General features: G+C 53.2%; 42 protein-coding genes and 1 tRNA gene. 20 read left to right on the top strand and 23 right to left on the bottom strand.

What is annotated here, in order from left to right; genetic code table 11:
* The first annotated feature begins 1,030 nt into the window (after positions 1–1,030).
* The 4 genes from BMX00_RS13165 to BMX00_RS13180 all read left to right on the top strand — a co-directional run bounded on the left by BMX00_RS13165 (position 1,031) and on the right by BMX00_RS13180 (position 5,209).
* On the top strand, positions 1,031–2,191 hold the full coding sequence (locus BMX00_RS13165) for a tyrosine-type recombinase/integrase (RefSeq protein ID WP_090829483.1): 1,161 nt from the start codon (positions 1,031–1,033) through the stop codon (positions 2,189–2,191).
* A 3-nt stretch (positions 2,192–2,194) separates the two neighbouring features.
* The gene (locus BMX00_RS13170; RefSeq protein ID WP_090829484.1) at positions 2,195–3,109 is read left to right on the top strand and encodes a hypothetical protein; all 915 of its coding nucleotides are present in this window, start codon (positions 2,195–2,197) and stop codon (positions 3,107–3,109) included.
* A 103-nt stretch (positions 3,110–3,212) separates the two neighbouring features.
* A complete protein-coding gene (locus BMX00_RS15165; protein ID WP_090829485.1) occupies positions 3,213–3,416 on the top strand; it encodes a helix-turn-helix domain-containing protein in 204 nt (67 codons plus the stop codon).
* 8 nt (positions 3,417–3,424) lie between these two features.
* Complete coding sequence (locus BMX00_RS13180) at positions 3,425–5,209, top strand: DUF927 domain-containing protein (RefSeq protein ID WP_177171868.1); 1,785 nt, start codon at positions 3,425–3,427, stop codon at positions 5,207–5,209.
* Positions 5,210–5,267: 58 nt separating this feature from the next.
* Here the strand turns inward: BMX00_RS13180 and BMX00_RS13185 are convergent, their stop codons facing one another.
* The 3 genes from BMX00_RS13185 to BMX00_RS13195 form a co-directional block, all read right to left on the bottom strand.
* Positions 5,268–7,082, bottom strand: coding sequence for a GmrSD restriction endonuclease domain-containing protein (locus BMX00_RS13185; RefSeq protein ID WP_090829487.1), 1,815 nt, complete (start codon positions 7,080–7,082; stop codon positions 5,268–5,270).
* Positions 7,083–7,628: 546 nt separating this feature from the next.
* Positions 7,629–8,237, bottom strand: coding sequence for a helix-turn-helix domain-containing protein (locus BMX00_RS13190; protein ID WP_090829488.1), 609 nt, complete (start codon positions 8,235–8,237; stop codon positions 7,629–7,631).
* A gap of 125 nt (positions 8,238–8,362) precedes the next feature.
* Positions 8,363–8,438, bottom strand: a tRNA-Arg gene (locus BMX00_RS13195).
* 30 nt (positions 8,439–8,468) lie between these two features.
* Here BMX00_RS13195 and BMX00_RS13200 point away from each other — a divergent pair.
* The 3 genes from BMX00_RS13200 to BMX00_RS13210 all read left to right on the top strand — a co-directional run bounded on the left by BMX00_RS13200 (position 8,469) and on the right by BMX00_RS13210 (position 10,987).
* Positions 8,469–9,728 carry an MFS transporter gene (locus tag BMX00_RS13200; protein ID WP_090829489.1) on the top strand — a complete coding sequence of 420 codons (1,260 nt, stop codon included), beginning with the start codon at positions 8,469–8,471 and terminating at the stop codon, positions 9,726–9,728.
* 90 nt (positions 9,729–9,818) lie between these two features.
* Positions 9,819–10,358, top strand: a complete 540-nt coding sequence (locus tag BMX00_RS13205; protein WP_090829490.1) for a peroxiredoxin — start codon at positions 9,819–9,821, stop codon at positions 10,356–10,358.
* 233 nt (positions 10,359–10,591) lie between these two features.
* Positions 10,592–10,987, top strand: coding sequence for a TraR/DksA family transcriptional regulator (locus tag BMX00_RS13210; protein ID WP_090829491.1), 396 nt, complete (start codon positions 10,592–10,594; stop codon positions 10,985–10,987).
* A gap of 91 nt (positions 10,988–11,078) precedes the next feature.
* On the opposite strand, the gene BMX00_RS13215 is transcribed toward BMX00_RS13210, so the two are convergent.
* From BMX00_RS13215 to BMX00_RS13245, 7 genes are all read right to left on the bottom strand, one after another.
* On the bottom strand, positions 11,079–11,717 hold the full coding sequence (locus BMX00_RS13215) for a Smr/MutS family protein (RefSeq protein WP_090829492.1): 639 nt from the start codon (positions 11,715–11,717) through the stop codon (positions 11,079–11,081).
* Between the two features lie 108 nt (positions 11,718–11,825).
* The gene (trxB, locus tag BMX00_RS13220; protein WP_090829493.1) at positions 11,826–12,776 is read right to left on the bottom strand and encodes a thioredoxin-disulfide reductase; all 951 of its coding nucleotides are present in this window, start codon (positions 12,774–12,776) and stop codon (positions 11,826–11,828) included.
* A 51-nt stretch (positions 12,777–12,827) separates the two neighbouring features.
* A complete protein-coding gene (gene alaS, locus BMX00_RS13225) occupies positions 12,828–15,416 on the bottom strand; it encodes an alanine--tRNA ligase (protein WP_090829494.1) in 2,589 nt (862 codons plus the stop codon).
* Between the two features lie 152 nt (positions 15,417–15,568).
* Complete coding sequence (locus BMX00_RS13230) at positions 15,569–15,925, bottom strand: hypothetical protein (protein WP_090829495.1); 357 nt, start codon at positions 15,923–15,925, stop codon at positions 15,569–15,571.
* On the bottom strand, positions 15,925–16,362 hold the full coding sequence (recX, locus tag BMX00_RS13235; RefSeq protein ID WP_245728079.1) for a recombination regulator RecX: 438 nt from the start codon (positions 16,360–16,362) through the stop codon (positions 15,925–15,927). Before recX ends, BMX00_RS13230 begins: the two co-directional genes overlap by 1 nt.
* Positions 16,363–16,425: 63 nt before the next feature.
* Entirely contained in the window at positions 16,426–17,442 is a 1,017-nt protein-coding gene (gene recA / locus BMX00_RS13240) for a recombinase RecA (RefSeq protein ID WP_090829497.1), read from the bottom strand.
* 183 nt (positions 17,443–17,625) lie between these two features.
* Entirely contained in the window at positions 17,626–18,996 is a 1,371-nt protein-coding gene (locus tag BMX00_RS13245; RefSeq protein ID WP_143053113.1) for a tetratricopeptide repeat-containing S1 family peptidase, read from the bottom strand.
* A gap of 154 nt (positions 18,997–19,150) precedes the next feature.
* Here BMX00_RS13245 and BMX00_RS13250 point away from each other — a divergent pair, with 154 nt between their 5' ends.
* The gene (locus BMX00_RS13250) at positions 19,151–19,765 is read left to right on the top strand and encodes a YqhA family protein (RefSeq protein ID WP_177171869.1); all 615 of its coding nucleotides are present in this window, start codon (positions 19,151–19,153) and stop codon (positions 19,763–19,765) included.
* Between the two features lie 149 nt (positions 19,766–19,914).
* Here the strand turns inward: BMX00_RS13250 and BMX00_RS13255 are convergent, their stop codons facing one another.
* The 7 genes from BMX00_RS13255 to BMX00_RS13285 form a co-directional block, all read right to left on the bottom strand.
* Entirely contained in the window at positions 19,915–20,424 is a 510-nt protein-coding gene (locus BMX00_RS13255; RefSeq protein WP_090829499.1) for a CinA family protein, read from the bottom strand.
* An 89-nt stretch (positions 20,425–20,513) separates the two neighbouring features.
* Positions 20,514–21,263, bottom strand: a complete 750-nt coding sequence (locus BMX00_RS13260; RefSeq protein WP_342707165.1) for a phosphatidylglycerophosphatase A family protein — start codon at positions 21,261–21,263, stop codon at positions 20,514–20,516.
* Positions 21,241–22,215, bottom strand: a complete 975-nt coding sequence (thiL, locus tag BMX00_RS13265) for a thiamine-phosphate kinase (protein WP_090829500.1) — start codon at positions 22,213–22,215, stop codon at positions 21,241–21,243. Before thiL ends, BMX00_RS13260 begins: the two co-directional genes overlap by 23 nt.
* Positions 22,216–22,249: 34 nt before the next feature.
* The gene (gene nusB, locus BMX00_RS13270; RefSeq protein WP_090829501.1) at positions 22,250–22,759 is read right to left on the bottom strand and encodes a transcription antitermination factor NusB; all 510 of its coding nucleotides are present in this window, start codon (positions 22,757–22,759) and stop codon (positions 22,250–22,252) included.
* Positions 22,756–23,238 carry a 6,7-dimethyl-8-ribityllumazine synthase gene (gene ribH, locus BMX00_RS13275; protein WP_090829502.1) on the bottom strand — a complete coding sequence of 161 codons (483 nt, stop codon included), beginning with the start codon at positions 23,236–23,238 and terminating at the stop codon, positions 22,756–22,758. The genes nusB and ribH overlap by 4 nt, the downstream gene beginning before the upstream one ends.
* A 124-nt stretch (positions 23,239–23,362) precedes the next feature.
* Positions 23,363–24,490, bottom strand: a complete 1,128-nt coding sequence (gene ribBA / locus BMX00_RS13280; RefSeq protein WP_090829503.1) for a bifunctional 3,4-dihydroxy-2-butanone-4-phosphate synthase/GTP cyclohydrolase II — start codon at positions 24,488–24,490, stop codon at positions 23,363–23,365.
* A 34-nt stretch (positions 24,491–24,524) separates the two neighbouring features.
* The gene (locus BMX00_RS13285) at positions 24,525–25,118 is read right to left on the bottom strand and encodes a riboflavin synthase (protein WP_090829504.1); all 594 of its coding nucleotides are present in this window, start codon (positions 25,116–25,118) and stop codon (positions 24,525–24,527) included.
* Positions 25,119–25,376: 258 nt separating this feature from the next.
* On the opposite strand from BMX00_RS13285, the gene BMX00_RS13290 reads away from it, so the two are divergent.
* Together BMX00_RS13290 and BMX00_RS13295 are read left to right on the top strand one after the other, a co-directional pair.
* Positions 25,377–26,642, top strand: a complete 1,266-nt coding sequence (locus BMX00_RS13290; protein ID WP_090829519.1) for an ATP-binding protein — start codon at positions 25,377–25,379, stop codon at positions 26,640–26,642.
* Positions 26,639–27,199: a response regulator transcription factor gene (locus tag BMX00_RS13295; RefSeq protein ID WP_090829505.1), complete on the top strand. Its 561-nt coding sequence runs from the start codon at positions 26,639–26,641 to the stop codon at positions 27,197–27,199. The genes BMX00_RS13290 and BMX00_RS13295 overlap by 4 nt, the downstream gene beginning before the upstream one ends.
* A 32-nt stretch (positions 27,200–27,231) precedes the next feature.
* On the opposite strand, the gene ribD is transcribed toward BMX00_RS13295, so the two are convergent.
* The 6 genes from ribD to dnaA form a co-directional block, all read right to left on the bottom strand.
* Positions 27,232–28,392, bottom strand: coding sequence for a bifunctional diaminohydroxyphosphoribosylaminopyrimidine deaminase/5-amino-6-(5-phosphoribosylamino)uracil reductase RibD (gene ribD / locus BMX00_RS13300; RefSeq protein ID WP_245728081.1), 1,161 nt, complete (start codon positions 28,390–28,392; stop codon positions 27,232–27,234).
* A 20-nt stretch (positions 28,393–28,412) separates the two neighbouring features.
* Complete coding sequence (nrdR, locus tag BMX00_RS13305; protein WP_090829506.1) at positions 28,413–28,904, bottom strand: transcriptional regulator NrdR; 492 nt, start codon at positions 28,902–28,904, stop codon at positions 28,413–28,415.
* A gap of 80 nt (positions 28,905–28,984) precedes the next feature.
* Positions 28,985–30,241 carry a serine hydroxymethyltransferase gene (gene glyA / locus BMX00_RS13310; RefSeq protein WP_090829507.1) on the bottom strand — a complete coding sequence of 419 codons (1,257 nt, stop codon included), beginning with the start codon at positions 30,239–30,241 and terminating at the stop codon, positions 28,985–28,987.
* Between the two features lie 123 nt (positions 30,242–30,364).
* A complete protein-coding gene (gene gyrB, locus BMX00_RS13315; protein ID WP_090829521.1) occupies positions 30,365–32,791 on the bottom strand; it encodes a DNA topoisomerase (ATP-hydrolyzing) subunit B in 2,427 nt (808 codons plus the stop codon).
* A 296-nt stretch (positions 32,792–33,087) separates the two neighbouring features.
* Positions 33,088–34,197, bottom strand: a complete 1,110-nt coding sequence (gene dnaN, locus BMX00_RS13320) for a DNA polymerase III subunit beta (protein WP_090829508.1) — start codon at positions 34,195–34,197, stop codon at positions 33,088–33,090.
* 201 nt (positions 34,198–34,398) lie between these two features.
* Positions 34,399–35,796: a chromosomal replication initiator protein DnaA gene (gene dnaA, locus BMX00_RS13325; RefSeq protein ID WP_090829522.1), complete on the bottom strand. Its 1,398-nt coding sequence runs from the start codon at positions 35,794–35,796 to the stop codon at positions 34,399–34,401.
* A 173-nt stretch (positions 35,797–35,969) separates the two neighbouring features.
* Between dnaA and rpmH the strand changes: the two genes are divergently transcribed.
* The 10 genes from rpmH (at position 35,970) to BMX00_RS13375 (ending at position 44,910) form a co-directional block, all read left to right on the top strand.
* Positions 35,970–36,104 carry a 50S ribosomal protein L34 gene (rpmH, locus tag BMX00_RS13330; RefSeq protein ID WP_090829509.1) on the top strand — a complete coding sequence of 45 codons (135 nt, stop codon included), beginning with the start codon at positions 35,970–35,972 and terminating at the stop codon, positions 36,102–36,104.
* Positions 36,046–36,483, top strand: coding sequence for a ribonuclease P protein component (gene rnpA, locus BMX00_RS13335; protein ID WP_245728083.1), 438 nt, complete (start codon positions 36,046–36,048; stop codon positions 36,481–36,483). Before rpmH ends, rnpA begins: the two co-directional genes overlap by 59 nt.
* On the top strand, positions 36,471–36,680 hold the full coding sequence (gene yidD / locus BMX00_RS13340) for a membrane protein insertion efficiency factor YidD (RefSeq protein WP_090829510.1): 210 nt from the start codon (positions 36,471–36,473) through the stop codon (positions 36,678–36,680). The genes rnpA and yidD overlap by 13 nt, the downstream gene beginning before the upstream one ends.
* Positions 36,681–36,723: 43 nt before the next feature.
* On the top strand, positions 36,724–38,415 hold the full coding sequence (gene yidC, locus BMX00_RS13345; protein ID WP_090829511.1) for a membrane protein insertase YidC: 1,692 nt from the start codon (positions 36,724–36,726) through the stop codon (positions 38,413–38,415).
* Between the two features lie 243 nt (positions 38,416–38,658).
* Positions 38,659–40,020 carry a tRNA uridine-5-carboxymethylaminomethyl(34) synthesis GTPase MnmE gene (gene mnmE / locus BMX00_RS13350; RefSeq protein ID WP_090829512.1) on the top strand — a complete coding sequence of 454 codons (1,362 nt, stop codon included), beginning with the start codon at positions 38,659–38,661 and terminating at the stop codon, positions 40,018–40,020.
* Positions 40,021–40,247: 227 nt separating this feature from the next.
* Complete coding sequence (mnmG, locus tag BMX00_RS13355; protein ID WP_090829513.1) at positions 40,248–42,149, top strand: tRNA uridine-5-carboxymethylaminomethyl(34) synthesis enzyme MnmG; 1,902 nt, start codon at positions 40,248–40,250, stop codon at positions 42,147–42,149.
* Positions 42,146–42,793: a 16S rRNA (guanine(527)-N(7))-methyltransferase RsmG gene (gene rsmG, locus BMX00_RS13360; protein WP_090829514.1), complete on the top strand. Its 648-nt coding sequence runs from the start codon at positions 42,146–42,148 to the stop codon at positions 42,791–42,793. The genes mnmG and rsmG overlap by 4 nt, the downstream gene beginning before the upstream one ends.
* A gap of 101 nt (positions 42,794–42,894) precedes the next feature.
* On the top strand, positions 42,895–43,725 hold the full coding sequence (locus BMX00_RS13365; RefSeq protein WP_245728085.1) for a ParA family protein: 831 nt from the start codon (positions 42,895–42,897) through the stop codon (positions 43,723–43,725).
* Positions 43,726–43,732: 7 nt separating this feature from the next.
* Positions 43,733–44,569, top strand: a complete 837-nt coding sequence (locus BMX00_RS13370; RefSeq protein ID WP_090829515.1) for a ParB/RepB/Spo0J family partition protein — start codon at positions 43,733–43,735, stop codon at positions 44,567–44,569.
* 62 nt (positions 44,570–44,631) lie between these two features.
* Entirely contained in the window at positions 44,632–44,910 is a 279-nt protein-coding gene (locus BMX00_RS13375; RefSeq protein WP_143053114.1) for a hypothetical protein, read from the top strand.
* Positions 44,911–44,945: the final 35 nt, after the last annotated feature.

A 44,945-nucleotide genomic window follows, 5' to 3' on the forward strand; every position in this document is an offset into this window, starting at 1 on the left:
CGGGATCTCTTCATCGCTTCAAACTCCTTCAATAGGGGAGCCAGATGCGACTTTACTCTAATTTAGAATTGCCCAGGTTTTTGGGGATGACGTCACGTTGGGACTCTCCCAATGTATAGTCACTGATCGCTTTCGCGGAGATGGTGCAGAAAGAGTTGACGAAAAAAGACGAGCGGCCGCCAAAAAACTCGTTTTCTACTGGACAAAGCTATCCGCGCGATAAAGAGCCCACGCAAACCTTAGGGGCGAACTCATGCAGTCCCCCTTACTGATTGCTTAACTAACGCGCGACGCCTGCATTTTTGCTTAGCTGTGCGCTTCACAGGGATTACTGAGAGGTGTTTGCTGTAGGTTATGAATGATAAAGGACGTTAGCATTCTCGGCGCGTAGACTCAGGGCGAATTCACAAACTCCTGAGAAGCAAATAAGGGATAGAGGCATGGTGATGATTTTCGCGTCCCATCTTCAGAAAATCTTTTCTGACCTGGTTCCCTCGGCAATATCCTGCCAGCCGAATTTACGGCTAAACTGAACTTGTAAACCGGGTTACCGCCTTCGGCGCTAATTCTCGGGAACAGTCTTCCAATCTCTGCTATATATATATTTCTATCCGAGACGATTACCCGGGTTATGAGGTAAGAATCCCCACCGTTATCTTATATAGCGTTATTCTTTCGCTGCGACCGTAGCAATATAGTAGCAATAAACAATTTTATCTGTGTCCATATTTCAGGAACTACCTGATTTATTTGGCGCCCTGAACACGAATCGAACGTGTGACCTACCCCTTAGGAGTTAGTTTTCGCACACTTTCCGCAAGTTTCCCCTCTTTACACCTTCCTTTCTCAAGCTATACAAAACAGCAAGTTACTGATACTCTTCGGTTCACGCCGCTTCATCTAGATCGCTCAGGTTGCATTAAAAAGGTTGCACTATGGTTGCACAGGAGAACAACTCCTCATCTTCCGGCGTTTTAACCAGATAGCTTAGAGCTGTGCAACCGTATATAAGACAGGCAAATAAAAGCATATGAACCGTATTCGATTTACCAAAGCTGCTTTAGATGCGCTCTCCGTTGATTCGTCTGCTTCGCGGGTAGTCTACTACGACGACAAGGCGCGTGGACTTTGCATCATGGTTGCGCCACGTACCAAGACGTTCTACGTTCTCAGAAAGCATCAAGGCAAAACTGAGCGCATCCTAATTGGGCGTTATCCTGATACCACAATCGAGCAAGCGCGAAATCGAGCGGGGCAGATCAACAGCGAGCTAGATGCGGGAAGGAATCGGAATGACGTAAAGCGCCAGCGTCGGGCAGAGTTGACCTTGGGAGAATTGCATACGATCTACATGGAGAGGCATGCAAAAACGCGCAACAGAAAGCCCGAGAATGCTGAAAATAACTATAGAAGATACCTTTCGGAATGGGCCAACCGGAAATTGTCGGAGATAAAGCGCAGCGAGGTGCAGGTTCTCATTGCCAAGCTCGCAAAAGACATAAGTCCTGCTACAGCAAATATCACGCTTGCCTTGTTGCGAGCAATGTTCAACCGCGCCATTGATTGGGAGTTATACAAAGGTGCGAACCCTACAGCCAACATTCCCACGTATCCAGAACTATCAAGAGATCGATTTCTATACGGTGACGAACTGGAGCGCTTCCTTGCAGCGCTGCCCAAGGTGGAAAGTGCAACAATGCGGGATTTCTTTACGATGCTACTCGCTACGGGTGCCAGAAAAAGCAATGTTGCGGCAATGCGCTGGGCTGATATTAATTTGAGTGCCGCGGTCTGGCGCGTTCCTGACACAAAAAATGGAGAGCCATATCAGGTGGCACTTACTGGCCCTGCTCTACAGATACTTAAACGCCGCCGTGAGGTAGAAAGGGGGGAATGGGTATTCTCAGCGACGAGTAAAAGCGGACACATTCAAGAACCTAAAAAGGCGTGGAGTTCCTTGTTAAAGGATGCCCAAATCGAAAATCTGCGAATGCATGATTTGCGCCGCACGTTTGGCAGCTTTATGGCAGCGCAAGGCGCAAGCCTGCAAATGATTGGCAAGGCCCTAGGACATAAGAGTCAGGACGCCACACTGATATATGCACGGCTAAACCTCGACCCGGTGCGTCAAGCAGTGGACGCGGCAGCGGCTGCGATGTTTCCGAATGCAACGGAGTTTGTTACAGAGTAGACAATGAGCGATAAATTGAATAAACCCGATCGCCTCAAGACGCATGCTGAGATTCTTAAAGAAACGTCGGAGATATTGAAGCAGCATGAGTTTCCAGCAAACTCCGAACATCCTGTACTGGAAAGATTCACAAAGTTTGGTGAGGTCTACACTCGGTTAAATCAGGAGAATGAGGCGCGAAAAAGCGCGGAGCAACGAGCAAAGGAGCAAGCAGAGAACACGCTGCGATGGGCACGGGAACGTGAAAATAAGGCGCAAGCCAAGACAGAAAAGGAGCGGTTACGACTAAAGGCGCTTTTTTCCCAGTGGTGCAAGCGGGATACCTGGCTGCTTCATGATGAGGCGATACCGCTAGTAAAGGGCTATGAGCCGACCACAGCATCTTTGTTAGTCGGATTCGACAATAAAAGCCTGGGGGAACTCGCTCAAAGCTGTGCCGGGCACTCACTTAAGGTCGTTAATCTCAACGAAAGGCAAAACTTGTGGCGGGTGGAACCGCGCGAATGGGCGCGCTGGCTTACGGAAAAAGGACAAGCTGTACCACAGGAGTTGATCGATATCTTGCTACCCAAACCGAACAACGCTGAACCTGAGAAGAAAACGACTCGTGCAACTCAGACTAGGGAGAGAAAAAAGCGCGACAAAATTGTAGCGCTTAAAAAGTTTCTGGCGGATGCGGGAGAGCGAGCAAGAAATGCGGGGTTAGACTGGGATGAGCAAGCTATACCAGTCACGAAAGATGAGTTCCTAGAAGTGTTTTGTCGTCAATATCCAAAAACTGAGCAGATTGGCGCTGACTCTTTTGATAGATACATTAAAGAGATTGGAATAAAGTTTAAACACGGCGTTAAACATAAGTTAAACAACATGTTATTTCAACTGTTCAAAACTGCTAAAACTCCGAAAAGCTTCTCGTAATTACCCAGTTTAACAACGTATTTGGGTAATTTTTTCCCATTTCAAATTGTTCCATTATGCCGACAGTGCACTTGCACTGTTAAATTTACATGGAGCGATTTAAATGGAAAAGCAAGTTAAGCTGCTTACGGCAGATCAAGTTGCCGACATTCTCGGCGTTACCTCACACACTCTTGCCGTTTGGCGTTCAACAGGTCGTTACTCGCTATCCTACGTAAAGACTGGGCGCTTAGTACGATATCTTGAAGCAGATGTTTTGAGCTTCATAGAACGTCGCACGCAAACACACAATGCTTGTGGAGCATGAGGCCCAATATGACCACGCTGGAAAATATCGCTGGGGCTACTCACCCTGTTCCTGACGCGAAAGAGGAGGTAGGTTCGGACGCACTGAAAATGCCTTGGAATGATGTAGCGTCCTTTATCCCGCAGGGCTTTAGCTTGGCAGTAGATGGTCTGTATCGCGAGACGAAAAACAACGATGAACGGCTATCGGGCGCCGTATGGGTATCTGCGAAAACCCGCGACCCTCAGAGCGAGGAGTGGGGTATCGTCGTTGAGTGGATTGACCCAGATGGTAAACAGCATAAACAAGCTTTTCCCCGTAACCTGTTACACGACAAGAGGGGAATTGCGTTAGTACAAGCGCTAAGTGCTGGCGGGCTGGAAGTCATACCTGGATGTGAAAATGCCGTGGTCAAATATCTCGGTAGTTTTGATATCCCAAATAGACTGCGTTCAGTAGCCCAACTGGGGTGGTTACGGGGTGAAGAACTTGTGTTTGTGTTGCCGCAAAAAGTAATCGGTAAAGACGCGAGTTCAAACATCGTTTATCAACCTGAGCGGTACAGTCCAACGTCTTCAACAATGGGAAGCCGTGGCACTCTAGCGCAATGGCAGATGAACGTGGCTATGCCATGCAAAAACAACGATTATCTTATTTTTGCCTTATGCCACTCCTTTGCAGGTGCGCTCCTCGAATTTTCAAATATGGAAAGCGGGGGATTTCACTTGTACGGCGCGAGCAGTAAGGGAAAGACAACAGCGCTGCAATGTGCAGCTAGTGTATGGGGTAATGGAGCCGATCCAGCGGCCTCCCATGATTCCTACATTCGCAAATGGAATACAACCGGAAATGCACTCGAAGCGACGGCGGCGGCTCATAACGACGGAATACTGATTCTGGACGAGCTAGGGACGTGCTCGGTTCAGGACGTCGGAAAAATCGTCTACGACCTTTTTGGTGGGCAAGGCAAGGCTCGGATGGGTAAAGATGCATCGCTTCTTTCCCGACGCTCATGGCGCTCTGTAGGGCTATCAAGCGGGGAGGTATCAGTTCAACAGCGGATAGAGCGCGAAGGACGGCAGGTGGCACATGCTGGGCAATTAATACGGTTTATAGACATTCCGATAGATGGCGGCATAGTTCGGGACACCCACGGCCAAAGCTCATCGGCATTCGTTAAGCAACTTAAGGAGAATTCTGCGAAGTATTACGGTACTGCCGGGTCTGCTTTTCTGAATAAATTTATCAGGTACTTCGAGCATCATGAAAAGGCAATGCGCGAGGTTTGTGAAAGCATCCAATATTGGGTAACAGCAGTTGCGAATGCGCATGCAGGGTTAACAACGTTACAAGAACGCGCTTTACAACGTTTTTCACTTGTGAAAAGTGCAGGTATTCTTGCGGTCGAGCTCGAAATACTGCCCTTCAATATAAGGGAGATTGACGAGTCGATTTTAGGTGTTTGGCGGGCATGGCTTAACGATGCTAGCAATCTGAGCGACGCAGATCGAGGAGTAAGAAATGTGCGTGAATTTCTTCAAAGACACGGCTCATCTCGTTTTGACTCAGGGAAAAGCTACCAGCCAATTAGGGACTGTGCTGGCTTTTTACATAGAAACTTATTTCTTTTTACTGATGCCGGGTTTAAGGAAGCGTGTGGGGAATTTGATACTCGACAGGTTGCAGCAGAGCTTCTTAATCGCCGATTACTGGTTATAGATGATGCTAATCGTTTTAAAAGTAGATTCTCCGTACCCGGGCAGCCTGGGCGGCAACGCTTGTATGCCGTTAGAGAGAGCATTTTGGAGGGTTGATTGAGGCTTAATCGCAAGATCAAGCCTGTTACTAACAAGTTGGCCTAGGCGACCTATTCTAGGCAAATCGTTTAAATAGATCAGCAAAATTTTCCGGGGGCACCTCAACAACGCTAGTCCCATGGCGAACATAATACTTCCCACCGTATATTGACGGCTGAGAATCAGATTCAAGTTTTAAAATGATCACGGTCTTATCGAAATACTTAACCGATGTGATATTCCGCGAAATATAGTCTTTATCCCTGGGGCTGATTGGCTCACTTTTGATTATTTGGGTTAACTTTCCAAAGTAAATATCAATATCGGAGTGATGCTTTATCGCCTCATCATTGATTCCAGTTATATAAAAATTCGAGAACTTTTTCGGTTTTGACTTATAAAATTTTTCGAATTTTAATGACGCCTCAGGATTGTCTGCAACACCAAGTATGCAGTAGCCTGTTGAATTAGGCAGAGTATTAGCCATTGCGGCTAAGGTTTTGATTATTTTAGAGAATAAAGTTTTATTAAATGTGCGATTTTCTTGGTCAAATGAATGTAAGCCAATCTTGAAGTCATACAACGCCTGCTCGGTAGATGACTGCATTAATATGTTTTCAAACCTAGTAATCCAATGATTGCGGGCGGGATCATTTTGTTTGGTTTTTTGGAAACATCTACCTATAACACCGCATAGCGAATCGATGGCTGTCTGTTTTTCTTTTGCAGACCAATTTCCACCTCCTTGGCTCAGTTTGATTGTTTTATCTCCCGCCTTGTCGAGCGTTTTAACCAGTTTGTCAATGTCAACAATCTCTCTGTCCTGTTCTATAAGCAACTCATACAGAGACAAATAGACAATCTGAAAATATCTTGGAATTCTCGCTTGCCGTTCTTCGAACAAAAGCCCGTTAAAGGTTTTTCCCGAGGCGGTTAGAATTTCGATGAGTTTGTCGAACACATATTGAATATTAGCTATCAATTGTTCTTCGTTTATCTTTTGAATTTGGAGCTCGACTTGGTTAGCTAGTGATAAGTCAGTGCTCGCCTCTTCCTGCTGAGCTAAACCATATAGCTGATCCAAAATATCAGAACTTGATCTTGTGTTTTTTTCCAGAGCTGCCCACGCCACAATATTCGCTACAATCTCCTCGTCTTTGGATTCCCTGAGATTCTCTTTTGTTATTATGTTGTTTTTTACCCAGAAAATGTCAGAGACATTAATTCCGTAATCTAAGTTGCGGTTGGTTATGCTGATGTTTTTCATCGCGCTTAAATTCAGTACATCCGAAGCACTCGAATCGCCTCGAATGTTGCTGGAAAGTTTTCGCACGATAGAGGCAAACTTGCTAACTGCACCTGCTTGACGTAGTTCTTGTTTTGACAGGTGTCTGCCATTCGAATTTAAACGTCTAAATACTTCATCCACATGGTTTTTACCAGTTTCAGGATAAACCGATAACGGAACTTGATAACGAACCAGGTTGGCGCACACGGTACGGTTCATTACATTTTGCTTTTGGATAAGCTTTCCCGTGTCTTTAAGTAACTTTGTATCTGCCATGGTATCTAAATCGAAGTATTCACCATTAACGTCAAACTCTTGTTCGATAAACGATACAATTGCGTTTAGCCTTTGCATACCATCGATAATCTCTAGCAGCCTTTTGGGTGTGCTACTGGATATCTCTGCTAACAATACTAATGGCACGGGATAACCTTTGATAATGGAATCTATAAACGATCTTTTTTCCTCAATTGTCCAAACGAGCTTGCGCTGGTACCTTCGGTTTACTAGGAAGGTATTTGCTAAATAATAGCCATATAAACTCTGAATACTTTCCCCTTTTATAGACATCTCCACTGCTTCTTTTTTTATATTCGAATTCATTTAGCCAGTAGCCGCGTTGTGTAAAAAATAAATTGATCAGTAAGGAAAAATGCTTATCCCTCTTCTCACCAGTGCTGAGCTCGGCGCTCACTCGTAATTCGTGCTAGCTTAATTTCCTACTATTGTTTTCTGTTGTCCACGTCCTCCTCAAATATAAAAAGCGATCGGCTATAAGCCAACATAATAACGGCAAATCCAACATAGTTCTGTATCCAGAAACTCAACTGTATTTCCGATTGCTTAGCGGTTTATTGGACTCCTCAATAAGGCTAGCGTAATGACAGTTATAAAAAATGAACGAGTAGATAAGTAGAACAGTTTTCGTGCTGGATTGCTGCTCTGAGACAGTTGGGACAATTGGGATATATCGACCCACAACAATAAGTTAATGTTCTAACGCTCTAGACGGAGAAGGGGACATACTGGGACAATGTCCCGTAATGTCCCTCTAGATAGAGTTATCGGGCCAACTGTTGCTCGACCGTAACATATTGACCTGTTGAACTTTGTCCCAAGCGTCTCAAGTGTCCCTTCTCGATCGTAAAGTTAATTCCTCCAAGTTTGGGAAGCTTGGGTTACGTACGATATCAGGCGAAATTCCACAAAATCACTTACTCGTTTTTTCTCACCTTCTCGGGGTCGTCCGGCGTTAACCAAGATGCCTCCATGCCCCTGTAGCTCTTCAATAATTGTGTAATTTCTTGCCATGAGACCCAGGACGTCATCCGTTAATTTCCTGGCCTTATCTTCATCCACTCCAAATCCCAAGAATCCCGAATTGCTGAGATCGATATTACACAGCTCGCGTATTTGGCGACGGTTTTCAGCGTATTCATTCAGTAAAGCCTCAACATGATCTTCATCTGCTTCGGGCGGAAGTAAGAACCCGTCACGCAGACGCAGCGTATTACTCTCGTCACTATCATCTTTGAGCGGTGCGGCGGGTACTTGTGCTAGAGATTCAACCCCTGCTTCCCGCTTCATATAGTAATCGCGCAGACGATTAACGGTTGCATCGTCGAACAGTAATTTGCCTGACTCGAATTGGGAAAGATAGGAACGGTTGATGCCAAGATCACTTGCTACTCGGCCTTGCGACAATTGTGCGTTGACCCGCGCCGTTTTTGCTTGCTGTGCTGTGAATTGAATGACCATTTTCTTTACAACTCCTCACCAGTTAAAAAGAGTTGCAAGGTTGCACTATGGTTGCACAGCCGTCAATTCACCAAGTTTCACGCGTTAAAATATTTTTTTAACTTATTATTTATTAATGTTAATTCTGGCGCCCTGAACACGAATCGAACGTGTGACCTACCCCTTAGGAGGGGGTTGCTCTATCCACTGAGCTACCAGGGCGTGGATTGCATTTTACGCTAATATGCGGGTATGGATAAACCCGCCCAAGCAACCGTCGCCAATCCCAAGAAAAGCCCTGCCGCTTCAAAAAAACTGCCGCGTACCGTCATCGTCCTCGGGCTGGTCAGTTTTTTCAATGATTTTGCCTCCGATATTGTCATCCCCCTTATTCCAATACTGCTGGCGACGGTGCTGGCCGCCGGGCCGGTAGCACTTGGATTTATCGAGGGTGTCGCCGATGCCATAGCAAGCCTGCTCAAGCTATGGTCGGGCAGGCATTCGGACGTCATGAGCGGGCGGCGAAAGGGATTGGCGGTGGTGGGCTATACACTCTCCAACATCGCGCGCCCGTTGCTGGGACTGGCCGGCTCGTGGCCCATGATCCTGGTGCTGCGCAGCATCGACCGCATGGGTAAGGGGCTGCGCAGCGCGCCGCGTGATGCGCTGGTCGCGGATGCGACGCCGCCGCATATGCACGGCTATGCCTTTGGCTATCATCGGGCGATGGACAATGGCGGAGCTGTGGCGGGCAGTCTCGCGGCGGCGGCTGTGCTGGCATGGTCCGGCTTGAGTCTTACCGAGGTGATTCTGTGGTCGGCGGTTCCCGGCTTTGTCGCGGTGCTGCTGCTGGGCGTGGGTGTAAAGGAAGACAAGCCCATCATTGTTCACGCTGCCGTTCAAGCTCCTGCTCGTACGGCGCTACCACCCTTGCGCTGGTCAGTATTATCCATGCCCATGCGGCGTTATCTTCTGGTGCTGATGCTGTTCACATTCGCCCGCGCCTCGGAAACCTTTATTCTGCTGCTTGGGCACCAGTTGGGCATTGGTGTGGTCGAATTGTTGCTGCTGTGGTCGGCGCTGAATTTCTGCAAATCCGCTACCTCCACCTGGGGCGGGCAACTGGCGGATAGCCTGGGCCGCGGAGCATTGATGCTGATTGGATGGACTACGTTTTCGCTCTCATTCCTCCTTCTGGGCACGGTAGACGACGGGGTACAACTGTGGACGGTGAGCATTTTTTACGGCCTCTGCGCGGGCATGAGCGAAGGCGCGGAGCGGGCCATCATCAGCGATTATGCCAATCCTCGCGAGCGCGGCACGGCTTTCGGCTGGTATTATCTGATGGTGGGCATTGCGGCAATTCCGGCGGGACTGCTGTTCGGATCCATCTGGCAATTTCAGAGCGCGCAGATGGCATTCCTTTTTGCGGGTGGATTGGCGGCTATTGCGGCACTATTGTTGCGAATGTGGGCGTGGCCGGAACGCAGGCATAGCCGATTGGAAAGTTGAACGCGGTTGATTGATCGGGATTTACTGAAGTGCGCACACGCAATTGATGGGTGGCGCTGCGCTCCACCCATCCTACAACTGGAGGTGAGTATGAGCAGATTGCTAACAGTACTGACGACGTTTGCAGCAATATCGCTGTTTCCCTTTAGCCATACGGCAAATGCCGAGGCGCCCGAACCGATCAAGGTGGGCCAGCCCGCGCCTGATTTCAAGCTTCCCGACCAGAACGGCAATACGCGTACGCTCGCGGATTTCCGAGGCAAATGGCTGGCGCTGTATTTCTATGTCAAGGACGATACGCCGGGCTGTACCGAGCAGGCGTGCAAATTCCGCGATGATATCCACGAGCTTTCTGACCTGGGCGTGCAAGTCGTCGGCGTGAGCGTGGACGATACCGCGAGCCATGCCAATTTCGCCAAGAAATATAGTCTTCCGTTTCCGCTTCTGGCGGATAGCAAGGGCGAAACAGCGGCGCGTTACGGCTCGCTTCGGGAGGGCGGGACGCTCGCCAAGCGCAATACGTTCCTGATCGACCCGAAAGGCAAAATTGCCAAAATCTACTTGTCGGCCAACACCTCGCGAAACTCTGCCGAGGTCATCGCAGATTTGAAGAAGCTAAAGGGCTCATAGGGAGGGGCTCATAGGGAGGAATGCCTGATAGCAGCTTTATCGGATCATGGGGAGAGCCAAGGGATTTTACCTAAAGAAAGGGGCGCTACTTTGTTGCCGCCGGCGCTATTTCATGCTACAACTTTTTATATAGATCCACCATTTCATCCGTTAATGATCAGATGCCTGCCCGCTTATAACCGACACTGACATAGCCGGCAGAATGACGCTTCAATATTGCGGAATATCCCATCATGGCACAGCTGACCGACGAGCAATTGGCACAAATAAAAGCGAAGCTTCAGCGACGTTACCTGGAATTGCTTGAAGAGGTCCGGGGCGAGCTGGAGCGCTCGGGCGACCAGCATTATGCTGATCTGGTGGGAGGCGTGGCGGACCCCGGCGATGATTCGGTGGCTGACATGCTCGTGGATGTGAACGCCACGCTGGTGGACCGACAGATTAGTGAAATGCGCGAGATTGAAGCAGCGTTAAAGCGTCTCGCGGATCTCGATTTTGGTGATTGCATCGAGTGTGGCGGTGAAATCGGCTTTGAGCGGTTGATGGCCTACCCCACCGCGCGGAGATGCATACGCTGCCAGGCTTTGCACGAGAAGACTTACATGCATGAGAATAACCCCACGCTTTAATCCTGGGTTGGCTCACGCAGTCTCCAAATAACCCAATCACCTTAAAATTTTTAAGACGTCCAATTCTCTGTCAGCGGGGAAATACCGCGCATCAGCCTGATGGCATACCATGCCCACGCGCAGGGGACCTGAGCAGGACCAGCACGGCACCGCTGCCGCCATCTTCGGGCCTGGCCTGACAAAAGGCCAGCACATCGTTTCGCTCCGCGAGCCAGCTGCCGATCCTGGCTTTCAGCACCGGTTCGTGGTTTCTGGAGCTGAGCCCCTTGCCGTGTATCACTCGCACGCAGCGAAATCCTCTTCTATGGCTGTCATCGAGAAATGCAATCAGCTCCAGCCGCGCCTGGTCGCGGTTGAACCCATGCAAGTCCAGTTGCGCCTGAATCCCCCAATGGCCGCGCCGCAGCCGGCGTAAAGTCGGATGCGATAATCCGGGCCGCAAAAAAGACCACTCGTCGCCGGGTTCCACCTCGAGGGAGAAAGGGGCAGAACTTGAAACATCCGGGGGAGATGGTTCGGCCTGGGGTATCTTGCGCGGTACGGGTTGGGGTTGGCGTGCAGATGGATAACTGATCTTGTCCGATGCAGGCAGCGGGGCGACGTCCCGAACCGCATTGCGGAAGAGCGCGGCTTCGTCCTCTTCGATGGTGGCCGCCGAAGGCCCAACTGCCCTATTCCTTCCAGGCGAGGTTGAAGACTCAGTTGCCGACTTCTTTTCCCACCGTTTCATATATGAAATGAGGATATAAGCGCTGCGGTTACCCAGTCGTTACCGGCCGCTGAACAAGCCGCCCCGATAAGCATTCTCCAGACCTCATTCAGAGGATCTCAGAGAATTTCATGTGAGGACATCGAGGTATTTCTCGGCATCCAATGCTGCCATGCAACCGGTTCCCGCACTGGTTACCGCTTGCCGGTAAATATGGTCCTGTACATCCCCGGCCGCAAATACGCCCGGAATACTGGTCGCTGTGGCGTTGCCATGATTTCCGCTGCGCGTAATGATATAGCCATTTTCCATTCTCAGTTGCCCCTTGAAAATGTCGGTGTTGGGTTTGTGGCCGATAGCAATGAAAACGCCTTGCACGGTAATGATCTTATGGGACTGGTCATGAAGGTTTCTGACGCGCATGCCGGTAACGCCGGAGTTGTCTCCCAGCACTTCGTCAAGCACGTGGTTCAGTTCCAGGGTAATGTTGCCATTGGCCACTTTCTCCATCAGCTTGTCGATCATGATTTTTTCGGAGCGGAATTTGTCGCGCCGGTGTACAACGGTGACCTTCCGCGCAATATTGGAAAGGTAAAGCGCCTCTTCCACCGCCGTATTGCCGCCCCCCACCACCGCCACATCCTGACCCTTGTAAAAAAAACCATCGCAGGTGGCGCAGCCGGATACGCCCCGGCCCATATATATCTCCTCCGTGGGCAATCCCAGGTACCGGGCCGAAGCCCCGGTCGCAATAATCAGGGCGTCGCAAGTGTATGTGCCTTGGTCGCCGATCAGCGTAAATGGTTTTTCGGTAAGCCTGGCAGTGTGAATGTGGTCGAAAATGACTTCGGTATTGAAGCGCTCCGCATGTTTCTGGAAACGCTCCATCAACTCCGGCCCTTGTACGCCCATGGCATCCGCGGGCCAGTTATCCACGTCGGTGGTGGTCATGAGCTGGCCACCCTGAGCCAGGCCGGTGATGATGACGGGCTTGAGGTTGGCGCGAGCGGCGTAAACCGCGGCGGTATATCCGGCCGGGCCGGAACCGAGGATGAGTAGACGGGAGTGTTTACTTGTCATTGCTTTATATAGGAGGTTTAGCTTTTTAAAAAGTTCTTCGGTGTGGAAAACCTATAGCCGTTGCTCAACCCAGCCCGCCACGCTATCCAACGCTGAAGGGAGATTGTCGGGCTGGGTTCCGCCTGCCTGGGCCATATCGGGCCGTCCACCGCCCTTTCCACCGACCTGCCGGGCCACGAAATTGACCAGATCACCCGCTTTAACTTTCGACGTGAGATCGGCGGTAACGCCGGCAATCAGCTTGACTGTTCCATCCTCAACGGCGCCCAGCACCACGATGCCGGATTTGAATTTATTCTTGAAATTGTCCAGTGTTTCACGCAGGGTCCTCGAATCGGCATCTTCAATGCTTACCGCAAGGACTTTCGCACCCTTGACCTCGCGAACCTGGCTGGCAAGATCATCACCCCGAGAGCTGGCCAGCTTCGATTTCATCCGGGCCAGCTCTTTCTCCAGTAACTTTACATTGTCGAGAATTTGCATGACGCGCGCGGCGGTATCCTGCGGTTGCGCCTTGATCGCATCGGCCACTTGCTGCAATTGCAATTCCTTTTCCTGGACGTAGGCCAGCGCGCGCTCGCCCGTCACTGCCTCCACGCGCCGGATACCCGCAGCCACCCCAGACTCGGCCACGATCTTGAAGAGCCCGATATCGCCTGTGCGCTTTACGTGCGTACCCCCGCACAACTCCCGCGAAGAGCCAATATCCAGAACGCGCACCTCGCTGCCATATTTCTCTCCGAATAGCATCATGGCGCCTGTCTTTTTCGCGTCATCTATGGTCATCATGCGCGCCGTGGTCGCCTCATTGATGAGAATTTCGGCATTGACCAATGTTTCGACCTCCCGGATTTCCGCATCCGTGACAGGCTGGTTATGCGCGAAGTCGAAACGCGTCTTGTCGGGATCGACCAGCGAGCCTTTTTGCTGTACATGGCCGCCCAATACCTGGCGCAGCGCCTTGTGCATCAGGTGCGTGACGGAATGGTTGCGTTCGGTTCGCGCCCTCGCTACCCGGTCGACCTCCGCCAGCACCGTATCGCCGGGAACCAGTCGTCCGCTACGAAGCAATCCCTTGTGGCCAAATACGTTCGCCTGAATTTTCAGGGTGTCGGATACGCTGAAGGTGCCGTTGGCGGCGAGCAGTTCGCCGCGATCCCCCACCTGCCCGCCCGATTCGGCGTAAAACGGGGTCTGGTCGAGCACGACCACCGCCTCGTCGCCCGCCTCGATGAAATCGACGCGGCTGCCTTCCTTGTAGATGGCGAGAACCTGCCCTTCATGCCGCAGGCTTTCATAGCCGTGGAATTCCGTCGACGGACCGCTGTATGCAATGCCGTCCTCCATCGTGAATTTGCTTGTCGCCCTGGCCCGCTCACGCTGGCGCTCCATGGCCCGCTCGAAACCGGCATGATCTATCGTAACGCCGCGCTCGCGCGCAATATCGGCGGTAAGATCCAGCGGAAAACCGAAGGTATCGTACAGGCGGAACAGGGTTTCGCCATCCAGCGTACGCCCTTCCTGGCGCAGCGCTGCTTCCAGCACCTCCATGCCATTTTCCAGCGTCTCGGCGAACCGTTCTTCCTCCTGCTTCAAAACCGCCGCCACGCGCGCCTGGGCTTCAACCAGCTCCGGGTAGGCTTGCCCCATCACCTTCGCCAGCTCCTCCACGAGCAGATAAAAGAATGGCTCGTTCTGCCCCAGCTTGTAACCGTGGCGAATGGCGCGGCGGATGATACGGCGCAGGACGTAGCCGCGCCCTTCATTGCCGGGTATCACGCCGTCTGCGATGAGAAAAGAACAGGCGCGTATGTGATCGGCAATTACTCTGAGCGAGCTGCTGGACAGATCGGTTGTGTTCGTGACTTGCGCCGCCGCCTTGATCAGGGCCTGGAACAGGTCGATTTCATAATTACTGTGGACCTGTTGCATGACTGCGGAAATGCGCTCCAGCCCCATGCCGGTATCCACCGACGGCCGAGGCAGCGGATGCAGCGTTCCGGCACTGTCACGGTTGTACTGCATGAACACCAGGTTCCAGATTTCGACGTAGCGGTCGCCATCCGCTTCAGGCGTGCCCGGTGGCCCTCCCGGAATTTCCGGCCCATGATCATAAAAAATTTCCGAACAGGGACCGCAAGGTCCGGTGTCGCCCATCTGCCAGAAGTTGTCCAGGGTGGCGATCCGGGTAAAGCGGGAGGAGTCTATGCCCACTTCGCTGAGCCAGATGTCGGCAGCCTCGTCATCCTCTGCGTATACGGTAATCCATAACTTTTCCGGCGGTATGTTCAGCGTGACGGTAAGGAATTCCCATGCGAATTTGATGGCGTGGCGCTTGAAATAATCGCCAAAGCTGAAATTGCCCAGCATCTCGAAAAAAGTGTGATGCCGCGCCGTATAGCCGACGTTTTCCAGATCGTTGTGCTTGCCACCCGCGCGCACGCAACGTTGCGAACTTGCCGCCCGCGCATAGGGACGCTTGTCGTGGCCGAGAAACACATCCTTGAATTGCACCATGCCTGCATTGGTAAACAGCAGAGTTGGGTCGTTCCCGGGAACGAGCGAACTCGATGGCACGACGGTATGGCCATGCGACTCGAAGAATTCGAGAAATTTCTGTCTGATTTCGCTGCTTTTCATATCGGGTTTTCAACCGCGGAGATTGGCGGACGCACTGCACGGAACTGCATGGGACCGGATGGCACTGCATGGGATTCGCCCATTCATCCAGGTTTTCTTCAGTTCCACATGATCTCTATTGATCTCGATTGTTTCGATTTTCCTCTGTCCTGCTAACGGCGCGATATCTCTGTTACTGTCGTTCCCAGCGATTCACCATTGATGATCGCGAGATTGGCAACCTTCACCTTGACGGTCAGTTTTTCGTTGGCCTTCGGTAGATCGCCTTCAGTCAATACCATGATTTCGCCGGTATCATCTTTCAATACATAAGACTTCATGTTGACCAGCGGAATTCGCGTCGCATCTTTTGCAATACCATGGAGCGTGACTTCCTTTCCGTCGAAATTCGCAGGGGATGTGGTAACGTCACGGATAGGCGTCGCGTTGATGCCGCCGCAGCCGCCCAGCGCAATCCCGGCTGCGAGCACGATCCAGGCGAATAGCTTTTGTATTGTTCTTTCTTGCATTATTCTTCCTCGTCAGTATGGCGCAACACCCTGCTTATCGTTTCGGGAGCAAACCCGCGGCCCCTCATGAACCGCATCTGCCTGCCAAATTCTCTTGCATTCGCCGGCATGGCGCCGAACTTTTTCCGCCATACCTCATAAGCACTGGACTGTTCAGCTTCCTTCATGTTGGGCAACTGCTCGGCGATTAAATTCTCTGCGATGCCCTTTTCGCGCAACTCACGCACAATCCGTTGACTGCCGAACCTGCTCCTGCGCATGTGTAGCACCTGCTCAACCACTCGAGCGGGTGACAAAGCCCCACACTGTTCAAGAACATCGAGGACGTTCTCAAGCTCTTCGGAAGTTTGAGCATGCGGCGCGAGCTTTCTTTCCAGTTCCAGCCGGGAGTGCTCTCGACGCGCGAGATGAGCCAAAGCGCGGGTTTTCAGGCTCATACCCTGCGGCATGGCAGTTCGTGCGATGTGATGGCCAACTGCTTCCGCAGTTAACCGCGGCTACTATGCATCCACGGCTTCCGCCGGGTTGGAGACGCCCACGGCTGTGCGAATTTTGGCCTCTATTTCCATCGCAACGTCGTGGTGTTCTTTCAGAAACTCGCGTGCGTTGTCCTTGCCCTGGCCGATTTTTTCTCCTTTATAGGCATACCAGGCGCCGGATTTTTCAATCAGCTTGTGTTGCACGCCCAACTCGACGATTTCCCCTTCGCGGGAAATACCCTCGCCGTAGAGAATATCGAATTCGGCCTGCTTGAACGGAGGCGCCACCTTGTTCTTGACCACTTTGACACGGGTTTCACTGCCGATCACCTCTTCACCCTTCTTGATGGAGCCGGTGCGGCGTATATCGAGACGCACCGATGCATAGAATTTCAATGCGTTGCCGCCGGTCGTGGTTTCGGGGCTGCCAAACATGACACCGATTTTCATGCGTATCTGATTGATGAAAATCACCATGGTGTTGCTGCGTTTGATGTTGGCGGTGAGTTTGCGCAAAGCCTGAGACATCAATCTTGCTTGAAGGCCCATTTGAGGCTCGCCCATTTCACCCTCGATTTCGGCACGGGGCGTCAAGGCCGCGACGGAGTCCACCACCACCACGTCAACCGAACCGGACCGTACCAGCATGTCGGCAATCTCCAGCGCCTGCTCGCCATTATCGGGCTGGGATATCAGTAATTCCTGGACATTGACGCCGATCTTTTGCGCGTATTGCGGGTCGAGCGCGTGTTCCGCATCAATAAATGCCGCCGTGCCGCCCATCCCTTGCATTTGTGCGATGACCTGGAGGGTCAACGTTGTTTTTCCCGAGGATTCCGGCCCGTAGATTTCCACAACCCGGCCACGAGGCAGACCACCCACCCCCAGCGCGATATCCAGCCCCAATGAGCCGGTTGAAATCACCTCGACGTCTTTGGCAACATCGCTGGCGCCCAGGCGCATGATCGAACCTTTGCCAAACTGCTTCTCGATCTGGGAAAGTGCTGCCGCCAACGCTTTGCTTCGGTTTTCGTCCATGTATGTTCCTTTCAAGAATGATGAAATTATCGCACATGTGACCCCGGGGCGGAAAGGCGAAGCAGGGTACAACTACTGGCAGCGACTTGTTTTTTTCTCCCCTCATGTCAAACGGGCAAGCTGGAGGAATAAATGGGAATGGGCACAATGTCCGAATTTACGGCGACGGCAACCGCAACCATATCAAGGCAAGATATAGATGTTGAAATACTGTTCCGCTTTTGCCCGGTCCAGTTCGCGCAGGACCCGATAAACTTCCCTCACCTTGTCGCGGTCGCCCTCGATCGCGTAGTCCACGCCCAGGTGATACCAGGCATCGGTATTTTCCGGCTGTATGCGCAGAGCTTCCCGGTAAGCCTCGACTGCATCGCCATATAGCTTCATATCGTCGTAGGTAATGCCCAGTTTATACCAGGCGTCAGGATTCTCCGGCTGTATGCGCAACACCTCCCGATAGGCATGAATGGCGTGAGCGTATTGTTTAACGTCATAGTAAGTGTTGGCCAGTTCATACCAGGCCTCGGCATTTTCCGGCTCCAGGCGCAGCGCATCCCGATAAGCATGAATCGCGTGATCATATTCCTTGAGATAGGCGTAAGCTCCTCCCAGCTTATGCCAGGCTTCGCCATAGTCGCCCTGGTTGCGTATCGCTTCTCGATAGGCGTGAACCGCCCGGTTGTATTGCTTGAAGTGAGCCAGAGCAATACCCGAGCTAAACCAGGCAGCCGCGTTTGCAGGATCACGTTTGATTTCCTGCTGAGAAGCTTTAAACAGCCCCGGCCAGTCGCCTTTCTTCTCCAGCGCCAAGGTATGGTTGAGCCAGTTTAACCCGTTTTTTTTCGTTACGCCCTGAGATCTCTGAGTAGCCGGTGTCCTGTTTGCCAATTCGACTACCCAATCCGCAGGCAGTGCAAAAGTGAAATTCTCCCCTTCGATAAACTGGACCGAAAGAATTCCGATCAATCGCCCCTGCTCATCGAATAGTCCACCTCCACTGGAGCTCGGCGCAATAGCAGGCGAAATCTGTATATATTGCGAGCCTCCATACGGCCTAAGGTTGGAAACCACTGCTTCACTCAGAAGCGACTCCCAGCCCTCCCGTCCTTTACCACTTTTTCGCGTGCCAATAGCATAGACCCGCTGCCCGATTCTGATTTTTTTTGCTGTACCCAGGACGATAGGCGGCGATTGCAAATGTTGCAGCGCCTTCATCTGACAAAGATCACGGGCGGGTTCAGCATGTTGCAGCACAGCTTTGAAAATTCCACTCGGTCTATGGACATGACCGCTTTTTGCATCTTTCACTACCTGGCATGTGGTGATTACCCGCGCGGTGTCAATCAGGACGCCGCTGCCGTGGCCAATGAGTCCGCCATCGGTATCAACCAGGCTCAACCCGACTACAGAGGGGCGCACGCGTAAAAAAAACTGGTCACGAGTCTCAGGTGTATCAGCCGCTGCAATGGGTGAAAGCAACGCGGATACAAAACCTCCGATCATCACGGAGTATAAATGTGAGAGATCGTAATTCTTTTTTGCGGAATTCAGACTCACAACCGTGTGTATTCATCAATTGTAAAAAAACATAAACATATCGTAACGCGTCGAAGGCATGGTGCGGGTCAATTGCTAACGTACGCGCAACAAAAAGATCAGCCGTGTAAAATGTCGGCTCTTTATTCACCGCAAGGCATAAAATTCCCTATTTATGGAAACCAACGACAACCGTCCTGGCTCTGAACCCGAGGTCTACCCCAGGAAGATCCAGCCGCTGGCCTATTTCATCTTTACCACGCGGTGGCTGCAATTGCCGTTATATCTTGGGCTGATTCTCGCCCAATGCGTGTATGTGTATCATTTCTGGGTTGAATTGCTCGATCTGATCGGTGCCGTGATGGGCAATCAGGCAGCGCTACAGCATATACTGGAAGCCGTCGCTATTGAAGGCGCGGCCAGGCCCACCAAGATCAATGAGACAACGATCATGCTGGTCGTGCTGGGTTTGATTGATGTGGTGATGATCTCCAACCTGCTCATCATGGTGATCATCGGTGGTTATGAAACCTTCGTTTCACGCATGAATCTTGAGGGACATCCCGATCAACCGGAGTGGCTATCGCATGTCAATGCGTCTGTGCTGAAGGTCAAGCTCGCCACCGCCATAATCGGCATTTCATCCATTCACTTGCTCAAAACCTTCATCAATGCTCACGCGTACGATGAAAAGACCATAATGGCCCAAACCGGGATTCATTTTGTCTTTCTGATTTCCGCAATTGCAATCGGCCTCAGCGATCGCATTATGGCCAAGGATTCGCATTAATCAGCATGAAGAAATAGGCGCGGAACAAGTGCTTTCATGAGTAGTTCCGGCTGAGCATCACTGCGTGGTGAAGGGGTCTCCTGCCTGCTGCGCCCGCCTCCTGGTATTTTTGGTATTTTGGTATTTTTTTGTATTTCAGGTTTTTTCTGTCAGGCCACTTCAGGCGGGATACTGTTTAACAGGTCGATCACTCCCTGCAGCGCGCCGGCGACCGATTGGCGCCGTATCTCCTCGCGACCCCCGGAAAAATAGCGGGTTTCAGTACGCGCAAGACCATCCTTCATCATCCAGGCAAAACTAACCATTCCGACGGGCTTTTTCGCGGTGCCGCCATCAGGGCCGGCGATGCCCGTAATGGAAACCGCAACCTGCGCATGGCTCCGCCCGATCGCACCGGCCGTCATTTCGGACGCGACCTCCTCGGATACGGCACCGTACTCTTCAAGTGTCGCCTCGCTCACGCCCAGCATTTCGTGCTTGGAAATAACCGAATAGGTGATAAAGCCGCGGTCGTACCAGGCGGAGCTCCCGGCTATCGCTGTGATGGTTTGGCCCAGCCAGCCGCCGGTGCAGGATTCGGCGGTTGCAAGCATCAACCCCTGCTCGGAAAGCAACAATCCGGCCTGCCTGGCGAGATCCTCAAGCATTAGATCATCCATGCGCTTCTCCTCCATTGCCTGTGGTTTACGTTTCCTATGGTTTACAATTCTTGAGCGATCGAGAATCCTTCCCTCGGAGATAGATACCGCTATGTGCCAAATGCTTTCCATGCGGCCAGGCAAAGCAATGCATAGAACGCAGCAAGTATATCGTCGAACATCACGCCGAAGCCGCCACGCAGTTTGGTGTCGTAATAGCGGATGGGCGGGGGTTTGATTATATCGAACACTCGGAATAGCAGAAACGCGAAGGCCTGCCATATCAAAACGTTGGGCGTGAAAACCAGCACCAGAAAAAAGGCGGTGATCTCATCCCAGACCATGCCTCCGTGGTCGTGACTGCCGAGCGCCTTGCCCGTGACAGCGCAAGCCCAAATACCAATGATAAACATGGCGCCAATCAGCATTAGAAAACCGGGGGCGTCAAGAAAGTAATTGAATATCCAGAATAAAGGAAGTGCGGCGAGCGTTCCGGCAGTACCTGGCGCAATTTTACTCAATCCCACACCGCCACCAAAGGCAATAAAATGCGCAAGGTGGCGCCGCACGAAGGCCTTGTCAGGCCGTGGCTGAGCAGATGCGCCGGGCGGCAACGAAGGCGATAACGGGGATGGCATGGGCTCAGGATCGGCTTTTGATCCGTGGCTCGGTTCTGACCCGACCGTATGGGTCGACCGGTTGTTGGCTTCGGTACCTGGCATCACGTCGCTATCCGGCACGGCTTCGGGCTTCGGCACGACTCCGCCAAGTGGCGCCGTTTCGCCACGAGGCGGGTCTTCCCCGTGGAGCGCAGCCTCCCCGCCGGGAGTGACTTTCTTACTCGGCACGGAAGTGGTCATAACCCCTCGCTTCAAGTTGCATCGGATTGCCGTCCGCATCCAGCACGACAAGTCCTTCCTTCTCGCCGATGATTCCAACGCGGGTCAATGGAATGTTCTGTTCGCGCGAGAGTATTCCAATTCTTTGGCGGGTCGATTGAGGCGCGGTAAAGCAGAGCTCATAATCGTCGCCGCCGGCGAGCAAGCAATTTATCGCCAACGGATGGGAAAGGTATCGTTTCATTGACGCCGAGCAGTTTATCTCATCCATTCTGATAATCGCGCCCACTCTGGAGCATTTCAGTATGTGATCGAGGTCTGCGAGAAGTCCATCGGATATGTCGATCGCACTATGGGCGATGCCGATTAATCGTCGCCCCAGGGCGACCCGCGGCGCGGGCGTATCCAGCGCGGGCAGGCACGCTTCGATATCCTCAGGCTGAAGGTTGATTCGCCCCAGCACGTGAGCGAGGGCCAGGGCGGCGTCCCCCAAATGGCCGGATATCCAGATGTCGTCACCTGGCCTTGCGCCGCTACGGCGCAGGGCTTTGCCTGCCTCCACCTCGCCAATGATGGTCACACAGATATTCAAAGGCCCCTGTGTGGTATCGCCACCGATAAGCTCGACCTCGTAGGTCTGCGCCAGCGAAAAAAATCCTTGGGCAAATATCTCCAGCCATTTTTCATCCGTGCGAACCAGGGGTTCGGGCAGCGCCAGCGAAAGTGTGGCCCAGCGCGGCCTTGCTCCCATCGCCGCCATATCCGAGAGATTCACTGCAAGGGATTTATAACCCAGCTTGCGCGGCTCCGCATCGGGGAAAAAATGCCGGCCGCACACCAGCATATCAGTGGAAACCGCCAACTCCATCCCCGGCGCCGACTGGATCAGCGCCGCGTCATCCCCTATGCCTAATATCGCGCTGGGGGCCGGACGGGTGAAATAGCGTCGAATTATGTCGAATTCGGAGAGCAACTTTGGACACAGGGCAATTTATGGAACCGGAAGATCAAGCTCTTGCATTGATCTCGACAGTTCGTAATTTTGCCGCCAATTTGTCCAGGACGCCATTCACATATTTATGCCCATGGGTGCCTCCATAGGTCTTGGCCAGCTCGACCGCCTCGTTGATCACCGCCCGGTAAGGCATTTCAGGGTGATTCTTGAGCTCATGGGTGCCCATCAGGAGGATAGAGATCTCCACCGGACTGAGTTCCTTGAAAGGCCGATCGAGATAAGGCTGGATCAGCTTTTCCAGCTCCGGCACATCCATCAATACGCCGCGGAGCAATCCTGCAAAGTACGCCTCATCTGTTTTTGCGAATTCCCTGGTCTCATGGAGCTGCGCTTCGATAGCTTCAGCGGTGCCTCCTGCAACGCACCATTGGTAAAGCCCCTGAAGAGCCAGTTCCCGCGAGAGCCGGCGCCGGGTTTTACGGCCCGGCCTGGCTGCGGGATCCACTGTGGATTTTGGTCCCCCATGAACTGCCCGTTTACCCGGTGGTCTGGTGGACGTCATTCGGTCGCTTCGTAGAGATCCCGGAGCAGGTTAGCCATCTCTATCGCAGCCTGTGCAGCCTCGGTGCCTTTCTGGCTCATGCGCGCCAAGGACTGATCCTCGGACTCGGTGGTGAGTATCCCGTTGGCAATAGGAATGCCTGTGTCGAGCTGCACTGCGGCGATGCCGCTTGCCGACTGGTTGGCCACGATTTCGAAATGATAGGTCTCGCCGCGTATGACGGCGCCCAAGGCTATCAGCGCGTCAAACTGATCGGACAAGGCCATTTTTTGCAGTGCCAGCGGAATTTCCAGCGCACCGGGAACGGTCACCAATAGCAGGTTCGACTCCTGCACGCCGTGTTTTGTCAGTTCCGCGGTACAGGCGCTGAGCAACCCGTCGCTCACGTCCATGTTAAACCGGCTCATGACGATGCCGATGTGCAGCTCTGCACCGTCGAGATCAGGTTCAAATTCGAGAATGTTGTCATACCGTGCCATATTCGCTCCTGTAGCAAAAGCCCACCATGCGGATGGGGATGTTTTTAGTGTTTCTGAATTAAAATCCGCTTGGGTTAAATTCCGCCTTCCCGGGTTAAATCCATTCTTCCCAGTTAAATCCGTTTTATAGCGCGGTTTGTTCCAGCTTTCCGTTTATCTCCCGTCTTTCGAGATATCCTGTTACTTCGAGGCCAAACCCCGCCATGCTGGGCATTTTGCGGGGAACTGCCAGTAACCGCATTTTTCCAACGTTCAGGTCCTTCAATATTTGCGCGCCAATCCCGTAGTCGCGCAAGTCCGTTCTGGCCGTAACGCGAGGTTTTGACTTTGAAGGCGTAACGCGCTCCAGCAATTCCGCCGCGCTCTCCCTCCGGTGGAGCAGCACGATTACGCCACGTCCCGCCTCCGCGATGACCCGCAAGGTATCATTCACGTTCCACGAATGAGTGTCGTCATTCATGTCGAGCAGATCGATAACGGAAAGCGGCTCATGCACGCGCACCAGCGTTTCGGTGTCCGGAGCGATGGTGCCCTTTACCAACGCCAGATGCGTAGCATTCGCGGTCTTATCCAGGTAGGCGACCAGGCGAAACTCACCGTGAATGGTCTGGATGGGGCGTTCCGCCACGCGTTTCACGAGACTCTCGGTACGGCTGCGATAATGGATGAGATCGGCAATAGCGCCGATTTTGAGTTGGTGCTTTGCGGCAAACTCAACCAGATCCGGCAGGCGGGCCATACTGCCGTCTTCCTTCAGAATTTCACAAATGACAGAGGCAGCGGTCAATCCCGCAAGGCTCGCCAAATCGCACCCGGCTTCGGTGTGGCCTGCGCGCACCAGCACCCCCCCGTTTTGCGCCATGAGCGGAAAAATGTGCCCTGGCTGGACAAGATCTTCCGGTTTTACGTTCGGATTTACCGCCGCCTGCACGGTCCGAGCACGGTCGGCGGCTGAAATGCCGGTGGTGACTCCGCTGGCCGCTTCGATGGAAAGGGTGAAATTGGTGCCCAGCGGCGAGCGGTTGGCGGATACCATGAGAGGAAGATTGAGCTGGCGGCAACGCTCGTCGGTCAATGTCAGGCAGATCAATCCACGGCCATGCGTGGCCATGAAATTGATTGCCGCCGGTGTGACGAAATCCGCCGCCAAAACCAGATCGCCCTCGTTTTCGCGATTCTCCTCATCTACGAGAATGACCATTTTGCCGGCCTTGATTTCGGCAATAATTTCCTGTATCGAACTGATGATCATGTCAAACTTCAGCCATAACTCGTGCGTTCTTCACTCATGCGTGCATCGTCATCAATCGTTCCACATACCGCGCCAGCATGTCGACTTCCAGATTTACCTTCGCCCCCGCTTTCAAATCCGCCAATGTCGTCACAGCAAGCGTATGAGGGATAAGATTGACCTCGAACTCGTTTTTATCTATCCGGTTGACAGTCAAGCTTACGCCGTTTACCGTGATCGAACCCTTCCTGGCGATATATTTTAACAGTGGGTCAGGCACCTTGATGGTCAGCAGCCAACTCTCACCCACTTGCTCAAATTTGACCGTCTCGCCGACCCCGTCCACGTGGCCGCTTACCAGATGACCATCAAGCCTGTCGGACAGACGCAGGGCTTTTTCAAGGTTGACCCGGCCGCCCTGTTTATCAAGACCTTCGGTACAATTGATGGTTTCGCGCGATACGTCCACGGAGAATTCTTCATTGGCCAGCGCGGTAACGGTAAGGCATACGCCATTGACCGCGATGCTGTCGCCAGTGTTTATATCGCTTAAATCCAGCGTACCGGACGCAACCCTCAAGCTTATACCTTTCTCCAAAGGCATGACGTGTTTTATCTCGCCAATGGCCTCAACGATTCCAGTGAACATCGAACTCTTCCTGCTTTCCACTACAATAATCCCCTTGCCGGGGTCTATTCAAACTCAAGATGTGCGGCAATTTGCCGCATGGTCTTGAATTGCAATATGCGCTAATGTTCAGGGAACCTCTAGGCAAGCCTTTTGCCGAAGCGCAGGACCAGCCAGGGGATAGACTTTTGGAAGATTCCCATGGCGCTTGTTCAGACTCCCTTTGTTCAGATTCCTTATGTCCTACACACGAAAGTTACCCGCGAACAACCTAAAGTTATGTTCAGTGATCTTAGCCAGTCACCATTAAGAAAGAATTTGCAACGCCTGTTTCTGCTCAGGAATATCGTGATTGCCGCGCAGTGCCTGACGTTTGCTCTGGCTTACTGGGTGCTCGAAATGCAGTTGCCGTGGGCCGAAATGGTTGCGGTAGCGGTTATGCTGGCCGTCCTGAATCTGGCGACCTGGGTCCGCCTGCGTCGTAAGTTGCCCGTTTCAAGCGTCGAGTTTTTTGCTCAATTACTCGTTGATGTCTTCGCGTTGACGGCATTGCTGTATTTCAGCGGCGGCTCGACAAACCCGTTTATCTCGCTCTATCTGTTGCCGCTGACGATAGCTGCAGCCGCGTTGCCCTGGGCCTATACCTGGGTTATGGCAGCCATCACGATAAGCTGTTACACCCTGCTCCTGTTTTATTATGTGCCATTGCCGCACGATCACGAAGAACACAACAGCGAGTTCAATCTGCACGTATCGGGGATGTGGCTGGCCTTCGTGTTAAGCACTGTATTAATCGCGTGGTTCGTTGTCAAGATGGGCATATCCATCCGCGAACGCGACAAGGATCTGGCATCGGCACGTGAACAGGCTTTGCGGAACGAACAGATCATTGCGCTGGGGACGCTCGCCGCCGGCGCAGCGCATGAATTGGGTACACCGCTGGCCACGATGGCGGTTGTATCCGGAGAGTTGCAAAATGAATATACCGGCGATTCGGAGTTCCAGAATAATATCAGAATACTGCGCGACCAGATCACGCAGTGCAAGCGAACTTTAACGCAGTTATTGGCCGATGCCGGACAAGCGCGGGCGGAAGATGGAAGCGGACAGGCGGTCGACCATTTTTTGCGCCAGGTGCTGGATAAATGGCAGTTGATGCGGCCTTCCGTCAAATATACTTACCATGGCAGCGGCGTGCAGCCCGCTCCCCAGATTCTCAATACTCAGTTATTGAGCCAGTCCATTTTGAATCTCCTGAACAACGCGGCTGATGCATCCCTGAAACACATCGAGATAGAAGTCAACTGGGATCATCAGGAGCTGCACCTCGAAATCCTGGATTATGGCGAAGGGCTTACGGGAGAAGCCGTACAGCGCGCGGGCCAGGCCTTCTTTACCACCAAGGCGCCGGGGCAGGGTTTCGGCATCGGCTTGTTTCTGGCGAACGCGAATATCGAGCGATTTGGCGGCAGGGTGCGCTTGACCAATCGCGAAGGCGGCGCCTGCACCCAGGTTATATTACCGTTGATACGTCAAACGATATGACAACATTGGCAACGATGGAAGTGGATGATCAGCCGGCTTTGCTGATTGTGGACGATGATCTGACCTTTTGCGGCGTGCTCGCGAAAGCCATGACAAAACGTGGGTTCAATGTCACCTGCGCACACTCGGTGGAGCAGGCGTTGGAATGCGCCGAAGCCTATATGCCAGAATATGCCATTATCGATCTCCGGCTGCCGGGCACGTCAGGCTTGATGCTGGTGGAAAAACTCAAAAACCTCGATCCCGGCACCCGCATCGTCATGCTGACCGGCTATGCAAGCATCGCAACGGCCGTGGAAGCGATCAAGCTCGGGGCCACGCATTATCTGGCGAAGCCGGTCGATGTGGATGACATCATGATGGCATTCGAGCGCACCACGGGCGATGCGGACGTGCAAATCAGCACTCACCCGCTTTCGGTTGGCCGGCTCGAGTGGGAATACATTCAGCGCGTTCTGAATGAGAACAAGGGCAATGTTTCCGTCACCGCCCGGGTACTCAACATGCACCGGCGTACCTTGCAGCGCAAGCTAACCAAATACCCTTCAAAAACCTAACCGCTTCGAAGCATATCCAGACGATATCTCTACTATATTGACTTATCGTCACAAAAACGGGCAGTGAGTCGAATATCCGAGCCCACTGAGCGTATATCCTGGATCTTGAGCGCGCGTTTTTCGGCTAGCTTGGAGAGTTCCGGCAGCTTCAGCATGCCCTGGGCGTTATCGCCAATCAGGTACGGGGCGAGGTAAATGACCAGTTCATCCACCAGCCCTGCGGCGATAAGAGCGCCGTTCAGCGTGCGACCCGCCTCGACCAGAACCTCGTTGATCTCGAAATCGGCGAGCGTGCGCATCATTCCTGCAAGATCGACATGGTTGCCTGAATCCAAATTCGAATCCGGCAAAACGATGGCGCGCGCGCCCACATCCCGCAACGCAACAATTTTGCCCTCGCTCGCATTTGCGGTAAAAATCAACTCCCCGGCTCCGCGCAGCAATCTGGCATCCACCGGTACATCCAGGCGGCTATCCACCACCACGCGCAGCGGTTGTCTCGGTGTGTCTACGTGGCGCACCGAGAGTTCCGGGTTGTCGGCCAGCACGGTACCGATTCCGGTCAGGATCGCGCAAGAACGCGCGCGCAGCCGATGACCGTCGCGCCGTGCCGCCTCGCCGGTAATCCATTGGCTGGTGCCGTTATTGAGGGCTGTCTTGCCGTCGAGGCTGGCCGCGATCTTCATCCGTGTCCACGGCCGATTGCGCGTCATGCGCGAAACAAAACCAATATTCAGGGCGGCCGCTTCGGCTTCCATTAAACCGGTCTCCACCTCTATTCCCGCATCTCTTAGCGAGGCGCTGCCTTTGCCTGCTACCAGCGGATTTGGGTCTTGCATGGCGATCATGACTTTCGCGACGCCCGCCTCGATGAGTGCTTTCGCGCAAGGCGGAGTTCGCCCGTGATGACTGCACGGCTCGAGGGTGACATAGACGGTGGCACCTTGGGCCGCTGGCCCGGCGGCTTTGAGAGCATTTATTTCGGCATGCGGCTGACCCGCACGTTCGTGCCAGCCGCTACCCACCACCTGGTCATTGCGCACGATTACGCAGCCGACGCGAGGGTTGGGGCTGGCGCTATATAGTCCCTTTTCGGCAAGCCGCAAAGCCTGGGCCATATAGGCGTAGTCGGCCGAGGAAAATAAGTGCGATAGCATAACTTCAGTGATGCAACGGTTGAAAAGGGAGGACATTCCCCCCATCCGGGATCAGCTTAACCCTGGGGTGAGGTTTTCTTGGCTGCTCTTTTCCGCTGGGGTCTTTGGACTTCCTTTATCGCATCATGGAAATCGTGAATATCCTGAAAACTTCTGTAGACCGAGGCAAACCGGATGTAGGCAACCTTATCGAGCTTGTAGAGTTCCTGCATCACCATTTCTCCAATCCTGCGCGAGGGAATTTCGCGTTCGCCAGAACTGAGAAGCTTTTGCATAATTTGATCCATCGCCGCATCCACCTGCTCGGTGGGAACTGGCCGCTTATGCAGTGCCCGCTTGAAACTCGTCAGCAGCTTGTCGCGGCTGAACTCCGCGCGGTTGCCATCCTGCTTTACAACCTGTGGCAAACGCAACTCCACGGTTTCATACGTCGTGAAACGTTTACCACATTTCAAACAACGGCGGCGCCGGCGTACCCGGTCGCCTTCCTCGCTGACACGCGAATCGATCACGCTGGTGTCATCCTCGTTGCAGAAGGGGCATTTCATCTTTTAAGAATCACTAGACCCAAGGCATGCGGATACTATATGGGTGCACAGGCGCAGGCAGCCTCGATCGCGAGCAGCAATCAGGCTCTTGTGCCGTAAACCGGGAATTTTGTGCAAAGCGCTTTCGCCTGGTGCGCAACCTGCGAAATCACCGCAACATCGGTCGGCGCATCCAGCACATCCGCAATCAGGTTGGCCAGTTGTTCAGCTTCAATTTCGGTGAAACCTCGTGTCGTCATCGCAGGCGAACCGATACGGATCCCACTGGTGACAAACGGTTTCTGTGGGTCGTTGGGTATGGCATTCTTGTTGACGGTAATATGCGCGAGCTCCAGGGATTCCGCTGCCTGTTTGCCTGTAATGTACTTGGCGCGCAGATCCACCAGAAACATATGGCAGTCGGTGCGTCCCGAAACGATGCGCAGGCCGCGCTCCTGCAATACCTTGGCCATCACGCGCGCGTTCTCGATCACCTGCTCCTGGTAATTCTTGAACGCATTGGTGGCCGCCTCCTTGAAAGCCACCGCCTTGGCGGCAATGACATGCATCAGCGGACCGCCCTGGGTTTGGGGAAAAATAGCCGAATTCAGCGCTTTCTCGTGCTCCGGCTTGGCCATGATGATCCCCCCCCGCGGTCCGCGTAACGTTTTATGCGTCGTGCTCGTCACAAAATCCGCGATGCCGACGGGGTTGGGATAATACCCGGCCGCAACAAGACCCGCGTAGTGAGCCATATCCACGAATAAGTAAGCGCCCACTTCATCAGCAATCTTGCGAAAACGTTTCCAGTCGATCACCAGCGCGTAAGCCGATGCCCCGGCGACGATCATCTTGGGCTTGTGCTCATGCGCGAGCCGCCGTACTTCGTCGTAATCGAGCTCTTCGGTTTCAGGATGAAGGCCGTATGAAATCGCGTTGAAAATTTTACCGCTGAGATTGACCGATGCCCCATGGGTCAAATGCCCCCCATGGGCAAGCGACATACCGAGCAACGTATCGCCGGGTTTCAGGGCGGTCAGATACACCGCGGCGTTGGCCTGTGAACCGGAATGCGGCTGGACATTGACATACTCGGCGCCAAACAGCGCCTTGACGCGGTCTATTGCCAACTGTTCCACGACATCGACGTACTCGCACCCGCCGTAATAACGCTTGCCGGGATACCCTTCGGCATATTTGTTGGTCAGCACCGACCCCTGCGCTTGCATCACCGCCGGGCTGGCGTAATTTTCTGAGGCGATCAGTTCGATATATTCTTCCTGGCGTTGCATCTCACCTTTGATGGCCTGCCAGAGATCGGGGTCAACGTGATCCAGAGTCAGTTGCGGGGACAACATGGCGGTTCAGTCCTTTTGATTATTTTTGAAAAATGAATTGTACAGCTTGGTTATGATACTGTTGGTTATCAATGGATCAAAGCGGCAGGAAACATTCGGCGACAAGCTTTGTAATGAACTCGGCTACACATCCAGGTTTCTGACTCCTAGCGCATTGTTCTCGATAAACGCGCGGCGCGGCTCGACGACGTCGCCCATCAGGGTAGTGAAAATTTCATCGGCAGCGATGCTGTCCTCGATCTGGGCGCGCAGCAGTCGGCGGGTTTTGGGGTCCATCGTAGTTTCCCATAATTGGGCCGGATTCATTTCGCCCAAGCCTTTGTAGCGCTGTGTGCTGACGCCTTTTTTAACTTCCTGCAGGAGCCAGTCGAGCGCCTGCTTGAAATCGCTGACCAACTGCTTCTGGTCCCCGCGTTTGACGTAAGCGGTGGGACCCATAAGGCCATCGAGCACTTGCGCTGTTTTCCTGATTTGGGTGTAATCGCCGCTATCGAGAAAATCCTGGTCGAGGTAGGATGCGCGGACGTTGCCGTGATGCATCCGGGTGATTTTCAGCCGGAATTCCTCGGCAGCGGCGTCATACTCGGGTTCAATTTTTACTGTCGCTACATGCGCCGCCAGCCTGGCTGCGCTTTCGGCCCCACCTTTTTCACTGCTCAGATCCACCTCGGGATACCGCAACAGGGCATGCATCACTTCGCGATCGATGAGGGAGCTCATGCGCTCGATCACGGCTTCGGCCAGCAGGTATTCGTCGGCAATATTTTTCAGTGTTTCACCGGCCAGTGGCGGCCTGTCTTCATGGGTATACAGCTCCGCATCGGTCAGCGCCAACCCCAGCAGGTATTGCTTAAGCTCATGGTCATCCTTGACGTAGCGTTCGTGCTTGCCATGCTTGATCTTGTAGAGTGGAGGCTGGGCAATGAAGATATGTCCACGTTCGAGCAGTTCCGGCATTTGGCGATAGAAGAAGGTAAGCAGCAGGGTACGAATATGGGAGCCATCCACGTCCGCATCCGTCATGATAATGATACGGTGGTAACGCAGTTTGTCGGGATTGTATTCGTCCTTGCCGATGCCGGTCCCAAGCGCGGTGATGAGCGAGGCGATTTCCTGCGATGAAATGAGTTTATCGAAACGTGCTCTCTCGACGTTCAGGATTTTCCCTTTCAAGGGCATGATCGCCTGGAATTTGCGATCGCGCCCCTGCTTGGCGGAGCCGCCCGCCGAATCGCCCTCAACCAGGTAAAGCTCGCATAGCGCAGGGTCCTTCTCCTGGCAATCCGCCAGCTTGCCCGGCAATCCCATGCCATCCAGCACGCCTTTGCGCCGGGTCAGTTCACGCGCTTTACGCGCGGCTTCGCGCGCTCTTGCCGCGTCGATGATTTTGCCGCAGATCGTTTTGGCATCCAGCGGACGCTCCAGCAGGAATTCGGCCAGCTTCAACGACACGATTTCCTCCACGGCGGGGCGCACTTCCGAGGAAACAAGTTTCTCCTTCGTCTGCGACGAAAATTTGGGCTCGAACAACTTCACGGATAAAACGCAGGACAATCCTTCCCGCATATCGTCACCGGACGTCTCGATTTTGGCTTTCTTTGCCAGCTCGTTCCTTTCGATATAATTGTTGAGGGTGCGCGTCATCGCGGCGCGCAGCCCGGTGAGGTGGGTTCCTCCGTCTTTTTGGGGAATATTGTTGGTAAAGCACAGTACCTGTTCGGAGTAACTGTCGTTCCACTGCATCGAAACTTCAACCACGATACCGTCTTTTTCGCCTGTGGCGTAAAAGATGCTGGGGTGAAGGACGGACTTGGAGCGATTGATATACTCGACAAAACTTTTCACACCGCCAACGAAAGCAAACGTTTCTTCCTTGGCGCTGCGTTGGTCCACCAGATGGATCTTCACCCCATTGTTGAGAAACGACAGCTCGCGCAGGCGTTTCGCGAAGATGTCGTAGTGGTACTCGATATCGCCGAAAATTTCCTTGCTGGCGAGGAAGTGCACTTCGGTGCCACGCCGCTCCGTCTTGCCAGTTATTGCCAGGGGTGCAACCGGCACACCCATGCGGAATTCCATCTGATGAATCTGGCCTTCCCGGCGGATGGTCAGCCGCAGCCATTCGGACAATGCGTTGACTACCGACACGCCTACGCCGTGCAAGCCACCGGACACTTTGTAAGAATTGGCGTCGAATTTCCCGCCGGCATGAAGTTCAGTCATGACGATCTCGGCCGCGGAACGTTTCATTTCATCGTCGTGCTTGATGCCCGTGGGTATGCCGCGCCCGTTATCCTGTACGGTTACCGAATTATCCGGGTGGATGATGACGCTTATTTCATCGCAATGCCCTGCCAGTGCTTCGTCGATGGCGTTATCCAGCACTTCGAACACCATGTGATGCAGACCGGTGCCGTCGCTGGTATCCCCGATATACATGCCTGGGCGTTTGCGTACCGCATCAAGTCCTTTAAGGATCTTGATACTGTCCGAGCCGTAATCGGCTGAGCTTTCGGTTTTTTTCTGCCTGGAGCGTTCTTTCTCATTCATTGGATTCATGACTTCAGTTTCACGTGAAACGGGTTTATGGAAAAGCCTCTTTTTTGAGGAAGTGAAGCTTTACTTTGACTCATCTGGCTTTGCGGTTGCGGGCCCTGTGGTTGGGGCCCATGCGGTTGCGGGTCTTGCATTGCCGATCTTTCCTGCTGTGCTGATCAGCAGTTCCGTTTGATGTTTGTAGATGACTGGAGTGAAGTGCAAGCCATCAAAATCGATAGGATGGGTTACGGCTACAGCTTTCACCCATTCTAGAGCAAGCCGAATTGAGACTGTATTTATGATTCTGTTTATATCCTCATCGGCATTACCACATACTTGAAATCGTCATTTCCTGGAATTGTGATCAGTGCGCTACTGTTGGCGTCTCCAAAGGCGCACCGCACTGTCTCACCGCTAAGATGGTTCAGCACGTCCAGCAGGTAACTGATGTTGAACCCGATATCGAGCGCTTCACCATCATAGTGAAGTTCCAGTTCTTCCTCTGCTTCTTCCTGCTCGCTGTTATTGCAAACGATCCGAAGGTTATCCGTTGTCAGAATCAACCGGACGCCGCGGAACTTTTCGTTGGATAAAATAGATGCGCGCTGCAAAGTCTGCAGAAGCAATTGCCTGTTGATATCAAAGTGCTTTTGATATCCGGCTGGAATAACCCGGTTGTAATCAGGAAATTTGCCGTCCACCACTTTGGTCACTAGTACAACACTTGAAAAACTGAACCGCACCTGATTTTGCAGAATCTCCACCGTTACGGATTCATCGGTATCGTTCAAGAGTCTGGCCAGTTCCAGTACCACCTTGCGAGGCAGGATCACTTCTCTTTTTTCCTGGGGAGCCTCGAGCTTCATCAGCGCAAACGCCAGACGATGGCCGTCGGTAGCCACGACCTTTATATCGTTGTCCTCCGTCAACAGGAGCAACCCGTTCAGATAATAGCGAATATCTTGTTGTGCCATGGCGTACTGCACCATGGACAAGAGGTGTTTCAGCTCTTTCTGCTTTACGGTTATTTTTGCCTGAGGCTCCGAACCAACCGGAAATTTAGGGAAGTCTTCGGCAGGAAGCGTTTGCAGATGAAAACGGCTTTTTCCTGCTTTCGCATGAAGCCGGGATTCATCAGTCTCCAGCGTTACCTGGGTTTTATCAGGAAGCGCACGCAATATGTCCTGAAGCTTTTTCGCTGCCACGGTTACCGCATACCCTTCACTTACGGTATCGCCATCCTCTGCGTACGTCGCGATCTGGATTTCCAGATCTGTTGCGACAAAAGAAATCTTGTCGTCCTTTCGCTCTATCAGGACGTTGGAGAGTATCGGCAACGTATGGCGGCGCTCGACTATACCGGTAACCATTTGCAATGGTTTAAGTAACGTATCCCTCTCAGCTTGTATTAGCTTCATGTATATAAACCTAGAATAATCGTTAATAGATGTAGGGTAAGTCCGGTATAAAATAATAAATCGAAATGATATCAGGCAATTAGGGTTCCATTTTTGGTTGTATCGATAAGGTATTGTCTGTGGATGATTTGTGGGCAGAATTCACTTTCACGTTAAACAACAAGTTATCCCCAAATAATCCTTTCGTTATCAACTGTGAAATCAACCGCGCAGAATGTGTAACAGGGTATTGAAGTCGCGGTTGATCGCTGGATCGGACGCGCGTAACTCGGCTATTTTTCGGTAACCATGCAGTACGGTCGTGTGGTCCCTGCCGCCGAATGCTTCACCGATATCGGGCAGGCTCAGCGGGGTGAGTTCCTTGGATATGGCCATCGCCATTTGGCGGGGCCTCGCCACGATGCGTGAGCGTTTTTTGGAGTACATTTCCGCAACCTTGATTTTATAGTAGTCGGCAACGGTTTTCTGAATATTCTCAATCGAGATCTGGCGGTTTTGCACGGCCAGAAGGTCTTTCAATGCTTCCCTTGCCAGATCGAGCGACAAGGAGTGGCCGGTGAATCGGGAATAAGCAACCACGCGTTTCAGCGCGCCCTCGAGTTCGCGTACATTCGAACGGATATGTTTGGCGATGAAAAAGGCGACGTTTTCATCCAGAACGATATTTTCCAAAAGCGCTTTCTTTAGAAGGATGGCCACGCGCATTTCTAATTCCGGCGGTTCGACCGCCACGGTCAAGCCCCAGCCGAAACGGGAAATTAAGCGTTCTTCCATACCTGAGATTTCCTTCGGGTAAGAATCGCAGGTGATAATGACTTGCTTATGGGCCTCGATCAGAGCGTTAAAAGCATAAAAGAATTCCTCCTGGGTTCGGTTCTTGCCGCCAAAAAACTGGATATCGTCTATCAATAGAAGATCCAGCGAATGGTAGTACCGCTTGAAATCGTCGAACGCTTTATGCTGATATGCTTTTACCACGTCGGAGACGTATTGTTCTGAGTGGATGTATCTCACCTTGGCCGCACTATTGTGCTCCAGAACAAAATTACCAATGGCCTGAATCAAGTGGGTTTTTCCCAAACCCACACCGCCGTAAATAAAAAAAGGATTGTAAGCAACGCCCGGACGTTCAGCGACCTGGATCGCACCCGCGCGGGCTAGCTGATTGGCTTTTCCGGTGACGAAGTTATTGAATGTAAAAGATGAATTCAGCCGGCTGGGATTTTTTTCCTTGGGATCGCCCGGTACTTTCCGTAAGGAAACTGCCGGGGTATCGACGTCGGCAGGAGGTTGAAATGCCGCTGTCACAGCACTGTTCGACGGTGAAAGTGGCGTTTTTGCCGAAACATGCTCGGCAAGCATGAGTTGAAAGCGGATGCTTTGCGCAAAATATTTTTCCGCCATCAGTTCGATGCGAGAAAGAAAATTGTCCTTGACCCATTGCATGACAAAGCGGTTGGGGGCTACCAGAATAGGCTCGGACGCATCGTTCGATGAATCCAGGCGGAGCGGTTTAATCCAGGTATTGAATTGCTGGGCGCTCAGTTCTTTCTCAAAATATCCGAGACAAGAAAGCCAAAAGGTGTCCACTGCTGGCATGGTCGTCATTGCTTGCTGGGAAAAAAAGGAAAATTCGAGAGCGAGGTGAGCGGGTATTTTAGACCGTTCCGATAGACTTATCCACAGAGGGGGGAAAAAATATAGGTTGACATCAACCGCTGTAAAGAGTTGTAATGTTGAGTTTTTATTTATCAGGCTCAGGGGTAATCATAATGAAACGCACTTATCAACCTTCCGTAACGCGGAGAAAGCGGACCCATGGTTTCAGGGTTCGGATGAAGACCGCAGGTGGAGCGGCCGTTATCCGGGCGCGCCGCGCCAAAGGACGGGTTCGCCTGGGAATATAGCTTCACGCCACAAACATTTAGTTCGGGGATTACTATTCGCTTTCCGAAAACACACAGATTGCACAATGCGGAAGAATTCTCCTCGGTCATTCGGTTCAGATGTTCCGCCAGCAGCGAACGACTTCAGATTTTCGCCAAACCCAATGGGCTCATGCAATCTCGATTGGGACTGATAGTCGCGGGTAAAATCGAGCGCCTTGCTGTCAGGCGCAACAGGGTCAGACGTTTACTGCGGGAACTGTTTCGCGCACGGCAACAAGAGTTGGCTGGCCTGGATCTGGTGGTGCGCTTGCGTTGCCGCGTTGCCGAAATAGATTTGTCCCGGATGGTGGCGGAAGCAGAGAAGCTCATGATTCAATTGCAGCGATGTCGCAGATAATCATCGGACTCATCAAGCTATATCAATATTGTCTGAGTCCTTTTCTTGGTCCCTCATGCCGCTTCAGCCCTTCCTGTTCGCATTATGCGTGCGAGGCGCTGGCTAGGCATGGTCTGATACGCGGAATATTCCTGAGCATATGGAGGATATTGCGGTGCAATCCCTGGGGTCGCGGCGGCCATGACCCTGTTCCATAGGTAGCGTTCGTGCATCTCGGTAAAAAATAAAATGCAAAGCAAGATGGATACCAAACTCGTACTTTTCCTTATTTTTTCCACATCAATGTTGTTCCTCTGGGAGGCATGGCAGAAGGAACAGCGCCCGCCTTCCCCCGCGCCTGCGGCCCAAGGGACCGCAACCCAGCCATCGGCACGGCAGAACGAAACCCCTGTGCCCGGTGAAAAGCTCGCCTCGACACAGCCTGGCATGGACCTTTCCTCCGCTGAGAACGCCCCGCCGGCCAAACCAGGCGGGCTACTCGAGTCAGGGGAAAAAATTACCGTCAAGACCGACTTGGTGTCGGCGGAAATCGATACCGCTGGCGGTGACCTGCGCCGTCTGGAGTTACTGAATCATCCGGACAAGGAAGACAGGAACAAGCCTTTCGCGCTCTTAGAGAGCCAATACGACCACGTCTATGTAGCCCAGTCGGGCATGATAGGAGAAGGTCTACCCACCCACAAGACGCATTATAAAGCGGAGTCGAGCGCGTATAGTCTTGCTCCGGGCCAGGATAAAGTCGAGGTGAGGCTCGTCGCGCCAGAATCGGATGGGGTGCAGGTGACCAAAGTTTATACTTTCCATCGGGGCCAGTATCTCGTCGACGTACGCTTCGAGATTGCCAACCACCGCGCTGCGCCGATCCAGCCATTCTCCTATTTTCAAATGTTGCGTGATAGCAAACCACCGGTCGGCTCTGTATTCATGATTCCGACTTATACCGGGGCGGCGATCTATACGGAACAGGAGAAATTCAAGAAAATCGAGTTCTCAGCCCTGGACAAGGGTAATGCGAGCTACCCCAAAACCGCCGATAATGGCTGGATCGCAATGCTCCAGCAATATTTCCTTACGGCGTGGCTGCCCAAGGATAAATCGCCGCGCGAGTATTACGCCAAGCGTCTGGGCGAAAACCAGTATACAGCCGGGGTAATAGTCCCGGTCGGCACGGTTGAGCCCGGAAAAACCGCAAGTGTTAGCGTGCCGCTTTATGCAGGCCCGGAGGAACAGAGCAAGCTCTCCTCCATTGCTCCCGGGTTGGACCTTACAGTCGATTATGGCTGGCTGACTGTGCTCGGTGCGCCGCTCTTCTGGTTGTTATCGCTATTTCATTCCTGGACCGGAAACTGGGGGGTGGCAATCGTTCTTTTGACCATGTCGGTCAAGCTGGCGTTTTTCCCCTTATCCGCGGCCGGGTATCGGTCAATGGCAAAACTGCGGTTGGTAACGCCTAAGTTGCAGCGTTTGCGAGAACAGCACGGAAACGATCGTGAACGTATGCACAAGGCGATGATGGACTTTTACAAGACGGAAAAAATCAATCCGATGGGCGGTTGTCTGCCCATACTGGTGCAGATACCCGTGTTTATTTCGCTTTACTGGGTGCTGCTTGCCAGCGTGGAACTACGTAACGCACCTTTTGCGCTATGGATAGAGGATCTGTCTTCGCCCGATCCGTATTACGTCCTGCCGATCATCATGGGCATCTCCATGTTCATACAGTCCAAGTTGAGCCCTCCGGCCACGGACCCGATCCAGCAGAAAGTGATGCAGATCATGCCCTTCGCCTTCAGTATTTTCTTTTTCTTTTTCCCGGCTGGACTGGTACTGTATTCATTGGTTAATAATGTGCTGTCCATCGCCCAACAATGGCAGATCACGCGCATGATCGAAGGCGCCGCCAGCGCGACCCCGTTAAGCAAGAAGAGATGAGCCTGTCGAGCATTTCACGGACATTTCCGCCCGTCCGGTTTGTCTCTGCGCGGAGGAGAAACTCCCGGGTACGCTCCGGAAGACGCTGAGCAAATCCATCGGCTCTTCGGAAGATACGCGAATTTTAGGCGCTTCTCATTCATTCAACCGGGCGCAGCCTGGCGGAACCTAAATCCGGCAGCCCGTTTCAGTTTATCGCCCCTACTCCCTGATTTAGTTGACCATTAGTGTAAAATTGTCCTGATGGAAAACGCAGACACCATTGCCGCCATCGCTACCTCACCGGGGCGAGGCGCTATCGGCATCGTACGGATTTCCGGGAAAGACCTCGGATTTCTTGCGCTCAAAATCACCGGCCAGGTTCCGCAGCCACGTTATGCCAGCCTGAGCAAATTTTTTGATGAAAACGGACAGCTCATCGACCAGGGAATTATGCTTTACTTTCCCGCTCCTCATTCCTATACGGGCGAAGATGTGCTGGAGCTGCAGGGCCACGGGGGCCCGGCAGTGATGAGTCTCCTGCTATCCAGTTGTGTTTCGGCAGGCGCGCGTCTGGCCCAACCCGGCGAATTCACCCTGCGCGCCTTTCTCAATAACAAGATGGATCTGGCTCAGGCTGAAGCCGTCGCGGATGTTATCGACGCCAGTACCGATGAAGCGGCGCGTTGCGCCATGCGCTCGCTGCAAGGTGTTTTTTCTGCGGCTATACACGGGCTGGTGCAAGCACTTACTGACCTGAGGATGCTCGTCGAAGCATCGCTCGATTTTCCGGAGGAGGATTTGGATATTGTGTGGCGCGCCGATGTCAGCGGCAAGCTGAATGACATCCACGCCCAGCTTGAGACGGTATTCGCGTCGGCCCGTCAGGGCAGTCTCCTGCGCGAGGGTCTGTGGGTCGTACTGGTCGGAAAGCCCAACGTGGGCAAATCCAGCCTCCTGAATCGGTTGGCTGGCGAAGAGGCTGCCATTGTGACCGAGATACCGGGCACAACCCGGGACACTGTGCTGCGCTCGATCGAAATAGAAGGGGTTCCCTTGCATCTGCTTGATACGGCGGGGTTGCGAGAAACCGACGATGTCATCGAAAAAATCGGCATCGCCCGAACGCGGTCGGCCATCGAAAAGGCAGGCCTGGTACTGTTGCTGATGGATAGTCGGGAGGGTATCACGCCTGAAGATCAAGCGGTACTGGATAGCGTGCCGGCCGGAGTCCGTCGAATTCATGTGTATACCAAAAGCGATCTGCTGGAGGAAGTCCCGCGCATCATAAGCTATCAGAAGCAGGGAAACTGGCAGGAGATTTATCTCTCCGCCAAGACGGGAGCCGGGGTTGAGTCGCTGCGCCGGATTCTTCTTGAGATGGCGGGCTGGAACCCGCACATGGGCGAGGGCCTGTTCATGGCGCGCGGTCGTCATCTGGTGGCGCTTGCAGAAGCAGGCGGACATCTGAAATCGGCGGCTGGTCTCGCAGAATATGGGGATCAATTGGAGGTGCTCGCGGAAGAACTGCGGCTTGCGCAGCGATGGCTATCATCCATTACCGGCGAGTTTACCGCCGATGATTTGCTGGGCGAAATATTTTCCCGCTTCTGTATCGGCAAGTAATTCGGTGTTCGTTTCCCAGGCTCCAGCCCGGCTTTTTGATCGGCGCTGCGATGCCCTGTCGCAAGTGCCATCGGTGACCTTGTGTTTCACGTGGAACATTCAGGAAATATGGTTGTGCTGCTTTTTTACAGACTCAGCAGGGCTGACAAGCGCGTTCCATAATCATTCCTTTTGCCGTAGAATCCTTCCCTTTGATCGCCCCTTCCCTTTGGTCGCTTTAAGTTCGAATGCATTTCGCTGAAAATTTCGATGTGATTGTGATTGGCGGCGGCCACGCGGGTACCGAGGCTGCGCTTGCGGCTGCGCGCATGGGCCAAAAAACGCTGTTGCTCTCCCATAATCTCGAAACACTGGGGCAGATGTCATGTAATCCCTCGATAGGAGGAATTGGAAAGGGCCATCTGGTAAAAGAGGTGGATGCGCTCGGCGGAGCGATGGCAGCGGCCGCCGATGAGGCCGGGATACAATTCCGAATCCTTAATTCAAGCAAAGGACCCGCGGTGCGCGCCACTCGCGCTCAGGCGGATCGCGTGCTCTATCGCCAGGCGATCCGGCGCCGCCTGGAGAATCAGCCTAACCTTTGGCTCTTCCAGCAAGCGGTGGACGATCTCACGCTTGAGGGCGGGCGCGTAACTGGCGTGATGACGCAGTTGGGGATAAGATTTTCCGCGCGGGCGGTGGTTCTGACCGCCGGAACGTTCCTCGGGGGTTTGGCGCATGTAGGATCAGCCAATTTCAAGGCCGGGCGGGCCGGTGATCCTCCCTCCACCAGTCTCGCCCAGCGTTTACGCGAACTGAAGATGCCCGTGGGACGGTTGAAGACGGGGACTCCGCCGCGGTTAGATGGCCGCAGCATTGATTATTTGGCGACGACCGAACAACCCGGCGATGATCCCGCCCCGGTCTTTTCCTTTATAGGCAGTGCCCGGCATCCGCGTCAATTGCCGTGCTGGATCACGCACACCAACAGCCGCACTCACGATATTATTCGTGCCGGCCTGGATCGCTCGCCTCTATTCACCGGTGCCATCGAAGGCGTAGGGCCGCGTTATTGTCCATCCATTGAAGACAAGGTGGTTCGGTTTTCGGCCAAGGAATCGCATCAGATTTTTCTTGAACCGGAGGGACTTGACACCCACGAGGTATACCCGAACGGGATCTCTACCAGCCTGCCGTTCGACATGCAGGTGGAACTGGTGCGGTCCATCAAAGGACTCGAAAACGCGCATATCACGCGGCCCGGCTATGCTATCGAATATGACTATTTCGATCCGCGCGGACTGAAAAGTTCGCTGGAAACCAAGTCCATCGATGGATTGTTTTTCGCTGGACAGATCAATGGAACGACGGGTTATGAAGAGGCCGCGGCGCAGGGACTGCTTGCCGGCATCAATGCTGCGCTCAGGACACAGGAGCGGGAGCCGTGGTGTCCCCGCCGGGACGAGGCTTACCTGGGTGTTCTCGTGGATGATCTCATCACTCGCGGGGTGAGCGAACCCTATCGCATGTTTACCAGTCGGGCCGAGTATCGTTTGCAACTGCGGGAGGATAACGCTGATTTACGTCTGACCGAAACAGGACGAAGCATTGGAGTAGTCGATGATGCACGCTGGGCCGCGTTTGAGGCCAAACGGGACGCCATCATTCGTGAGGAACACAGATTAAAAGCCGTCTGGCTGGGTCCCAAGGTAAATACTCTATCCGAAGCGGATGTTATACGCGTGCTGGGTAAAATTATTGAGCGTGATTACTCGCTGTACGAGCTATTGCGGCGTCCGGATGTGTTCTATAAGAGCCTGATGACGCTGCCCGGTGCGGGCGAAGCTGTTACCGACCCGCTGGTCGCGGAGCAGGTTGAAATTCAGGCCAAATACCACGGTTATATAGAGCGGCAGAGGGATGAAGTCGCGCGTAATGCCCGTTACGAGGAAATCCGGTTACCGCAGAATCTGGATTACAGGACTGTGCGCGGCCTTTCCAGCGAAGTGCAGCAGAAATTGAACCAGTTCAAACCCGAAACAGCAGGCCAGGCGGCGCGAATTTCGGGTATAACGCCAGCGGCCATCTCACTGTTGCTGGTGCATGTGAAGCGCGGATTCTCGCGGCCAGAAAAAAAGCAGATCGCATGAACCTGGCCTCGCGTCTTAATGACGGCATCTCGGCCTTGGGATTTGCGATTTCGGAACAAACCCAAACCCACCTGCTGCAATATCTTGCGCTCATTCAAAAGTGGAACCACGTGCACAATCTTACTGCGGTACGGGAACCGGAAGCGATGCTGGCTCGGCATGTGCTCGATAGCCTGGCAATTCTGCCGTATATTGCAGGAGAACGTATTGCCGACGTGGGCAGCGGTGCGGGCTTGCCGGGAATTCCCCTGGCCTTGGCGCGGCCTGATTGTCACGTGGCACTGATTGAAAGCAATCATAAGAAAGCCATATTTTTGCAACAGGCCCGGATTGAGCTGAAGCTGAAAAATGTCGAGGTGGTGGCCGGGCGGGTTGAAAATTTCAGCGCGGCGGAAGGATTCGATATTGTGGTTTCGCGCGCTTTTTCCGATTTGGCCGATTTCGTCAAGCTTGCGGGGCACTTATGCAAGCACGGAGATGACGGGGGCCGGCTAGCGGCAATGAAAGGCATATATCCTCATGAGGAATTGGCGCAGCTGAGGGCTGAGCTGAAGCCACAATTCATCGTTGAAAAAATATTGCCGATTGCGGTACCCAGCCTTGAAGCAGAGCGACACCTGATTATGATCAAGCGGTATGTTTAAGGGGTTTTTGCCGTGCAAGGGTTTTGGAGGCGCGGGCCTGCGGACGGCTTGTCCATTATTCGATCACCGTTTCGTGGCGGAGCCGGCATGAGGATAGTGTCGTGGTAAAAATTCTGGCAATAACCAACCAAAAAGGGGGGGTTGGCAAAACCACCACAAGTATCAATTTAGCGGCAAGCCTGGCAGCCGCCCGGCGCCGGGTGTTATTGATCGATCTGGATCCGCAGGCAAATGCCACCATGGGAAGCGGCGTGGATAAGCGTGATTTGCAACAGACAGTCTATCAGGTACTACTTGGCAGTCGCAGTATCGCGGATGTGCGCGTCACCTCTACCAGCGGCAGGTACGACTTGATTCCTGCCAATCGGGATCTGGCGGGTGCTGAAATCGAAATGGTGGACCTGCCCCAGCGGGAAACACGTCTGAAAGAAGCGCTGTGCGAGATTCAAAATGAATACGATTTCATTCTTATCGATTGTCCTCCCGCCCTTAACCTGCTTACGCTCAATGGGTTGTGCGCCGCCGAAGCGGTGATGATTCCCATGCAATGCGAATACTATGCCCTGGAGGGATTGAGCGACCTGGTCAATACGATTAAAAAAGTGCGCTCCCATCTTAATCCGGGGCTGGAGATCGAGGGGCTGCTGCGCACGATGTTTGACCCGCGCAACATATTGGCGCAACAAGTATCGGACCAGCTGCAGCAGCACTTTGGCGACAAGGTCTACCGCACCGTGATTCCGCGCAATGTGCGGCTGGCCGAAGCGCCAAGCTTCGGCCAGCCGGCGCTGTATCACGACAAGCTATCGAAAGGTACACAAGCTTATCTGGCTCTCGCCGGGGAAATGCTGAACAGACATGGCCCAGGTATGGAGGCGGCGGCTCAACAGGATTTTGAGCGCGGGCTAAAAGCTAGCGTATTCAAAGAATAGAGGAATTATGAAAGTGAAGGGATTGGGAAGAGGACTTGATGCATTGCTGGCGGGTAACCAGGAGAGCGCGCAGGCCGGGGAATCACTGCAGAATCTGTCCGTGCCGCTGTTGCAACCGGGCAAATATCAACCACGCACTCACATGGATAAGGAATCCCTGGCGGAGCTCGCCGAATCCATCAAATCGCAGGGGATAATGCAACCAATCCTGGTGCGCCCGGTTCCAGCCGGACGTTATGAGATCATAGCCGGGGAGCGGCGCTGGCGTGCAGCACAACTTGCGGGGCTCGCCGAAGTGCCCGCGCTCATCCGCGAGGTCCCGGATGAGGCCGCATTGGCAATGTCATTGATCGAAAATATCCAGCGGGAGAATTTGAATCCCCTGGAGGAAGCGATGGGAATTCAGAGGCTTATCAAGGAATTCGGGATGACTCATCAGGCGGCAAGCCAGGTCTTGGGCAGCTCCCGGAGTACGGTGTCCAATCTTTTGCGGTTGCTTAACCTCCCCGCGCCGGTACAAGACTTGCTGATGCAAGGAAAGATCGACATGGGTCACAGCCGTGCATTGCTTTCGCTTCCCGTGGCCAAGCAGATAGAAACCGCGCATCTGGTGGCGCATAAACAACTGTCAGTGCGAGAGACTGAAAGACTGGTGCACCGGATCGAGCACCCGGCGTCGAGAAAGCATCCCAAACAGGACCGGGATCTGCTACGTTTGCAGGAAAATATCTCAGCCAGGCTCGGCGCGCAGGTTGCTATAAAACCAGGAAAAACTGGGAAGGGAAGCATAGTGATCCATTACCACAGCCTCGAGCAGCTGGACGGCATTCTGTCTCGCTTGTAAGCGATTATCAAGGTTGTCCGGGTAGCAAGCCTCGGCATTTAACTTGGCGTTTAAAAATGCTCATGGCATTATCAGGGGCGTTCTTGCGGCGGCCCGATCCCGGCTTTGCGAGGCTCTTTGAAAAAGAACTGGCAGGACGGGAGGCGGCTCCACTATCCAACGATATTTCCGATGCACTTATCCCCGCGTTGGCGCCAAAAGCCAGCCACTTCGGCAATGCAGCCCTCTGGAGCAATGCCGTGATCATGGCGTTGGCTACTTGCTTCGCAATTCCCTCCTGCGCAAACCGCTTGACTTGGGGGATCTTCGCGGATAGTCTTTACAGGGTTGTGGGTATGTAACGTGCCCGTAATAGATGTGCAACAGTGTATTGTAT

The organism is Nitrosovibrio tenuis (assembly GCF_900109785.1).
In the GTDB taxonomy this organism is placed as follows: Bacteria; Pseudomonadota; Gammaproteobacteria; order Burkholderiales; family Nitrosomonadaceae; genus Nitrosospira; species Nitrosospira tenuis_A.

Coding starts and splice junctions, on each gene's coding strand:
- BMX00_RS13165 (WP_090829483.1), top strand. CDS start 1,031: ATGAACCGTATTCGATTTACCAAAGCTGCTTTAGATGCGCTCTCCGTT.
- BMX00_RS13170 (WP_090829484.1), top strand. CDS start 2,195: ATGAGCGATAAATTGAATAAACCCGATCGCCTCAAGACGCATGCTGAG.
- BMX00_RS15165 (WP_090829485.1), top strand. CDS start 3,213: ATGGAAAAGCAAGTTAAGCTGCTTACGGCAGATCAAGTTGCCGACATT.
- BMX00_RS13180 (WP_177171868.1), top strand. CDS start 3,425: ATGACCACGCTGGAAAATATCGCTGGGGCTACTCACCCTGTTCCTGAC.
- BMX00_RS13185 (WP_090829487.1), bottom strand. CDS start 7,082: ATGAATTCGAATATAAAAAAAGAAGCAGTGGAGATGTCTATAAAAGGG.
- BMX00_RS13190 (WP_090829488.1), bottom strand. CDS start 8,237: ATGGTCATTCAATTCACAGCACAGCAAGCAAAAACGGCGCGGGTCAAC.
- BMX00_RS13200 (WP_090829489.1), top strand. CDS start 8,469: ATGGATAAACCCGCCCAAGCAACCGTCGCCAATCCCAAGAAAAGCCCT.
- BMX00_RS13205 (WP_090829490.1), top strand. CDS start 9,819: ATGAGCAGATTGCTAACAGTACTGACGACGTTTGCAGCAATATCGCTG.
- BMX00_RS13210 (WP_090829491.1), top strand. CDS start 10,592: ATGGCACAGCTGACCGACGAGCAATTGGCACAAATAAAAGCGAAGCTT.
- BMX00_RS13215 (WP_090829492.1), bottom strand. CDS start 11,717: ATGAAACGGTGGGAAAAGAAGTCGGCAACTGAGTCTTCAACCTCGCCT.
- trxB (WP_090829493.1), bottom strand. CDS start 12,776: ATGACAAGTAAACACTCCCGTCTACTCATCCTCGGTTCCGGCCCGGCC.
- alaS (WP_090829494.1), bottom strand. CDS start 15,416: ATGAAAAGCAGCGAAATCAGACAGAAATTTCTCGAATTCTTCGAGTCG.
- BMX00_RS13230 (WP_090829495.1), bottom strand. CDS start 15,925: ATGCAAGAAAGAACAATACAAAAGCTATTCGCCTGGATCGTGCTCGCA.
- recX (WP_245728079.1), bottom strand. CDS start 16,362: ATGAGCCTGAAAACCCGCGCTTTGGCTCATCTCGCGCGTCGAGAGCAC.
- recA (WP_090829497.1), bottom strand. CDS start 17,442: ATGGACGAAAACCGAAGCAAAGCGTTGGCGGCAGCACTTTCCCAGATC.
- BMX00_RS13250 (WP_177171869.1), top strand. CDS start 19,151: ATGGAAACCAACGACAACCGTCCTGGCTCTGAACCCGAGGTCTACCCC.
- BMX00_RS13255 (WP_090829499.1), bottom strand. CDS start 20,424: ATGGATGATCTAATGCTTGAGGATCTCGCCAGGCAGGCCGGATTGTTG.
- BMX00_RS13260 (WP_342707165.1), bottom strand. CDS start 21,263: ATGACCACTTCCGTGCCGAGTAAGAAAGTCACTCCCGGCGGGGAGGCT.
- nusB (WP_090829501.1), bottom strand. CDS start 22,759: ATGACGTCCACCAGACCACCGGGTAAACGGGCAGTTCATGGGGGACCA.
- ribH (WP_090829502.1), bottom strand. CDS start 23,238: ATGGCACGGTATGACAACATTCTCGAATTTGAACCTGATCTCGACGGT.
- ribBA (WP_090829503.1), bottom strand. CDS start 24,490: ATGATCATCAGTTCGATACAGGAAATTATTGCCGAAATCAAGGCCGGC.
- BMX00_RS13285 (WP_090829504.1), bottom strand. CDS start 25,118: ATGTTCACTGGAATCGTTGAGGCCATTGGCGAGATAAAACACGTCATG.
- BMX00_RS13290 (WP_090829519.1), top strand. CDS start 25,377: ATGTTCAGTGATCTTAGCCAGTCACCATTAAGAAAGAATTTGCAACGC.
- BMX00_RS13295 (WP_090829505.1), top strand. CDS start 26,639: ATGACAACATTGGCAACGATGGAAGTGGATGATCAGCCGGCTTTGCTG.
- ribD (WP_245728081.1), bottom strand. CDS start 28,392: ATGTCCTCCCTTTTCAACCGTTGCATCACTGAAGTTATGCTATCGCAC.
- nrdR (WP_090829506.1), bottom strand. CDS start 28,904: ATGAAATGCCCCTTCTGCAACGAGGATGACACCAGCGTGATCGATTCG.
- glyA (WP_090829507.1), bottom strand. CDS start 30,241: ATGTTGTCCCCGCAACTGACTCTGGATCACGTTGACCCCGATCTCTGG.
- gyrB (WP_090829521.1), bottom strand. CDS start 32,791: ATGAATGAGAAAGAACGCTCCAGGCAGAAAAAAACCGAAAGCTCAGCC.
- dnaN (WP_090829508.1), bottom strand. CDS start 34,197: ATGAAGCTAATACAAGCTGAGAGGGATACGTTACTTAAACCATTGCAA.
- dnaA (WP_090829522.1), bottom strand. CDS start 35,796: ATGCCAGCAGTGGACACCTTTTGGCTTTCTTGTCTCGGATATTTTGAG.
- rpmH (WP_090829509.1), top strand. CDS start 35,970: ATGAAACGCACTTATCAACCTTCCGTAACGCGGAGAAAGCGGACCCAT.
- yidD (WP_090829510.1), top strand. CDS start 36,471: ATGTCGCAGATAATCATCGGACTCATCAAGCTATATCAATATTGTCTG.
- yidC (WP_090829511.1), top strand. CDS start 36,724: ATGGATACCAAACTCGTACTTTTCCTTATTTTTTCCACATCAATGTTG.
- mnmE (WP_090829512.1), top strand. CDS start 38,659: ATGGAAAACGCAGACACCATTGCCGCCATCGCTACCTCACCGGGGCGA.
- mnmG (WP_090829513.1), top strand. CDS start 40,248: ATGCATTTCGCTGAAAATTTCGATGTGATTGTGATTGGCGGCGGCCAC.
- rsmG (WP_090829514.1), top strand. CDS start 42,146: ATGAACCTGGCCTCGCGTCTTAATGACGGCATCTCGGCCTTGGGATTT.
- BMX00_RS13370 (WP_090829515.1), top strand. CDS start 43,733: ATGAAAGTGAAGGGATTGGGAAGAGGACTTGATGCATTGCTGGCGGGT.
- BMX00_RS13375 (WP_143053114.1), top strand. CDS start 44,632: ATGGCATTATCAGGGGCGTTCTTGCGGCGGCCCGATCCCGGCTTTGCG.